At 43.3% G+C, this 52545-nt stretch carries 62 protein-coding genes; 51 read left to right on the top strand and 11 right to left on the bottom strand.

All coding sequences use genetic code 11. The annotated features are described in order from the left end of the window. Both A4S05_RS15915 and A4S05_RS15910 read left to right on the top strand, forming a co-directional pair. Window positions 1–1119, top strand: a 1119-nt coding sequence (locus tag A4S05_RS15915; RefSeq protein WP_141699728.1) for a HEAT repeat domain-containing protein, incomplete at its 5' end; no start/stop codon positions are given. A 731-nt stretch (window positions 1120–1850) separates the two neighbouring features. Then, window positions 1851–2720, top strand: coding sequence for a PEP-CTERM sorting domain-containing protein (locus tag A4S05_RS15910; protein ID WP_069070792.1), 870 nt, complete (start codon window positions 1851–1853; stop codon window positions 2718–2720). 124 nt (window positions 2721–2844) lie between these two features. On the opposite strand, the gene A4S05_RS15905 is transcribed toward A4S05_RS15910, so the two are convergent. Beyond that, window positions 2845–3129, bottom strand: coding sequence for a DUF427 domain-containing protein (locus A4S05_RS15905; RefSeq protein WP_069070791.1), 285 nt, complete (start codon window positions 3127–3129; stop codon window positions 2845–2847). A 297-nt stretch (window positions 3130–3426) separates the two neighbouring features. Between A4S05_RS15905 and A4S05_RS15900 the strand changes: the two genes are divergently transcribed. The 4 genes from A4S05_RS15900 (at window position 3427) to A4S05_RS15885 (ending at window position 6473) form a co-directional block, all read left to right on the top strand. Next, entirely contained in the window at window positions 3427–3858 is a 432-nt protein-coding gene (locus A4S05_RS15900; protein ID WP_069070790.1) for a GFA family protein, read from the top strand. A 272-nt stretch (window positions 3859–4130) separates the two neighbouring features. Beyond that, complete coding sequence (locus A4S05_RS15895; RefSeq protein ID WP_069070789.1) at window positions 4131–4346, top strand: hypothetical protein; 216 nt, start codon at window positions 4131–4133, stop codon at window positions 4344–4346. A gap of 19 nt (window positions 4347–4365) precedes the next feature. Next, window positions 4366–4791: a type II toxin-antitoxin system VapC family toxin gene (locus tag A4S05_RS15890; protein WP_069070788.1), complete on the top strand. Its 426-nt coding sequence runs from the start codon at window positions 4366–4368 to the stop codon at window positions 4789–4791. 113 nt (window positions 4792–4904) lie between these two features. Beyond that, window positions 4905–6473 carry a metallophosphoesterase family protein gene (locus A4S05_RS15885; RefSeq protein ID WP_069070787.1) on the top strand — a complete coding sequence of 523 codons (1569 nt, stop codon included), beginning with the start codon at window positions 4905–4907 and terminating at the stop codon, window positions 6471–6473. Window positions 6474–6527: 54 nt separating this feature from the next. On the opposite strand, the gene A4S05_RS15880 is transcribed toward A4S05_RS15885, so the two are convergent. Further along, window positions 6528–7874 carry an ABC transporter substrate-binding protein gene (locus tag A4S05_RS15880; RefSeq protein ID WP_256090993.1) on the bottom strand — a complete coding sequence of 449 codons (1347 nt, stop codon included), beginning with the start codon at window positions 7872–7874 and terminating at the stop codon, window positions 6528–6530. A gap of 158 nt (window positions 7875–8032) precedes the next feature. Here A4S05_RS15880 and A4S05_RS15875 point away from each other — a divergent pair, with 158 nt between their 5' ends. After that, a complete protein-coding gene (locus A4S05_RS15875; protein WP_069070786.1) occupies window positions 8033–8791 on the top strand; it encodes a YebC/PmpR family DNA-binding transcriptional regulator in 759 nt (252 codons plus the stop codon). A gap of 255 nt (window positions 8792–9046) precedes the next feature. On the opposite strand, the gene A4S05_RS15870 is transcribed toward A4S05_RS15875, so the two are convergent. Both A4S05_RS15870 and A4S05_RS15865 read right to left on the bottom strand, forming a co-directional pair. Further along, the gene (locus tag A4S05_RS15870; protein ID WP_069070785.1) at window positions 9047–9364 is read right to left on the bottom strand and encodes an RNA recognition motif domain-containing protein; all 318 of its coding nucleotides are present in this window, start codon (window positions 9362–9364) and stop codon (window positions 9047–9049) included. Between the two features lie 229 nt (window positions 9365–9593). After that, the gene (locus A4S05_RS15865) at window positions 9594–10136 is read right to left on the bottom strand and encodes a phycobiliprotein lyase (protein WP_069070784.1); all 543 of its coding nucleotides are present in this window, start codon (window positions 10134–10136) and stop codon (window positions 9594–9596) included. Between the two features lie 580 nt (window positions 10137–10716). On the opposite strand from A4S05_RS15865, the gene A4S05_RS15860 reads away from it, so the two are divergent. Together A4S05_RS15860 and A4S05_RS15855 are read left to right on the top strand one after the other, a co-directional pair. Next, complete coding sequence (locus A4S05_RS15860) at window positions 10717–12228, top strand: efflux RND transporter periplasmic adaptor subunit (RefSeq protein ID WP_069070783.1); 1512 nt, start codon at window positions 10717–10719, stop codon at window positions 12226–12228. A 62-nt stretch (window positions 12229–12290) separates the two neighbouring features. Continuing rightward, complete coding sequence (locus A4S05_RS15855; protein ID WP_069070782.1) at window positions 12291–15557, top strand: efflux RND transporter permease subunit; 3267 nt, start codon at window positions 12291–12293, stop codon at window positions 15555–15557. Window positions 15558–15666: 109 nt separating this feature from the next. On the opposite strand, the gene A4S05_RS15850 is transcribed toward A4S05_RS15855, so the two are convergent. Continuing rightward, entirely contained in the window at window positions 15667–16143 is a 477-nt protein-coding gene (locus tag A4S05_RS15850) for an NAD(P)H-quinone oxidoreductase subunit N (RefSeq protein ID WP_069070781.1), read from the bottom strand. Window positions 16144–17093: 950 nt separating this feature from the next. Here A4S05_RS15850 and rplC point away from each other — a divergent pair. The 31 genes from rplC (at window position 17094) to prfA (ending at window position 35172) form a co-directional block, all read left to right on the top strand. Continuing rightward, window positions 17094–17726 carry a 50S ribosomal protein L3 gene (rplC, locus tag A4S05_RS15845; protein WP_069070780.1) on the top strand — a complete coding sequence of 211 codons (633 nt, stop codon included), beginning with the start codon at window positions 17094–17096 and terminating at the stop codon, window positions 17724–17726. Window positions 17727–17829: 103 nt separating this feature from the next. Further along, window positions 17830–18468 carry a 50S ribosomal protein L4 gene (gene rplD / locus A4S05_RS15840; protein ID WP_069070797.1) on the top strand — a complete coding sequence of 213 codons (639 nt, stop codon included), beginning with the start codon at window positions 17830–17832 and terminating at the stop codon, window positions 18466–18468. Next, entirely contained in the window at window positions 18461–18775 is a 315-nt protein-coding gene (locus tag A4S05_RS15835) for a 50S ribosomal protein L23 (protein WP_069070779.1), read from the top strand. The genes rplD and A4S05_RS15835 overlap by 8 nt, the downstream gene beginning before the upstream one ends. A 100-nt stretch (window positions 18776–18875) precedes the next feature. After that, window positions 18876–19739: a 50S ribosomal protein L2 gene (gene rplB, locus A4S05_RS15830; RefSeq protein ID WP_069070778.1), complete on the top strand. Its 864-nt coding sequence runs from the start codon at window positions 18876–18878 to the stop codon at window positions 19737–19739. A gap of 108 nt (window positions 19740–19847) precedes the next feature. Further along, window positions 19848–20126, top strand: coding sequence for a 30S ribosomal protein S19 (gene rpsS, locus A4S05_RS15825; RefSeq protein ID WP_012410721.1), 279 nt, complete (start codon window positions 19848–19850; stop codon window positions 20124–20126). Between the two features lie 108 nt (window positions 20127–20234). Next, window positions 20235–20591: a 50S ribosomal protein L22 gene (gene rplV / locus A4S05_RS15820; RefSeq protein WP_069070777.1), complete on the top strand. Its 357-nt coding sequence runs from the start codon at window positions 20235–20237 to the stop codon at window positions 20589–20591. Between the two features lie 53 nt (window positions 20592–20644). Then, complete coding sequence (rpsC, locus tag A4S05_RS15815; RefSeq protein ID WP_069070776.1) at window positions 20645–21427, top strand: 30S ribosomal protein S3; 783 nt, start codon at window positions 20645–20647, stop codon at window positions 21425–21427. Window positions 21428–21514: 87 nt separating this feature from the next. Beyond that, window positions 21515–21940, top strand: coding sequence for a 50S ribosomal protein L16 (gene rplP, locus A4S05_RS15810; protein WP_069070775.1), 426 nt, complete (start codon window positions 21515–21517; stop codon window positions 21938–21940). 3 nt (window positions 21941–21943) lie between these two features. Continuing rightward, window positions 21944–22171 carry a 50S ribosomal protein L29 gene (rpmC, locus tag A4S05_RS15805; RefSeq protein WP_069070774.1) on the top strand — a complete coding sequence of 76 codons (228 nt, stop codon included), beginning with the start codon at window positions 21944–21946 and terminating at the stop codon, window positions 22169–22171. A 6-nt stretch (window positions 22172–22177) separates the two neighbouring features. Then, window positions 22178–22426, top strand: coding sequence for a 30S ribosomal protein S17 (gene rpsQ, locus A4S05_RS15800; protein ID WP_069070773.1), 249 nt, complete (start codon window positions 22178–22180; stop codon window positions 22424–22426). Window positions 22427–22472: 46 nt separating this feature from the next. Then, window positions 22473–22841 (top strand): 50S ribosomal protein L14, encoded by a 369-nt coding sequence (rplN, locus tag A4S05_RS15795; RefSeq protein WP_069070772.1) that lies wholly within the window; start codon window positions 22473–22475, stop codon window positions 22839–22841. Beyond that, window positions 22841–23194, top strand: coding sequence for a 50S ribosomal protein L24 (gene rplX / locus A4S05_RS15790; RefSeq protein ID WP_069070771.1), 354 nt, complete (start codon window positions 22841–22843; stop codon window positions 23192–23194). Before rplN ends, rplX begins: the two co-directional genes overlap by 1 nt. Before the next feature lie 116 nt (window positions 23195–23310). Continuing rightward, window positions 23311–23859: a 50S ribosomal protein L5 gene (gene rplE, locus A4S05_RS15785; RefSeq protein ID WP_069070770.1), complete on the top strand. Its 549-nt coding sequence runs from the start codon at window positions 23311–23313 to the stop codon at window positions 23857–23859. Window positions 23860–23879: 20 nt separating this feature from the next. Continuing rightward, window positions 23880–24281: a 30S ribosomal protein S8 gene (gene rpsH, locus A4S05_RS15780; protein WP_069070769.1), complete on the top strand. Its 402-nt coding sequence runs from the start codon at window positions 23880–23882 to the stop codon at window positions 24279–24281. 107 nt (window positions 24282–24388) lie between these two features. Next, window positions 24389–24937, top strand: coding sequence for a 50S ribosomal protein L6 (gene rplF / locus A4S05_RS15775; RefSeq protein ID WP_069070768.1), 549 nt, complete (start codon window positions 24389–24391; stop codon window positions 24935–24937). 2 nt (window positions 24938–24939) lie between these two features. Beyond that, on the top strand, window positions 24940–25302 hold the full coding sequence (gene rplR / locus A4S05_RS15770) for a 50S ribosomal protein L18 (protein ID WP_069070767.1): 363 nt from the start codon (window positions 24940–24942) through the stop codon (window positions 25300–25302). A 129-nt stretch (window positions 25303–25431) separates the two neighbouring features. Beyond that, complete coding sequence (rpsE, locus tag A4S05_RS15765; RefSeq protein ID WP_069070766.1) at window positions 25432–25959, top strand: 30S ribosomal protein S5; 528 nt, start codon at window positions 25432–25434, stop codon at window positions 25957–25959. 99 nt (window positions 25960–26058) lie between these two features. Next, entirely contained in the window at window positions 26059–26502 is a 444-nt protein-coding gene (rplO, locus tag A4S05_RS15760) for a 50S ribosomal protein L15 (protein WP_069070765.1), read from the top strand. Between the two features lie 74 nt (window positions 26503–26576). After that, window positions 26577–27887 (top strand): preprotein translocase subunit SecY, encoded by a 1311-nt coding sequence (gene secY, locus A4S05_RS15755; RefSeq protein ID WP_069070764.1) that lies wholly within the window; start codon window positions 26577–26579, stop codon window positions 27885–27887. Between the two features lie 2 nt (window positions 27888–27889). Then, window positions 27890–28444, top strand: coding sequence for an adenylate kinase (locus A4S05_RS15750; RefSeq protein ID WP_069070763.1), 555 nt, complete (start codon window positions 27890–27892; stop codon window positions 28442–28444). Window positions 28445–28657: 213 nt separating this feature from the next. Next, window positions 28658–28882, top strand: coding sequence for a translation initiation factor IF-1 (gene infA / locus A4S05_RS15745; protein ID WP_006276978.1), 225 nt, complete (start codon window positions 28658–28660; stop codon window positions 28880–28882). A 117-nt stretch (window positions 28883–28999) separates the two neighbouring features. Next, entirely contained in the window at window positions 29000–29113 is a 114-nt protein-coding gene (gene rpmJ / locus A4S05_RS38925) for a 50S ribosomal protein L36 (protein ID WP_015129703.1), read from the top strand. A gap of 115 nt (window positions 29114–29228) precedes the next feature. Further along, window positions 29229–29609: a 30S ribosomal protein S13 gene (gene rpsM / locus A4S05_RS15740; RefSeq protein ID WP_069070762.1), complete on the top strand. Its 381-nt coding sequence runs from the start codon at window positions 29229–29231 to the stop codon at window positions 29607–29609. A 54-nt stretch (window positions 29610–29663) separates the two neighbouring features. Beyond that, window positions 29664–30059 carry a 30S ribosomal protein S11 gene (rpsK, locus tag A4S05_RS15735; protein ID WP_069070761.1) on the top strand — a complete coding sequence of 132 codons (396 nt, stop codon included), beginning with the start codon at window positions 29664–29666 and terminating at the stop codon, window positions 30057–30059. A 311-nt stretch (window positions 30060–30370) separates the two neighbouring features. Next, window positions 30371–31318: a DNA-directed RNA polymerase subunit alpha gene (locus A4S05_RS15730; RefSeq protein ID WP_069070760.1), complete on the top strand. Its 948-nt coding sequence runs from the start codon at window positions 30371–30373 to the stop codon at window positions 31316–31318. A gap of 31 nt (window positions 31319–31349) precedes the next feature. Beyond that, window positions 31350–31700, top strand: coding sequence for a 50S ribosomal protein L17 (gene rplQ / locus A4S05_RS15725; RefSeq protein ID WP_069070759.1), 351 nt, complete (start codon window positions 31350–31352; stop codon window positions 31698–31700). 88 nt (window positions 31701–31788) lie between these two features. Further along, on the top strand, window positions 31789–32637 hold the full coding sequence (gene truA / locus A4S05_RS15720; RefSeq protein ID WP_069070758.1) for a tRNA pseudouridine(38-40) synthase TruA: 849 nt from the start codon (window positions 31789–31791) through the stop codon (window positions 32635–32637). A 65-nt stretch (window positions 32638–32702) separates the two neighbouring features. Next, window positions 32703–33164, top strand: a complete 462-nt coding sequence (gene rplM, locus A4S05_RS15715; protein ID WP_069070757.1) for a 50S ribosomal protein L13 — start codon at window positions 32703–32705, stop codon at window positions 33162–33164. After that, complete coding sequence (gene rpsI, locus A4S05_RS15710; RefSeq protein WP_012410698.1) at window positions 33164–33580, top strand: 30S ribosomal protein S9; 417 nt, start codon at window positions 33164–33166, stop codon at window positions 33578–33580. The genes rplM and rpsI overlap by 1 nt, the downstream gene beginning before the upstream one ends. 147 nt (window positions 33581–33727) lie before the next feature. Further along, on the top strand, window positions 33728–33970 hold the full coding sequence (gene rpmE, locus A4S05_RS15705; protein WP_069070756.1) for a 50S ribosomal protein L31: 243 nt from the start codon (window positions 33728–33730) through the stop codon (window positions 33968–33970). 104 nt (window positions 33971–34074) lie between these two features. Further along, window positions 34075–35172 carry a peptide chain release factor 1 gene (gene prfA / locus A4S05_RS15700; protein ID WP_069070755.1) on the top strand — a complete coding sequence of 366 codons (1098 nt, stop codon included), beginning with the start codon at window positions 34075–34077 and terminating at the stop codon, window positions 35170–35172. Window positions 35173–35260: 88 nt separating this feature from the next. Here the strand turns inward: prfA and A4S05_RS15695 are convergent, their stop codons facing one another. Beyond that, entirely contained in the window at window positions 35261–35707 is a 447-nt protein-coding gene (locus A4S05_RS15695) for a hypothetical protein (protein WP_069070754.1), read from the bottom strand. A 240-nt stretch (window positions 35708–35947) separates the two neighbouring features. On the opposite strand from A4S05_RS15695, the gene A4S05_RS15690 reads away from it, so the two are divergent. From A4S05_RS15690 to A4S05_RS15645, 10 genes are all read left to right on the top strand, one after another. Continuing rightward, window positions 35948–36310 (top strand): helix-turn-helix domain-containing protein, encoded by a 363-nt coding sequence (locus A4S05_RS15690; protein WP_069070753.1) that lies wholly within the window; start codon window positions 35948–35950, stop codon window positions 36308–36310. Between the two features lie 102 nt (window positions 36311–36412). Further along, window positions 36413–36892, top strand: coding sequence for a DUF29 domain-containing protein (locus tag A4S05_RS15685; RefSeq protein ID WP_069070752.1), 480 nt, complete (start codon window positions 36413–36415; stop codon window positions 36890–36892). Between the two features lie 215 nt (window positions 36893–37107). Continuing rightward, window positions 37108–37473, top strand: a complete 366-nt coding sequence (locus A4S05_RS15680; RefSeq protein ID WP_256090992.1) for a hypothetical protein — start codon at window positions 37108–37110, stop codon at window positions 37471–37473. A gap of 255 nt (window positions 37474–37728) precedes the next feature. Beyond that, on the top strand, window positions 37729–38214 hold the full coding sequence (locus A4S05_RS15675; protein ID WP_069070751.1) for a hypothetical protein: 486 nt from the start codon (window positions 37729–37731) through the stop codon (window positions 38212–38214). Between the two features lie 46 nt (window positions 38215–38260). Next, on the top strand, window positions 38261–39130 hold the full coding sequence (locus A4S05_RS15670; RefSeq protein WP_069070750.1) for an Rpn family recombination-promoting nuclease/putative transposase: 870 nt from the start codon (window positions 38261–38263) through the stop codon (window positions 39128–39130). A gap of 51 nt (window positions 39131–39181) precedes the next feature. Then, on the top strand, window positions 39182–39493 hold the full coding sequence (locus A4S05_RS41655; RefSeq protein ID WP_084227128.1) for a hypothetical protein: 312 nt from the start codon (window positions 39182–39184) through the stop codon (window positions 39491–39493). Window positions 39494–39649: 156 nt separating this feature from the next. Next, on the top strand, window positions 39650–41335 hold the full coding sequence (locus A4S05_RS15660; protein WP_069070749.1) for an ABC-F family ATP-binding cassette domain-containing protein: 1686 nt from the start codon (window positions 39650–39652) through the stop codon (window positions 41333–41335). Between the two features lie 221 nt (window positions 41336–41556). Beyond that, a complete protein-coding gene (gene gpmI, locus A4S05_RS15655; RefSeq protein WP_069070748.1) occupies window positions 41557–43155 on the top strand; it encodes a 2,3-bisphosphoglycerate-independent phosphoglycerate mutase in 1599 nt (532 codons plus the stop codon). A gap of 136 nt (window positions 43156–43291) precedes the next feature. After that, window positions 43292–43525: a preprotein translocase subunit SecG gene (secG, locus tag A4S05_RS15650; protein ID WP_012410686.1), complete on the top strand. Its 234-nt coding sequence runs from the start codon at window positions 43292–43294 to the stop codon at window positions 43523–43525. Between the two features lie 10 nt (window positions 43526–43535). After that, a complete protein-coding gene (locus tag A4S05_RS15645; protein WP_069070747.1) occupies window positions 43536–44351 on the top strand; it encodes a peptidase in 816 nt (271 codons plus the stop codon). 73 nt (window positions 44352–44424) lie between these two features. Here the strand turns inward: A4S05_RS15645 and A4S05_RS15640 are convergent, their stop codons facing one another. The 5 genes from A4S05_RS15640 to A4S05_RS15620 all read right to left on the bottom strand — a co-directional run bounded on the left by A4S05_RS15640 (window position 44425) and on the right by A4S05_RS15620 (window position 50649). Continuing rightward, window positions 44425–45573, bottom strand: a complete 1149-nt coding sequence (locus A4S05_RS15640; RefSeq protein WP_069070746.1) for a glycosyltransferase family 4 protein — start codon at window positions 45571–45573, stop codon at window positions 44425–44427. Between the two features lie 352 nt (window positions 45574–45925). Then, window positions 45926–47578, bottom strand: coding sequence for an MFS transporter (locus A4S05_RS15635; protein ID WP_069070745.1), 1653 nt, complete (start codon window positions 47576–47578; stop codon window positions 45926–45928). After that, window positions 47565–48515, bottom strand: coding sequence for a DNA repair protein RecO (gene recO / locus A4S05_RS15630; protein ID WP_069070744.1), 951 nt, complete (start codon window positions 48513–48515; stop codon window positions 47565–47567). The genes A4S05_RS15635 and recO overlap by 14 nt, the downstream gene beginning before the upstream one ends. Before the next feature lie 104 nt (window positions 48516–48619). Then, window positions 48620–49300, bottom strand: a complete 681-nt coding sequence (deoC, locus tag A4S05_RS15625; protein WP_069070743.1) for a deoxyribose-phosphate aldolase — start codon at window positions 49298–49300, stop codon at window positions 48620–48622. Window positions 49301–49470: 170 nt separating this feature from the next. Further along, window positions 49471–50649: a DNA cytosine methyltransferase gene (locus A4S05_RS15620; protein ID WP_069070742.1), complete on the bottom strand. Its 1179-nt coding sequence runs from the start codon at window positions 50647–50649 to the stop codon at window positions 49471–49473. Between the two features lie 371 nt (window positions 50650–51020). Here A4S05_RS15620 and A4S05_RS15615 point away from each other — a divergent pair, with 371 nt between their 5' ends. Beyond that, window positions 51021–52295, top strand: a complete 1275-nt coding sequence (locus tag A4S05_RS15615; protein ID WP_069070741.1) for a glycosyltransferase family 4 protein — start codon at window positions 51021–51023, stop codon at window positions 52293–52295. The last annotated feature ends 250 nt before the right edge of the window (window positions 52296–52545 follow it).

The raw sequence follows: 52545 nt of genomic DNA, 5'->3' as shown, positions 1-52545 counted from the left end.
GGGAAAATCGGCACTGGCAATGAAATTGCGATCGCCGCCTTGGTGCAACTGCTGCAATCAACTAATCTGGATGACTTTACCCGTTGGCGGGCAGCATCAAGTTTAGGGGAAATCGACCCAGGCAATGAAATTGCGATCGCCGCCTTGGTGCAACTGCTGCAATCAACTACTGTGGATGACTACACCCGTTGGCGGGCAGCAGAAAGCTTAGGGAAAATCGGCACTGGCAATGAAATTGCGATCGCCGCCTTGGTGCAACTGCTGCAATTAACTACTGTGGATGACCACATCCGTTGGCAGGCAGCAGATAGCTTAGGGAAAATCGGCACTGGCAATAAATTTGTGATCTCCGCCTTGGTGCAACTGCTGCAATCAAATAATGTGAATGACTTTACCCGTTGGCGGGCAGCAAATAACTTAGGGAAAATCGACACAGGCAATGAATTTGCGATCTCCGCTTTGGTGCAACTGGTGCAATCAAAAGATGTAAATGGCTTCACCTGTAGGCGGACAGTAATTAACTTAGGGAAAATCCTCGACATAGGCAATGAATTTGCGATCTTCTCTATTTGGGAGTCACTAGCAAACAGCTTAAAGAAAATCGGCACTGGCAATGAATTTGCAATCGCAGCTTTGGTGCAACTGCTGCAATCAACTACTGTGGCTGACTCCACCCGTTGCCAGGCAGCATCAAGTTTAGGGGAAATCGACCCTGGCAATAAATTTGCGATCGCCACCTTGGTGCAACTGCTGCAATCAACTACTGTGGATGACAACAGCCGTAGCCAGGCAGCATCAAGTTTAGGGGAAATCGACCCTGGCAATGAAATTGCGATCGCCACCTTGGTGCAACTGCTGCAATCAACTACTGTGGATGACTCCACCCGTAGGCTGGCAGCATCAAGCTTAGGGAAAATTATACAGAATAATCAGCATCGCATTGCGGTAGTCAAAACTTTAACTGGTTATTGGCAATTGGATAATGAGTACTACGATTTGGCCTGGGAATGCGCCCAGAATATGCCTTACCCCGATTTCTATCAAGCTTGGCATCAGCATAATTTTGCTACTCGTGCGATGCGAAGCTTAAAGAAAATACTCTTCACACGAATAATTTAAGTACTTTTGCGGCAACGACGTTACAAATTAAGTTTCCGCGGCGCAACAGCTTGTCAATTTGTTACCAAAACAGAAGCGGACGTTAAGAATAAAGTTGTTTTTGTTACCACAGCTTGTGCGTTCGTCCATAACACAAGTTGTTTGGTTCAGAATGCTTATCCGTTGTTACAGAAAACTTGTCCGTTCGTTCACAACACAAGTTGTTTTGTCCAGAATGCTTATCCGTTGTTACAGAAAACTTGTCCGTTCGTCCACAACACAAGTTGTTTTGTCCAGAATGCTTGTGTTTTTGTGACAAAACTTATGTCTTCGTTCACAACGCTTAAACAAAACTTATCAATGAAGTTGTTTCGTTACCACAGCTTAAGCAAAACTTATATATACAAGTCCTATACTATTACTACCACAACTCAGATTTACGAAAAGTTGGTACGATGCGATGATCGGAAATACTATACCTGTATCTCAACTGTGGAAAGGTATTGATGCCGAGTGAACCACCTTTGATTCAAGTCAAAGTTATGAATATGCGATCGCTATTCGCTGCATATTGAAGCATTTCTAGCGATACGGGCAATATTTCACAGCCTTTTGAAAATTATTCAATTACATTTTGAATCTGTTAATTATTAAAACCCGCTTTGCAAATTAAATTTAAACATTATGATGTATCTATGTAATTGTACAAGTAACTTTTTTATTCTTTGACAAATTAATACCGGGAGTTTTAAGTGATAAAAAACAATAGAAAAAAGGCTGTCGCTCAAGCTATTTCCACAGCCGTTGCTTTGGGCTGGGTAATAATGCAAGTGGAATCAGCACGGGCTGCTACCTTGACGGTTAACAATCTCAATGACAGTGGCGTTGGCTCATTGCGAGATACGATCAACATTGCAACTAGCAATGACGTGCTAGAGTTCTTATTGGGCAGTAATCCTAGTACAATTACCCTGACGAGTGGGGCACTTGCGATCGCTAAAAATCTTACTATTAATGGCCCAGGTGCTAACTTACTAACCATCAGTAGCAATAATCAATTCCCCGTGTTTGATATTAACGCCGCCGATGTTACACTTTCTGGGCTTGCGATCGCTGGTAATATCAATGGTTACGATTCTAGTAACCTAACGTTGATAAATAGTACTGTTACTAGTGACGATGTGAAGATAAATAACAGTACTGGCAATGTAACATTTATCAATAGCACTATAAACGGCAACAATAGTGTAGAGATCAATACTAGTGGACTGACTGTCAATAATGGTACTAACGTAACGGCTCCAACTAACAACGGCACTGCTGGGCAAATCAACGTTGGCGGCAATATTTCAGTAATAGGAGACAGCATTACCATTGGCAATTCTGGGCAAATCAACGGTGGTGACAATAATTCAGCACCAGGAGGCGGCATTACCGTTGGCAATTCTGGGGAAATTAACAGTGGTAGTAATAATGGAGGCAGTATAACTATTACAACCGGGAACCTTATAGTGACAACAAGAGTGCCGGAACCAAGTGCGATCGCTGGTACTATACTTGCTTGTAGTCTGGCTTGGCTGGCGAAGAGAAAGCAAGCAGCATTCCGTAAGACGAAGGTATAATTACGTATAAAAATTTCCAAACAGTTTAAATAATCAGCCCGCACAGGTGGGCTGATTATTTTATGAGTAATTAGTCGGACATAATATCAATTACCTGAAACTAAAATACTTCCAGGAATCCTTATTAAGCCTCAACTTTTACACCCTTCCAGAAAGCAACATAGCCCTCAATATTCTTAGCTTTTTCCTTAGCGCTGGGATAATACCAAGCAGCATCTTTATTGATTTGTCCATCAACGTCGATACTGTAGTAACTAGCGACACCTTTCCAAGGACAAGTAGTGTGGGTATTACTTTCTGTGAAGTACTGCTTGTTAATGGTGTCAACAGGGAAATAATGGTTGCCTTCCACAACTACTGTATTATCACTTTCGGCTAAAACTGCTCCATTCCAAATTGCTTTTGGCATAAATGACTTTGTAAATAAACTATACACATAATATTTTTACACTATCAGCTTATTTGTAGCGAAAGCCAGTATGAGCAACAAACCTCACCCGTCCATCCTGAGCGAATTAAAAAATACTGCCTCGTTTGGTTGCATTTCTGAGGAATAAAGTCGAGTTGCTAGTGCTGTATTATAAAACAAAAGCTAAAATCATCACACTCTACGCCATATACGCAAAACTCCATATTTTAAAATTGGAGTTTTACGTCAATGTAAGCAATTTAAATACATTTTATTTTTCGGATCGGAGAAAAAAATATGTCTAATGTGAGCATTGCAAAAGGTAGCTGCCTGTGTGGAGTAGTAAACGTTTCTACAACTCGTATGAGTAATCAGGTAGGAGCCTGTCATTGTAGTATGTGTCGTAACTGGGGTGGAGGCCCTTTGTTAGTAGTTGAGTGTGAAAGTGATGTTAGCTTCTCTGGTGAAGAAAATATCGGAGTTTATCAATCTTCAGAATGGGCAGAACGTGGATTCTGTAAGAAGTGTGGTAGCCATCTATTTTACAAATTGAAACAAAGTAACCAGTATTTCATACCTGTTGGACTATTCGATAGCTGTGAAGGTCTTGTTTTCGATCATCAGATATTCATTGATGAAAAGCCCAAATATTACTGTTTTGCCAATGAAACCAAGAATCTGACAGGAGCAGAGGTACTTGCACAGTTTGCACCTCCATCAGAGCGGTAAAGATTAGATTAAAAATCATTGATTATAAGCTTTAAAACAGTAGTCTTCTTTGAAGTCAGAAGTTGCAGTTGGTCTAAAATCAGAAGTTATTGAGAAAGTAGCAAAATCTGACTCTTCTTGGTTGGTAAGTGGACAGTGGGGTGTAGTTCATTGTGAAAAATCGAGATAATTTTTAAGACAAATATACGTATCTTCACTAATTAAAGCGTCGTCTACCCTACCCGTATCACCACAACCAGCTTAGGATAGACTAGAAGCAATTTTTGAGGAAAATGGTAGAAAAAATCACAGCTGTGTTTAATGGCAAAGTGTTTTATCCGGCTGAAGCGATCGCACTGCCAATCAATACCCGCGTACGAATCAGTGTTGAAATTTTACCGCCAAGTGAACATGAAACGGTATCATTTCTGCAAACGGCGCGATCGCTCAACCTCGAAGGGCCAGCTGACTGGTCTGCCAATATAGATAAATATTTATACAGTAAGTAAATTACTAAGTAAACTTTTCATGCATTCTGAAGTCTTTCTTGATACATCATTTGCCATTGCCTTATCTGCACCGAGCGATCGCTTACATGACCGTGCCTTACATCTGGCTAAAATGTTACAAGCAGCAGAAACTCGTTTGGTAACAACCCAAGCTGTGATGTTGGAAATTGGCAATGCCTTATCCCAACAACCTTATCGTCAAGCGGCAATTATATTATTAAATTCTCTAGTAGCAGACTCCAAAGTAGAAATTGTCCCCCTCTCCCAGGAACTCTACGAACGTGCTTTCCAGCTATATCGGGAACGAACAGAGAAAGAATGGGGATTTGTCGATTGCGTATCTTTTATTGTGATGGAATATAGCGGAATCACTGAAGCACTCACTGCTGATGAGCATTTTCAACAAGCAGGCTTTCGAGCATTACTGCGAGAAAATTTGCCTTAAAAATTGGGGATGGGGCGTTAGTTATTCACAAATGACTAATGACAAATGACTAATGACAATTAAATATTTCGTTACAATCGGTGTGTGCATTAGGCATTCAAGAGTTATCAGCCATGAAATTGATTTCCGATCCACCAATTCCTGTCAAAATTCAAAAGATGAAGGAACGGGTGCGATGGATGCATCCAAGTTTTGTGCAACGGGGAATTGATCAAACCAGTCTAGTTATTGACGATCGCAGGCAGGATAATCCAGAATTTTCCTTTATAGTTATCGGTGATTCTGGCACTAAGTCCCATTCTCGACACCACCCCCAACGACAAGTTGCCGAACTGATGCTTCCTCACCGCGATGATTGCAGTTTTGTGTTGCACACAGGCGATGTAATCTATGTGGTGGGTTCCCAAGAGTATTATTCAACAAATTTTATTGAGCCTTACCGGGAATTTCTTGTCGGTGGTGACAACCCGAAAAGCATTCCTTATGACCGCATGGTGTTTAATCTGCCGTTCTTGCCAGTACTCGGTAATCATGATTACTACGATGTGCCGTTGATGTACCGTTTATTGACTGGCACAACATCATCACTACGTCGCCTGTTCCGCTACAAAGATATCGAGATTGGCTGGCATGGATCGTATCAAGGTAATGCCTATGCACGGGCATTTATGGACTACACCCAGGCGATGTCCCCACAAGAGTTAGAACGTCATTTAGATCGCCACTACACTGCGAAGACTGATACAGGACGCTGTTTGCGTTATCAACCTGGACAGTTTACCCGCTTACCCAATCGCTATTACACCTTTCGTTACGGCGGGATTGACTTTTTCGCACTGGATTCTAATACCTTTAATACACCGTCACCCTTACCTGCGACTCAAGAAGGGAAAATTTACCGCCGAGAATTGCAAAAGCGTCGCGATGAGATCGATCAAGAAGAATTGCAGATTTTGAAAATATGCGATCGCCTCAACCCAGATAAACCAAGTGAAGCGGAACAACTTGATGACCTTAGCGCCAAATTAGACCAAATAGACGAAATCAAAATCGATATTGAAAAACAACTAGCATCTCATCAAATGCCTGCCATCGACTTTGAACAACTTGAATGGTTGCGAAGCAGACTAATCGAATCTTGGAATACCTCCGAAGTGCGCGGACGTGTAATCTTTTTCCACCATCCACCATACGTCACAGAAGCTACTAAATGGAATCAGGCACAAACCTTGGCGGTTCGCCATCGCTTGCGCTGGGTGTTTGAACAAGTGGCACAAACTCTTGGTTCTCTAATTAAAGAACGTCCCATAGTCGATTTGATTTTAAATGGACACGCTCACTGTTTAGAGCATCTTTGCACAACTGATACCGGATTTGCTGACTCTCACATTAACTGCATTATCTCTGGTGGTAGTGGTCATCGTCCCCGCTATCAACGCCGAGGTGGAACTGAATTGATGGAGACTTTTGCTGAGATTGCAGGTAAACCCACTCGGAAAGTTGCAGATTCAATGCTTTTTGTGGGTCGTCATGACTACAATTTCCAGAACCGACTGCCTTACTCATGCGTGCGGATTGATGTTCTGGATGGTTGCCCGCCTAAGTTTATCATTAGACCGCTGATTACTGAACGGGTTAAAGATGAGTGGTATAACAGTGAACTTGAACCTTTTGTGATTTAAGCGGGATGCGTGATTAACAGACGCGATGAATCGCGTCTCTACAAATTACCCATGTCACTTAAAAATCAAATCTAAGCGTTGCTGGGTTACTTTGAGTGAGTCTGCTGGCGAACTTTTACCCAACAATACAGATTCAATTGCTCGACCTACACTGTCAGAAATGCGATTGTAACCAGGAAATATCGGACGCGATCGCCCATATTTAGCTTGATCTAAAAATACCTTCACCTGGGGTATTTTATTTACAAAATCCTGATATTTTGGACTTTGACGAGACTTCAAATTCACCGGTAAATAGCCAGTTCCCAATGCTAATTCTGTCTGAAATTCTTCACTCAAAGCATATTCGACAAACTTAAAAGCTGCTCTTTCACGTTCCGGTGTGGTTTTGAAAAAGAAGAGATTCTCACCGCCAATAACAGTAGCAGGTTTTTCTCCAACCGGAATTGGAAAAACATCAAAATCGACACCAGTTTCTTGAAATTGCCCCAGAGTCCAAGGGCCATTTAATTGCATTGCGACTCTACCAGTCAGCAAGTCATCCGTCTCATAACCCCGTTCTGGGCCAGATAAAATAGCGGAACCGTCCGTAATTAAATTACGCCAGAATTGCAAAGCAGCGATCGCTCCTTGATTCTCTTGCAAATCTACTGCTGCCGCATTCTGTGAATCACCACTCACCAACTCGCCGCCACCACTCCACATAAACGGTAGCCAGGTGAACACTGTAAATTCTCCCTTTCCCAAAGGCAGAAACATCCCATATTGATCTGTTCGTCCATCACCATTAGTATCACGAGTTAATTTCCTTGCAACTTGTCCAAACTCCTGCCAAGTGCGGGGTAATTCAGTAATACCCGCTGCCTTAAACAAACTCGGACGGTAAAAAATACCAACATTATTCGTAGCAAAGGGCACAGACCAAATATTACCGTTGTATTTCATCGATTCATACAAAGCAGGGTCAATTTCGGCTTGAATTGAAGATTTTTCGAGCATTTCATCCAAAGGTAAAAGTGCGTCGAGTTCCACCAATTGACCTGCGATCGTCGGATTATACCACAACAAATCTGGAGGTGCATTTCCTACCACTGCCGCTAAAATCTTAGGCGTTTGCTGATCCTGTTGTCCAACATAAAGTGACTCAACTTGAATATCTGGATGGGATTGATTGAATTTGTCTACCAGCTTTTGCAGTACATCCCGATTTGGCGGCGGATTTACACCTTGCCACAGGGTTAAATGAATTATTTTATCTTCCTTAAGACCAGGTAGAATACTTTGACATCCAACTAAAGCTACTATGCCCACTAATAATACAAGGAGTAAGCTCCTAAAATAGTGTGACACTTTCTTACTTTTTCGCTTGGCATGGCGAGGAGGGTAAAAAAAATCGTGCATGATGTTAATTAAATTGGGTATTGGGCAAAACAGTTTCGAGTACTGAGTAAAGAAGTAAGACTACCCACTCAGCACTACTACTTCCCCACTCCCTTTTAGCATCGGAGCAAAAGCTAGGTATATCCTAAACTTGAATAGAGTTTTGATAATTTCAGATTATGGCAGGACACAGTAAATGGGCAAATATTAAGCGCCAGAAGGCCGTAGTAGATGCAAAAAAGGGCAAAACCTTCACTCAGTTATCCAGAGCGATTATCGTTGCTGCTAGAAGCGGTGTACCAGATCCGGCGCTGAATTTTCAACTCCGGACGGCAATTGACAAGGCAAAAGCAGCGAGTATCCCTAATGATAATATTGAACGAGCGATCGCTAAAGGTGCAGGCAATTTTGGCGGCGATAGTGCTACCTTTGAAGCGATTCGCTATGAAGGTTATGGCCCTGGTGGTGTAGCGATTTTAATCGAAGCCCTTACAGATAATCGCAATCGTACCGCTGCTGACTTGCGTGTAGCTTTTAGTAAAAATGGTGGCAATCTTGGTGAAACAGGTTGTGTTAGCTGGATGTTTGACCAAAAAGGCGTTTGTGTTGTGCAGGGTGAGGTTGACGAAGAACGGCTTTTAGAAGCATCCCTCGAAGGTGATGCCCAGTCTTATGAGATGAATGAAGATGAGATGGCTGAGGTATTTACTGATATTGGAAATTTAGAAACCCTTAGCCAGACACTCAAAAATCAAGGCTTTAAGGTAACTGATGCCGAATTGCGCTGGATTCCTAGTAATAGTGTAGAAGTTACTGATCCCGATCAGGCGCGATCGCTTTTCAAGTTAATTGACACTCTAGAAGCCTTGGATGACGTGCAAAATGTCACAGCTAACTTTGAAATAGCGGAAGAACTGATGGAACTCAGCATTTCTTAATCAAAATTTATGTCGGCATCATAGCCAAATTGCAGTTATAGCAGGAGGCTGGAGGCTGGAGGTAAAAGTATTACTATTCCTAGCCTTGNNCCTATGTGGCTACGGCTATATTTGGATGATGTCTTAAATCTTATCGAAACAGAATTCTGGCTCCTGAATTCTTCTTCAAATAGTTAAAGTTTTCCACAAAAAAGGCTCAAGCATTTTTGCCTGAGCCTTTTCCAGATTAAATTAAGTTACTTTCGTCGGTTTAACTTAGTAGCGGTTACGGTTGTAGCCACCGCCACCACCGCCACGGTTTCCACCGAAGGAACCACCACCACTTCTGTCTTCTCTTGGCTTGGCTTTATTTACTTTCAGGTCACGACCAAGCCACTCAGCACCATCAAGAGCTTCAATGGCTTTCGTTTCTTCATCTTCTGAACTCATTTCCACGAAAGCAAAGCCACGTAAACGACCTGTTTCACGGTCAGTAGGTAGTTGAACACGCTTTACAGCACCATATTCTGCAAATACAGCACTTAGCGCATCTTGTGTAACATCATAGGAGAGGTTACCAACGTAAATTGACATTAAATGTCTCCAAAATCATAAGTTTGTAGAGATTTAGATTTCGGAGAGAAGTCTGTAATACCAAAAGGGAAAAGCCTGTCAATACTAAAAACAAACACTGTCGCCGAATTAATTCTCATTTCACTTTCCATGATTACATAGCAACTGACTTTTTGGGAAAATGGTTGAAAAACTGTTATAAAAAGTTATATAAAGTTGCTGGCTAGTCCCCAAACCAAACCTACGAGGCTTAACTTTCCACTCTCTTTTCTAAATATTGACCAATCATCAACTGCTCACCAGCACGGGAGATAATGGTTTGTCTGGTGCGGTATTTGCTGCCAATTAGCTTTAACTCTTCCTCAAACACTGAACCGTTGTATTCAGTTCGCAAACACAGTGTTTTCGGGTTGGAGAAATAATACTGGGCGGTGACTGGTTTAGATATGGCAAAGCCGCGATCGCGATACAAAATGTTTCCCACAACCCCAAATATCGTCGAACCTTGCGACTCTTTCCTTGCTTTCAGCACATCCGTACTTTCCCATGTAACTGCTGCACCACAGATAAAACTATCTGTGTCAAACAAATCGTGCATCTGAGCTAGCTTTTGCAATTCATCACAGCCCTGCTCAAGAAAATTGATCGTAACGATACTCTCCATTTCCTTGGTTTCTCCTTCAGGTAGGGTGTAGTAACGCCTTTGCGATCGCCAATTACCCGCTGATTCTTGGAAAAATTCGGAAATCTGGGATTCATCAGCAGTTTGTGCAATTTTTAACAGAGATGTCACGTCTTACCTTCCTCACCTAATCCAAATATGTTTTTGGCAAAAGCTAATTCTTGACTGTTGTTGCCATAACACTGATTGCCCTGTCTCTCGCCATCTTACGCAAGGGGGTAAGAAAAAATAGTGTTTGCCATTACATTATAGACATAAAAAGCAATAAATCTTTAATATTTTTAACATTTTAAAGTACTGCAAATACTAAAAGTTGCAGTAGAATAGAATCTAGTATTGAATGTATAAAAAATCATTTTTTAAGACTGCCCATTATGTTAGAATATGAAACTTTTTGGCTCATATCTTTAGAAAAAGCCAGATTTAGCCTATGGGTAGATTCGAGAAAAATGACAAATATTTATACTAAGTTTATAATTTGTTAACTGCAAGAAGATTATCTACCTCTGCGTAAGAAGTAGAGCGGTGAGAAGTTTTGGACTTTTGTGGGAAAACAGTAGTTTTTGATGCAAAAAATTACTGTCAGACAGCTTATTCATTCTCGCCGTTTTTTGTTAATGATATCTCTCAAAATTACTTGATTAAAACACGGCTGTTTAACCCCAAAAGCTCCCCAATAGGAGAAAAATAAATGATTTTGGATGCAAATAAGCCGCACAAACAGGTGAAAATGACAGATCAAGTAGCCACTAACCAACTAATTAATATCCAGTTAGATTCAGTTGTGAAAACTGAAGTGGCTACCGCAGATTTAAAGAGTAGACTTCTTGCAAACAGCACTTGTGCAATAAGTGAAAAAGGGAAAGAAAGAAATTATTCCCTTTCTTCCAATTCTGTAAGAAGTTTATTAATTCCCTGTTTGGTGGGTATAGGACTGTTGACGGCGAGTTGCGGATCACTGCCCAAGGAATCAGCAGGAGCACAATCTCAGCAACCTGGTGGTGGAGAACGCGGTGGTGGAACACCTGTAGATGCGGCGATCGCTCGAACGGACTCGCTGCAAACACAACCAGAGTACACAGGTAATACAACACCTTTTCGGATTATATCAGTGCGATCGCAGGTAGAAGCCCGGTTGTTGGCTTTGAACTTAGATGTGGGCGATACAGTAAAGCTTGGGCAAAACGTCGGGCAGTTAGACGATGCCATCCTTTTGACCGAATTAAAGCAAGCAGAAGCAGAACTAGCAGCCCTCAAATCAGAAGTAGCTAGGGCAACTAATCAGGTAAGTAATGCCCGTGCAGACGTTGAACGGGCGCGGTTAGAAGTGGTGCAAGCTCAGGCAGACTCAAGACGGCAACAGGATCTATTCAAAGCCGGAGCGATCGCTCAACAATCAGCCGAACAAGCACGTACCCAGGCGCAAACAGCCGCCCAGGCACTACGGGCAGCCCAAGAGCAAGTCCGTACAGAACAGCAAGCCGTCGCTGCCGCCCAAGGTAGAGTACTTGCCCAACAGGCATTGGTTGCCCAAACCAAAGAGCGTAGGTCTTATGCTCGACTCACATCACCAATCACTGGCGTAGTCACAGAAAAGGTGACAGAACCAGGCAACCTTCTGCAAGCAGGTAGCGAAGTCTTGAAAATTGGTGACTTTAACCGTGTCAAAGTCGTCGTGCAAGTTTCCGAATTAGAACTATCACAAATTCAGGTTGGGCAATCTGTACAAGTTCGCTTAGATGCCTTCCCCAGCGAAACATTAACTGGCAGAGTTACGCGTATTTCCCCCGCTGCCGATGCCACATCTCGTTTGATACCTGTAGAAGTAGTGATTCCCAATACTCAAGGGAAGATTGGCAGCGGATTACTGGCGCGAGTCAATTTTGAAACTCAGACTCAACAGCGAGTAGTAGTGCCACAAACAGCTATTCAAAAACAAGCCGGGGCAGCAAAAGGAGCAGGAGGAGAGCAAGAAAACCCATCTGGGACGCTATTTGTTGTGAAAGATACAGAAGGTAAGGCAAAAGTAGCGGCGCGTGCTGTCACTTTAGGAAAAAGGGTTGATGGCAGAGTGGAAATTCTATCTGGCTTACAAGCCGGGGAGCGCTATGTTGTTCGCAGTGGTCAGCCCCTAAAAGATGGAGCCGCTGTACGTTTATCAATTCTTTCCGAAACAGCAGAGTCATCCCCTACAGGGAATTAAAAATTCAAAATGTCTTTTGGAATTTTCCATTTTGCCTTTTTAATTGGAGCGCAGCGACAGTAATGCAGCAAGTAAAAAACGGCGGCGGATTTAGTATCAGTGCCATATCAATCCGCCAACACATCGGCACACTCATGCTGACGTTGGCAGTGATAGTCTTAGGGTTCTTTTTTATCGCCAAGTTACCCGTAGATTTACTACCATCAATTACCTATCCTCGAATTGGTGTGCGAATACAAGCACCTGGAGTTTCCCCAGAGGTAGCAGTTGATGAAGTTACCAGACCCCTAGAAGAAGCCTTTGCGGCTACCGAGGGTGTGGTACAGATTTTTTCCCAAACTCGTGAGGGACAGATAAATTTGGATCTGTTCTTTCAACCAGGTGGCAATATTGACCAAGCTTTAAACGATGCGACAGCTGCTTTTAACAGAGCTAGAAGCACATTACCAGACGCCATCGAAGAACCACGCTTATTTAAAGTCGATCCTTCCCAATTGCCAGTTTACGAATTGGCATTAACTTCGCCCTCTCTAGAAGGCGTTGATTTGCGCGTTTTTGCCGAAGAAGAACTAGCCCGCGAACTGAGTGTTGTATCTGGAGTTGCAGGGGTAGATATATCGGGAGGAGTTCAAGAAGAAGTTAGGGTCAATATTGATTTGGATCGGTTGCAAGCTTTGGGTGTAGGTTTAACCGATGTCTTAGATGAACTCAGAGATCGCAACATAGATATTTCTGGTGGTCGGATTTTAGGGCAGAATTCTGAACCCTTAACCCGTACCGTTGGGCGGTTCCAAAATGCCAATGAAATTAGCAATCTTTCTTTTGAAGTCTCTTCTGCTCCTTCTTCCCCAGTCACCAGTACCCAGTCCCCAGTCGCCAGTACCCAATCCCCAGTCCCCAACCGCCGCGTCTATTTGCGCGACTTTGCTGAAGTCATTGATGGCTCAGAACAACAACGGGTGTACGTTCTACTCAACGGGGAAGAAGCTGTAAAAGTCAGCATCCAAAAGCAGCCCGATGCTAACACCATTAACGTTGTAGAGGGTGTGAAACAACGCTTAGAAGAACTCCGGCAATCTGGGGTAATTCCCGAAGGGACAGTTCTTACACCCACCTTGGATGAATCACGGTTTATTCGCAACTCTATCTCGAATGTTACCAGTTCTGGGTTGATTGGTACTGGACTAGCTGCGATCGCAGTTCTCCTATTTCTTGGTTCTCTACGACAAACTTTCATCATCGTCCTAGCCATCCCCTTAGCAACCCTAGCTGCCATCATCTTGATGGGGCTATTTGGCTTATCTATCAACGTTTTTAGTTTGGGTGGTCTAGCGCTGGGTGTGGGTATTGTGGTAGACAACTCCATCGTCATGTTAGAGAACATTGCCGAAGGGGCTGGGATGACTCCCGGTAAGGATAATAGAACCCGCTTGAATTCGCAGCAACTAATTTATCAAGCAGAAAAAAGTAGCCAAGAAGTAGAATCAGCTTTAATTGCTTCTACTAGTACAAACTTGGTAGCTGTATTACCGTTTTTGCTGATCGGCGGTTTTATCGCACTACTATTTAATGAGTTAATTCTCACCATCACCTTTTCAGTTGCAGCTTCAATTTTGATTGCCGTAACCGTTGTACCAATGCTTGCTTCCCGGATATTGGCATGGAAGTTTTCTAGCCGTCTGAGCGAATTTTGGTTTTTACGAAAGTTTAATAGCCGCTTTGATGCTTCTACGAGGGGATACGGCAGTTTTTTAGCAGGGATATTACGCTGGCGGGTGGCTACGGTAGCGATCGCTATTATCCTTTTTGGCGGCGGCAGTTTGTGGATGGCACCGCAAATTCCCCAAGAAATTCTTCCCCGCATCAACACCGGACAAGCCAACTTAAACGCCCAATTTCCTCCCGGTACACCTTTAGAAACCAACCAAAAAGTAATGGTTGCGGTGGATGAGATTATCCGCAAGCAGCCAGAAACAGAATATGTTTTCTCTACAATTGGTGGCTCCCTCTTTGGAAACGCTACCAATGCTAATGCCCTACGAGCTTCCAGCAATATTACCTTGAAGGCGGGTACTAATGTCCAAGCTTATGTAGAACGAGTTACCCAAGAGTTGAACAAGCTAAATTTAGCAGGAATTCGCCTGCGCCTTTCCCCTGGTCAAGTACGGGGTTTGATTCTCAGCAACTCTCCGATCCGTGGTGCTGATGTTGACGTGATGCTTCAGGGAAATGACGTAAATAATTTAGAAGAAGCTGGTCGTCAGGTACTAGCAGCCTTAGAAGAACAAGCTACATTAGCGAGATTTCGTCCCGATGCAGACGATCGCCAACCAGAAATTCAGATTCTTCCTGACTGGGAGAGAGTTTCAGCTTTGGGTTTAACTACCACACAAATTGGGGAAACAATTCAGACTGCTCTTGAAGGTAGCGTACCAACTCAGTTGCAACGCGGCAACCGTTTAATCGATGTTCGCGTCAAGTTGAATGAAAAATCATTGCAAGCAGCTTCTCAGTTGCAAAGGTTGCCATTGTTTGTCGATAACAATCGCCAAATTCGCTTGAGTGATGTTGCCAAAATTGCTGAAGCTCAAGCTCCAGGAGAAGTTCAGCGAATCAACCAGCGTCAGGTTTTCTTAATTGCTGGCAACTTAACACAGGGAGCTAGCCTTAGTGAGGCCCTAGAACAGGTCAGTACGGTACTAGATAGTCTAGATTTACCTGAAGGTGTCAGCCGCTTACCCAGTTCAGCAGCAGAATCTAATCAGCAACTCCAAAGCTCACTACAACTATTAGGTGGATTAGCTGCCTTTTTAGTCTTTGTGGTGATGGCGGTGCAATACAATTCCCTCATCGACCCGCTAGTAATTATGTTTACAATTCCCTTGGCATTAGCTGGGGGGATTTTTGGACTTTACATCACCAAAACTGCCATTGGCGCGACAGTGATTGTCGGCGCGGTTTTACTGGTGGGTATTGTAGTTAATAACGCCATCATCATGGTGGAATTGGCCAATCAAATTCTCGAACGGGAAAAAGTTGACCGGAAAACTGCGATTTTGAAAGCTGCACCTCAACGCCTACGACCAATATTAATGACAACCATTACCACAGTTTTAGGTATGTTTCCCCTAGCGTTAGGAATTGGGGAAGGTTCAGAATTTCTGCAACCATTAGGCGTGGTAGTGTTTTCGGGCTTATCTTTGGCAACAGTGCTGACGCTGTTTATCATCCCCTGTTTTTATACCCTGTTGCACGATTTGCTGGGTGGAAATTGGGCGAAGCCAGTGTTAATCCGGTTGCAGGGATTTACCAAAAAACTTACAAACTAATGAGCATTTAAGTTGCACATAGAGCTTCTGGTTTGATCAATAATTGCCAATATCTCAAGAGTGAGGAAGTTATGAGTTAAAATTCATACCTTCCTCACTTTTGTAAGTGTTAGCTAGCTAACAGAGTTTTTTCTAGAGAAGTCCAACGGAAAGCGCGATCGCCACCTCTCTCAATAATTACTTTTACTCGTGGTTCTAGCTGAGGTAAATTCGTTAAATACTCAACTTCCTCATTAGAAAGAATATGCCCTTCAATAATCCACAAGACCAGCCCCTTTGACTTTGGTGGTAACTGTTCTAGATGAGAATTGAGAATTGGGGGTAGATAGTACACCTGACCTACTGCTGCACCGCTACCAGTACTTTTTTTACCAAGATGAGGAGGTCTGACTCCATGAACTCTTGTGAGATACGCAGCTACGTCACCCAGTCCCTTAGCGGTAATGTGAAGGGTGGTATAGCCAGCAGCCCGTAGTCGGCGCTGATATCGACCTTCATAACCCCCTTCCAGAGGTACATACACTCCAAGAGCGCCAAATTTTTCCAGATCGCGGATTAAACCGTTGCCAGTGGTAATTAGTGCCATAGATTTTCGTCTTATCCCACTTAGATATCTCTATTATTTACCCTGAACCGATAGATTAAAAGCATTTTTTTGGGCATTGGGCATTGGGATTAGGGGAGAGGTGACAGGTGATAGGTGATAATCTGTACCCTGTAACCTATTTCCTGTTCCCTTACTTCGTCCCCACTCCCTAAAAATAACTCTATAAATTACTGGACAAACATAAATAAATAATTTATATTATTAGATTGTGACCAAAAACGCAAAGTAGTGAACTTCTCAACTGTCATTCTGGGGTAGTGTTAGCATAAAAAACTAACGAATAAATCCAAATTGGATAATCTGACTCAGATTGATCATAGACTGGTAAACTAGAAAAGCTTTCAGGTCAACATTGGAGCTTATGTAAGCTCCAGAGTAAGTTTACTCCTGTGCCTCTGAAAAAGTAGGCAAAATCTTAAACAATAGTTTAAGGTGTTTAGGGAAGTAAAGACTGAGCAGCAATGTTGGTTTCATGGCATTACGTCAGTCTCAGTTAGCGGATACTGGGCGGTAAAAACCGCTTAAGTCCAACTGCAACACGGCAGTAGCCAATCTCCGGGAAGCCGCCCTTGGGGCGTGTAAAAATCGGAAAACCCGCCGACAGCGCTGCCTCCAGAAAGTGCCAGAGCAATTGCTTGGACGAAAGCATTGCTGCACACAGCTTAAAGCTGTAGCGCCTTGCATTGATTCCAGAAGTTACCCCTTCCCAATATGAAGGGACTTGTGGCTGTTCTGGTGATCTAGTGAGTGAAGCTAAACAGATTCACCAAGCAGTACGGACACGGTTTGTTGTGTCCGAAAGCATTTGGAGCGGCTTATTAAAGCCATTCCAAATTTCGCAGGCTAACCCAGCCTAAACTGATGCGTACAAAGCGTGTCCTCTAGAGTCCAATTCCAAGGTCAGCAAGTAGAAAGGAGAACCAGTTATTGTGTCTGTAGGTATTCTCGGCACCAAGCTGGGCATGACCCAAATATTTGACGAAGCAGGAGTAGCTATTCCTGTGACTGTCATTCAAGCAGGGCCATGCACTGTTACACAAGTTAAAACGAAACAAACCGACGGTTACTTTGCCATTCAAGTTGGTTATGGCGAAGTCAAACCCAAGGCACTAAACAGACCACTACTGGGCCATTTGGCTAAATCATCTGCCCCAGCATTGCGTCACTTAAATGAATATCACACCGATAGCTCTAGCGATTATGCTTTAGGTCAAGAGATTAAAGCAGATATTTTTAGCGCAGGTCAAATTGTCGATGTAGTTGGCACAAGTATTGGTCGCGGCTTTGCGGGAAACCAGAAGCGCAACAACTTTGCTCGTGGGCCTATGTCACACGGTTCTAAAAACCACAGAGCGCCGGGTTCTATTGGTGCTGGTACAACACCAGGTCGTGTCTATCCAGGTAAGCGGATGGCAGGGCGTTTAGGTGGAAAACGCATCACAATTCGCAAACTGACCATAGTAAGAGTTGATGCAGAACGCAACTTATTGCTAATTAAGGGAGCTATTCCTGGTAAACCAGGTGCTCTAGTAAGTGTTGTGCCTGCAAAAGTAGTGGGATAGTCAAAAGTCATTAGTCAAAAGTCATTAGTGATTAGTCATTGGCTAAGGACAAATGGCAAAAGACAAATGACAAATGACAAATGACAAAGGACAAATAACAAAGATGGTTGAAAGCGTAGTTAAAAATTGGCAAGGAGAACAGGTCGGCGAGACGACCTTCGAGTTGCGCGTTGCCAAAGAAGAAACAGCGTCTCATATTGTGCACCGCGCCTTAGTACGGCAATTGACCAATGCTCGTCAAGGAAATGCCAGTACGAAAACTCGTGCTGAAGTCAGAGGTGGCGGACGCAAACCTTGGCGACAAAAAGGTACTGGTCGCGCTCGTGCAGGTTCTATTCGTTCACCATTGTGGCGTGGTGGTGGTGTGATCTTTGGGCCAAAACCCAGAGACTTCAACCTCAAATTGAACCGCAAAGAGCGACGTTTGGCACTGCGGACAGCATTTGTCAGCCGCATTGACGATTTGATAGTAGTAGAAGAATTTAGCACCGAGCTATCTCGCCCCAAGACTAAAGAATTAGTAGCAGCTCTTGCCCGTTGGGGAGTAGTACCAGAAAGCAAGGCACTGTTAATTTTGTCTGAAATTGCGGATACAGATAACGTTTATTTATCAGCCCGCAACATTGAAAATTTAAAACTAATTGCAGCCGACCAGCTAAACGTTTTTGATTTACTGCACGCTGACAAAATTGTAGTTACGGCATCAGCCCTAGAAAAAATTCAGGAGGTCTACAGTGCCTAGCTTTGACCCCCGCGACCTTGCCGACTTAGTGCGTCGCCCAATCGTTACAGAGAAAGCGACCATCTTGATGGAGCAAAATAAGTACACCTTTGAAGTAATTCCAAAGGCATCAAAGCCAGAAATCAAGGCTGCGATCGAAGATTTATTTCAGGTCAAGGTTGTAAAAGTCAACACCACCCTACCACCGCGTAAAAAGCGGCGCGTTGGTAAATTTATTGGTTATAAGCCCCAATATAAGCGAGCGATCGTCACCGTCGCACCTGGGGATGAAGACAAGATTAGACAAGTTCTATTCCCAGAAGTCTAAAAAAGTTAGGAGTTAGGAGTTAGGAGTTAGGAGTTACTATGCTCAAAACTCAACACTCAAAATTTCAAACTCAGCACTTAGCACTCAGCACTTAATAAATATGGGTACCCGTTCTTATCGCCCTTATACCCCCAGCACTCGCCAAGTTACAATCTCTGACTTTGCGGAAATTACCAAAACCGAGCCAGAAAAATCCCTAACAACCTCGAAGCATCGCGCCAAAGGTCGGAATAATCACGGACGGATTACTAGTCGTCGCCGGGGTGGCGGACACAAACAACTTTACCGGATCATCGATTTTAAAAGGGATAAACATAATATTCCTGCCAAAGTCGCAGCAATTGAATACGATCCTAACCGCAATGCCAGAATTGCCCTTTTGTATTACCAAGACGGCGAAAAACGGTACATTCTCCATCCCAACGGGTTGAAAGTTGGAACAATAATTATTTCTGGGCCAGAGGCTCCCTTTGAAGATGGTAATGCTTTACCGCTCTCGAAGATTCCTTTAGGTACTAGTGTTCACAACGTAGAATTCACTCCTGGTAAAGGTGGTCAAATTGTCCGTGCTGCTGGTGCTAGCGCCCAAGTCGTGGCAAAAGAAGGTAATTATGTAACTCTCAAGTTGCCTTCAGGAGAAGTCCGCTTAATTCGACGCGAGTGCTACGCCACCATTGGGCAAGTAGGCAACACCGACGCGAGAAACCTGAGTGCAGGTAAAGCCGGACGAAATCGCTGGAAAGGTCGCCGTCCTAAGGTTAGAGGTAGCGTCATGAACCCAGTGGATCACCCACATGGTGGTGGTGAAGGTAGAGCGCCTATCGGTAGATCGGGGCCTGTTACACCTTGGGGTAAACCCACATTGGGTGCAAAGACACGCAATCGCAAGAAACTTAGCAGCAAGTTGATTGTGCGTCGTCGTCGTAAGTCTTCTAAACGCGGTCGCGGTGGTCGTGAATCTTAAAGAGTTAGAAGTTATGAGTTATGAGTTATGAGTTGAATCTAAACTTATTAACTCCTCGCTCCTAACTCCTCACTCCTAATTCCTAAATCCTAAATCCAAAATTGAACTATGGGTCGTTCTCTAAAAAAAGGTCCTTTCGTTGCGGATCATCTCTTAAAGAAAATTGAAAAGCTCAACGACAACAACAGAAAAGAAGTTATTAAAACTTGGTCACGAGCTTCGACAATTTTGCCTCTAATGGTAGGTCATACTATCGCTGTTCACAACGGACGCCAACACGTTCCAGTTTTTGTAAATGAACAGATGGTAGGACACAAATTGGGTGAATTTGCCCCAACACGCACCTACAGGGGTCATGGAAAAAGCGACAAAAAAGCGGGTAGGTAGTTATTAGTCATTGGTCATTTGTCATTAGTCATTGGTCATTAGTTATTAGCTTTCGACAAAGGACAAAGGACAAAGGACAAAGGACGAAAGATAAAATTGGAGAAAATTATGGCTACTAATACTACTGAAGTAAAAGCGATCGCTCGTTTTATCCGCATCTCGGCCTACAAGGTGCGTCGGGTACTCGATCAAATCCGCGGGCGATCGTACCGAGAAGCGTTAATCATTCTGGAATTCATGCCCTATCGCGCCACTGAACCCATATTGAAGGTTCTCAGAAGCGCTGCTGCCAATGCCGAACACAACGCTGGGTTAGATCGGACTCAACTAGTGATTACTCAGGCTTATGCCGATCAAGGGCCGCCGTTGAAGCGGTTCCAGCCAAGAGCGCAAGGTCGAGCTTACCAAATTCGCAAGCCGACGTGTCATATTACTGTGGCCGTTGCAGCCGCCCCAGAAAAATAAGCACGTTTACACGAATAAATTGCGTAAAGTAAGAAATTTTAGAGGAAGCATTCGTGGGACAGAAGATTCATCCAGTTGGTTTTCGTCTGGGTATTACACATGAACATCAATCCCGTTGGTTTGCTGTTCCTGATCGTTATCCAGAACTTCTACAAGAAGATTACAAACTGCGTCAATATATAGAACAAAAGCTGGGTAGACAGGCTCAAAACAACGCCGGAATTTCCGAAGTACGGATTGAGCGGAAAGCCGACCAAATCGACTTGGAAGTACGCACAGCTAGACCTGGGGTAGTAGTAGGTCGTGGTGGACAAGGTATTGAATCCTTACGTACCGGACTCCAAGGATTGTTGGGTAGTAATCGTCAAATTCGGATCAATGTAGTTGAAGTTCAACGAGTTGATGCTGATGCCTACCTAATTGCTGAATACATTGCTCAACAATTGGAACGTCGGGTTTCCTTTCGGCGGGTAGTGCGGCAATCGATTCAACGTGCCCAACGTGCTGGTGTCCAAGGTATTAAAATCCAAGTTAGCGGTCGCCTCAACGGTGCAGAAATTGCCCGGACAGAGTGGACTCGTGAAGGTAGAGTACCTTTACATACCTTACGGGCTGACATTGACTACTCTTATTGCACAGCAAAAACTGTTTACGGCATTTTGGGTATCAAAGTATGGGTGTTTAAGGGAGAAATTATTCCTGGACAGGAACCAGAACCGCTACCACCAGCAAGCCGCGATCGCGAACGTGACCCACGCGATCGCGAACGTGAACCCCGTCGCCGTCAACAACAACGTCGTCGCCAGCAATTTGAAGACCGCTCAAATGAAGGATAAATCGTCATTAGTTATTAGTCATTAGTCATTAGTAAATGGCAGATGGCAAATGACAAATGACAAATGACAAATGACAAGTAACAAACCATGTTAAGCCCTAGAAGAACTAAATTCCGCAAACAACAGCGGGGACGGATGGAAGGACTAGCCAGCCGTGGTAGTACCCTCAACTTCGGTGATTTTGCACTCCAAGCTCAAGAACCTGCTTGGATTACCTCGCGTCAAATCGAGGCTTCCCGTCGGGCAATGACTCGTTATATTCGTCGGGGTGGACAAATCTGGATTCGGATTTTCCCTGATAAACCTGTAACCATGCGTCCTGCTGAAACCCGGATGGGTTCTGGTAAAGGTAATCCAGAGTTTTGGGTAGCTGTAGTCAAGCCAGGACGAATTTTGTTTGAAATCGGCGGGGTTTCTGAAGAAATCGCCCGTGAAGCTATGCGTTTGGCTTCATTTAAACTGCCCATCAAAACTAAGTTTATTGTGCGCTCTCAACCACAGGAGCAGGAGTAGCTTATGCCTCTTCCCAAAATTTCAGAAGCTAGAGAATTAAGTGACGAGAAGCTCTCTGATGAAATTGTCGCGATCAAAAGACAACTATTTCAGTTGCGCTTGCAAAAAGCCACCAGACAATTAGAAAAGCCCCACCAGTTCCGACAAATGCGCCACCGCCTAGCCCAATTGCTGACGCTAGAAACAGAACGCAAACGGGCAGCAAGTCAATCGGCTAAAGAAGAAAAGTAGGAGATTATGGCAGTTAAAGAACGAGTTGGCTTGGTAGTGAGCGATAAAATGCAAAAAACTGTGGTAGTTGCCATAGAAAACCGCGCTCCTCACCCCAAGTACGGCAAGATTGTGGTTAACACCCAACGATATAAAGTTCACGACGAAGAAAATCAGTGTAAAGTAGGCGATCGCGTTCGCATTCAGGAAACTAGACCCCTGAGTAAAACCAAGCGCTGGAAAATCACAGAAGTCCTGAACGTCAAGCCTGCTTAAACCTCATCGTTGTTAGTTTCTAACAACATTACAAGGGAGAATAATTGTGATTCAACCCCAGACTTACCTGAATGTCGCAGATAATAGCGGCGCCCGCAAACTAATGTGCATCCGCATCTTAGGCGGAGGCAATCGTCGTTATGGTTTTATTGGCGATAAGATTATCGCAGTTGTCAAAGATGCTACACCCAACATGGCTGTCAAAAAGTCTGATGTTGTGGAAGCAGTAATTGTCAGAACTCGTAAAGCTGTATCTCGTGACAGCGGCATGAGCATTCGCTTTGATGATAACGCCGCTGTAATCATCAACAAAGACGGTAATCCCAGAGGCACACGGGTTTTTGGCCCAGTTGCACGGGAACTGCGCGATAAAAACTTTACTAAAATTGTTTCTCTGGCTCCGGAGGTGCTTTAATGGCAACCAAACAGGGTACGCCCAAAGTATTCCACAAAATGCACGTTAAAACTGGCGACACTGTACAAGTGATTGCTGGTAAAGACAAAGGAAAAGTTGGCGAAATTACTCAGGCACTTCCCCAACTGAGTAAAGTCATCGTCAAAGGTGTCAACATCAAGACCAAGCACGTCAAACCCCAGCAAGAAGGGGAATCAGGGCGAATTATTACCCAAGAATTCCCGATTCATAGCTCTAACGTTATGCTTTATTCCACCAAGCAAAACGTTGCCAGTCGTGTTGGTTACACCTTTACCTCAGAAGGCAAAAAGGTCAGAAAACTCAAGAAAACTGGCGAAATTCTGGATAAATAGTTAGAAGTTACGAATTAAGAGTTAAGAATTAAATTTAACTCATAACTCATAACTCATAACTCATAACTCATAACTTTGTTCCCTGACCAAGCCCAGGGATATCAGGACAAAAAACTATGGCGACAACAAGACTCAAAACCTTATATCAAGAGACAATCGTCCCCAAACTGATCAATCAGTTTCAATATACCAACGTTCATGAAGTACCGAAGTTGGTAAAGGTTACGATTAACCGAGGTTTGGGTGAAGCAGCTCAAAATGCGAAGTCACTAGAGGCATCCATCAACGAAATTGCCTTAGTAACTGGTCAAAAACCAGTAGTGACAAGGGCGAAAAAGGCGATCGCTGGCTTTAAGATTCGTCAGGGGATGCCTGTGGGGATCATGGTTACCCTCAGAGCCGAACGGATGTATGCCTTTTTCGACCGGCTAGTTAGCCTGTCACTACCCAGAATTCGAGATTTTCGCGGCGTTAGCCCTAAAAGCTTTGACGGACGCGGTAACTACACTTTGGGTGTACGAGAACAGCTAATTTTTCCAGAAGTCGAATACGACAGCATCGATCAAGTGCGTGGGATGGATATTTCCATCATCACCACAGCAAAAAACGACGAAGAGGGACGCGCCTTACTTAAAGAATTAGGAATGCCCTTTCGCGATCAATAAGTTCATCTATAGAGGGAACGATGGCGGCTAACGACACAATTGCAGATATGCTGACGCGCATCCGCAATGCCAACCTGGCGCGGCATCAAACTACACAAGTGCCAGCGACAAAAATGACCCGGAGCATTGCCAAAGTGCTACGGGAGGAAGGCTTTATTGCTGAAATCGAAGAAGCAGAAGAAGGGGTAAAACACAATCTGGTGATTTCCCTGAAATACAAGGGTAAAAACCGTCAGCCTCTGATCACCGCCTTAAAGCGGGTCAGTAAGCCTGGCTTGCGTGTTTACTCCAATAAAAAAGAATTACCAAGGGTACTAGGCGGCATTGGCATTGCCATTATTTCTACATCCAGTGGTATTATGACTGACCGCGAAGCGCGGCGTCAGAACTTGGGTGGCGAAGTGCTTTGTTACGTTTGGTAGTCATTGGTCATTAGTCATTAGTCATTTGTTATTAGCGAAATACAAAGGACGAAAGACAAATAACAAAGGACAAAGGACAAATAACAAAGGACAAAGGACAAAAATTCATGTCTCGTATTGGTAAACGTCCAATTACTATTCCCGCCAAAGTTCAAGTGGCGATCGATGGTACGAAAATTGTGGTGAAAGGCCCGAAAGGAGAACTTTCTCGCACTCTCAGAGATAATGTCTCACTCTCTCAAGAGGGGGAAATATTACACGTAAATCGTCGGGATGAAACTCGGACATCGAAGCAATTGCACGGCTTGAGCCGCACTTTAGTTGCCAACATGGTTGAGGGAGTGTCCCAGGGTTTTCAGCGCCGTTTGGAAATTCAAGGTGTTGGTTATAGGGCACAACTTCAAGGGCGTAACCTAGTTTTGAATATGGGTTACAGCCATCAAGTGCAAATTGAACCACCAGAAGGAATTCAGTTTGCTGTAGAAGGTACCACTAACGTCATTGTCAGTGGCTATGACAAAGAAATCGTAGGTAACACAGCCGCCAAAATTCGTGCTGTTCGTCCACCAGAACCTTATAAAGGTAAAGGCATTCGCTATGCCGGTGAAGTGGTTAGACGGAAAGCTGGTAAGACTGGTAAGGGTGGTAAGAAGTAGAAATGAAACTTACTCGTAGAGAATCAAAAAATCGTCGTCATCGACGCGTTCGTGGCAAAGTTATTGGCTCCCCAGAACGTCCGCGTTTAGCGGTGTTTCGTTCAAATGAGCATATTTATGCCCAGTTAATTGATGATACTCAGCATCAAACAATCGTGTCCGCATCGACCGTAGAACCAGATTTGAAATCTAGTTTAGCGTCATGTGCAAATCGCGACGCATCGGCGCAAGTTGGTAAGTTGATTGCAGTGCGATCGCTAGAAAAAGGCATTACCAAAGTAGTCTTTGATCGCGGTGGTAACTTATATCATGGTCGTGTCAAAGCACTAGCTGATGCAGCACGCGAAGCTGGTTTAGATTTCTAAAGTCATTAGTCATTGAGTCATTAGTCATTAGTCATTGGTCATTAGTGAATAAACAAAGGACAAATGACAAAGGACAAAGGACAAATGACAACTGACAACTGACAAATGACGTTCACCAGAGCATAAATTATGGCAACAGAGCGTAAAAGTAAAACAAAGCGTGCCAAAAAAGAAGAAACCACTTGGCAAGAGCGGGTTATCCAAATCCGCCGCGTAAGTAAAGTGGTCAAAGGTGGTAAAAAACTCAGCTTCCGAGCGATCGTTGTCGTTGGCAACGAACGCGGTCAAGTTGGAGTTGGAGTAGGCAAAGCCTCAGATGTAATTGGCGCCGTCAAAAAAGGCGTAGCCGACGGCAAAAAACACCTCATTGATATCCCAATCACTAAATCAAACTCCATCCCTCATCCTATTGATGGTGTTGGTGGCGGTGCAAAAGTGATTATGCGTCCAGCCGCACCTGGTACTGGGGTAATTGCCGGTGGTGCTGTGCGAACTGTGTTGGAATTAGCAGGAGTTCGTAACGTTTTAGCCAAGCAACTAGGCTCCAACAATCCGCTCAATAATGCTAGAGCCGCAGTTAATGCCTTATCTACACTGCGTACCCTTTCTGAAGTCGCCGAAGATCGCGGTATTCCTATTCAAAATCTCTACATCTAACTAGTCATTTGTCCTTAGTCAGTAGTTCTTTGTTCTGAACAAATGACAAACGACAATGACAAATGACGAATGACAAATGACAAATGACATTTTTAGCTTATGAGACTCCATGATGTTAAGCCACAAAAAGGCTCAAAGAAACGCAAGAAGCGTGTAGCTAGAGGTATTTCTGCCGGACAAGGTGCTAGTGCCGGTCTAGGTATGCGGGGTCAAAAATCTCGTTCTGGTAGTGGGACTCGACCGGGTTTTGAAGGTGGTCAACAGCCATTGTACCGCCGCTTACCTAAGCTGAAGGGCTTTCCAATCGTTAATCAGAAGATTTACACTACGATTAATGTAGAGAAGCTAGCCTCCCTTCCCGCTAATACGGAAGTAACTTTGACCTCATTGAAAGCCGCAGGTATCCTGACTGCTGTCAAAGGGCCATTAAAAGTTTTAGGTAACGGGGAATTGAGTATTCCGCTCAAAGTGCAAGCGGCAGCTTTTACAGTTTCAGCTCGTAGCAAAATTGAGGCAGCTGGTGGTAGTTGTGAAGTCTTATGAGTGAGCCGGAACAGCGCACTTAAATGCAAGCCAACTCGCTGCCAGTGCTTGGTTCACTATAAAGGTAGCACTCTATGATCAGTCGAGATAAAGCCCCAACGGCTCAAGAAACTTTTATGCAGATGGCGCAGGCAGCTGGCCTCAGAGGTAGGCTGCTTGTCACTGTCGGTATTTTAATTTTGGTTCGCCTGGGTATTTTCTTACCCGTCCCAGGCATTGATAGACCGAGATTTGCCGAAGCTATATCGGGCAGTAATTCCATATTCGGCTTATTGGATATATTTTCCGGGCGAGGACTTTCGACTTTGGGAGTCTTTGCTTTAGGAATTTTGCCCTTCATTAATGCGTCTATTATCATCCAATTACTCACCGCTGCGATTCCAACTTTAGAAAATTTACAGAAAAATGAAGGGGAAGCCGGTCGGCGAAAAATATCGCAAATTACCCGCTACGTCACTGTAGGTTGGGCGATTCTGCAAAGTACAGCTTTTTCGGCATTATTCCTTCAGCAATTCGCTTTAAACCCAGGGCCCATATTCGTAGCTGAAACTGCGATCGCTCTGACTGCTGGTTCGATGTTCGTCATGTGGGCATCAGAATTAATTACAGAACGGGGTATTGGAAATGGTGCATCATTGTTGATTTTTGTCAATATTGTCGCGTCATTACCAAAAGCTTTGGGCGATACCATCGACTTGGTACAAGTAGGTGGTCGGGAAACCGTGGGTCGCGTGATCGTGCTGATCTTAGTTTTCCTAGCAACAATTGTTGGTATTGTGATTGTGCAAGAAGGAATGCGCCGCATCCCAATTATTTCGGCTCGTCGCCAAGTAGGTCGGAGAGTTTTGGCAGAACAGCGTAGCTATCTGCCCTTGCGGCTAAATCAAGGCGGCGTAATGCCAATTATTTTTGCTGCTGCCATCCTCAGCTTGCCATTGCTGATCGCCAATTTTACTAAAAATGCCGAATTGGCGAATATAGTTAACACTTATTTGAGTCCAGGCGGTTCTAGTTCCTGGGTCTATGCCTTGGTGTACATGGTTTCCATCGTTTTCTTCAGCTACTTCTATTCTTCGTTGATTCTCAACCCAGTAGACGTGGCGCAAAACTTGAAGAAAATGGGTTCTAGTATTCCTGGAATTCGTCCCGGTAAGGCAACTAGTGAGTATATTGAACGCGTTTCTAACCGACTCACTTTTTTGGGTGCAATCTTTTTGGGCTTTGTTGCTATTATCCCCACCGCAGTGGAAAGTGCTTTGAATGTGAAAACTTTCCAGGGGATAGGTGCTACCTCTTTGTTAATTTTAGTTGGTGTGGCAATTGAGACAGCCAAACAAGTCCAAACTTATGTCATCTCTCAGCGCTATGAAGGAATGGTGAAATAATAGTGACGCGATTAATCTTCTTGGGGCCACCTGGAGCGGGTAAAGGAACACAAGCTCAAACTTTGGCTGAACACTTGAATATTCCCCATATTTCTACGGGTGAAATATTAAGACAAGCCATGAAAGAGCAAACTCCTTTAGGAATCAAAGCTAAAAGCTATGTTGATAGCGGTGAGTTAGTACCCGATCAGCTAGTGCAAGACTTGGTACAGGAGCGCCTCGATCAACCAGATGCCAAAAATGGTTGGATTCTTGATGGTTTTCCCCGGAAAGTTACTCAAGCAGCTTTTTTGGAGAAGTTACTGGAAACAATACATCAAGGTGGCGAAAGGGTAGTCAATTTAGATGCACCAGATGAAATTGTCATAGCACGTTTGCTAGCTAGAGGACGAAAAGATGATACCGAAGAGGTGATTCGTCGTCGTTTAGAAGTATACCGCGCGGAAACTGCACCTTTAATTGATTATTATGGCGATCGCAAAAAACTCCTAACAGTCAATGGCAATCAGTCCCAAGAAGATGTCACTGGTGAACTACAAAAGGTAATCGCTTCTTGAAAGGGGAGTAGGGAGTAGGGAGTGGGGAGTAGGGAATTCACCACTTATCACTCACTATTTCCCAATCATCAGTCCCCACTCCCCCTAACAAAAAAAAGATCAATTTTAGCTAAGATATATTAATAAACCGTTGATATATTTCTTAAAGTGTGTTTATTTGCAGATGAAGCGCTGCAACTGAACACCAAATTGTTGAGTTGAGGAAAAAACAAATTGTCTAAGCAAGATTTGATTGAAATGGAAGGCACGGTTACAGAGTCCTTGCCCAATGCGATGTTTCGCGTTGACTTGGACAATGGCTTTAACGTGCTAGCACACATTTCCGGCAAGATTCGCCGAAATTATATCAAGATTTTGCCCGGCGATCGCGTCAAGGTAGAGTTAACCCCCTACGACTTGACCAAAGGCAGAATCACTTATCGCTTGCGTAAGAAGTAAGTATATGTAGAGAATTTTACCATAAAACCATTTTTTTGACTGTTTATTAGTCATTTAACTGGATTAATTTCCCTAGAAATGCTATAATTTTATATTTGGAGTCAAAAAATAAAAGGCATGAAAGTTAGAGCCTCAGTCAAGAAAATTTGTGAAAAGTGTAACGTGATCAAACGTCGTGGTCGCGTGATGGTGATCTGTGTGAACCCCAAGCACAAGCAACGTCAAGGATAACGCTCTTACCAACAGAGCCAGTTGCAGGACGCATATCATCATTAAAACGAAAAGACGCGATTAATCACGTTTTTCTAACCAACAGTAATTGCGAAAACAATAGGGAGAGTTCATTGTGGCACGTATTGCCGGAGTAGACCTTCCACGCGATAAGCGCGTCGAGATCGGTCTGACTTACATTTACGGAATTGGGTTATCACGCTCTCAAGAAATTATAGCGGCTACTGGTGTGAACCCAGACACCCGCGTTAAGGACTTAAGTGATGCTGATGTAACAGCCCTGCGAGGGGAAATAGAAAGCAACTATCAAGTTGAAGGCGACTTGCGGCGCTTGGAGTCTTTGAACATCAAGCGCTTAGTTGACATTGGTACTTACAGAGGCCGTCGTCATCGCATGGGCTTACCAGTCAGAGGTCAAAGAACTCGCACCAATGCCAGAACCCGTCGAGGCAGAAGGCAGACAGTGGCTGGGAAGAAGAAGGCTCCAGGGAAATAATTTTGCAACGCTTGCTAATCCGAGCAAGTTTTACCTTAAATCAACTAAACAAGTATGGCGAGACAACCAACTAAAAAAACCGGGAGCAAGAAGCAGAAACGGAATGTACCCAGTGGAATGGCTTACATCCAGTCTACTTTCAACAATAGCATTGTCACCATTACCGATCAAAACGGAGATGTCATCTCCTGGGCTAGCGCTGGTTCTAGCGGTTTTAAGGGAGCAAAAAAGGGAACTCCCTTTGCAGCACAAACTGCTGCTGAAAGTGCAGCCCGTAGAGCCATTGATCAAGGAATGCGCCAAATTGAGGTAATGGTCAGTGGGCCAGGAGCAGGTAGAGAAACCGCTATCCGGGCGCTTCAAGGAGCAGGACTGGAAATTACCCTGATTCGGGATATTACCCCCATTCCTCACAATGGTTGTCGTCCACCCAAGCGCCGTCGAGTTTAAACACTAAGACTTGGGCAGTGAGGACGAAAAGTTACAGCCAGCAATGACAGCTTGGGCGTCTAACGTGCAAACTGTCATCAAGTGAAAACTTGGGCGACCAAAAGCGTGTCAGATTTTCCCACAGGGAAAGCTGTTAAGCTTCAGGATACCCAAAATATTATCAGCGCCTGCAAGCTCAATAGGGGCGTCAAACTATACCGTAATTTCATAGTAGTAGTTTTGATATACCTATAATCTACAGGACATAAATTCAATTCGGGAGGCAATTGACTTGTCTGCTAGCAGCACCTTAGAAAAAGGGAGGCTCATCCGTGGCGCAGTTTCAAATTGAATGTGTAGAGTCGAATACTGACGAAAGTCGGAACCATTACAGTAAATTTGTTCTGGAACCTCTAGAGCGTGGTCAAGGAACAACTGTTGGCAACGCACTGCGGCGGGTTTTACTATCCAATCTAGAGGGTACGGCAGTTACAGCAGTGAGGATTGCAGGCGTTTCACACGAGTTTGCCACAGTTCCGGGCGTGCGGGAAGATGTACTGGAAATCCTCATGAAAATGAAGGAAGTTATCCTGAAAAACTATTCCTCACAGCCTCAGATTGGTAGATTACTCGTTAACGGCCCAGCAACAATCACTGCGGCTCATTTTGATTTGCCCAGTGAAGTAGAAATCATCGATCCGACCCAGTATGTAGCCACCATTGCTGAGGGTGGAAAACTGGAAATGGAATTTCGGATCGAGAAAGGCAAAGGCTATCGCACTGTAGAGCGAGGACGTGAGGAAGCCACATCGTTGGATTTTCTGCAAATCGACTCAATATTTATGCCGGTGCGAAAAGTCAACTACAGTGTTGAAGAATCTCGTGGGGAAGGCTTGATTCCAAAAGACCGACTACTGTTGGAAGTTTGGACAAATGGCAGTATTTCCCCTCAAGAAGCACTATCTTCCGCCGCTGCGATCTTGGTAGATTTATTCAACCCGTTGAAAGACATCTCCCTAGAACCAACAGATACAGGTTCGGAGATTCCAGACGACCCAACTGCTCAGATACCCATCGAAGAGTTGCAACTTTCTGTGCGGGCATATAACTGTCTCAAACGGGCACAAGTTAACTCTGTGGCAGATTTGCTGGATTATACCCAAGAAGACCTCTTAGAAATTAAGAACTTTGGGCAGAAGTCAGCAGAAGAAGTTGTGGAAGCTTTGCAGCGACGCTTGGGCATCACCTTGCCAATGGAAAGAGGCTCTAAACACCCTTAAGAAAAACCTTCATAATTCATAGTGCATAATTATGCGTCACCGTTGTCGCGTCAAAAAACTCAGTAAACCAGCCGATCAACGCCGTGCTTTACTGCGATCGCTCGCCACCGAGTTGATCCGTCATGGTAAGATCACCACCACTTTAATTAGAGCGAAAGTTCTCCGAAGTGAAGTGGAAAAAATGATTACTCTAGCTAAAAATGGCTCCTTGGCAGCACGCCGGGAAGCTCTTGGCTATATCTTCGACAAACAACTGGTTCACGCTCTATTTGAGCAAGCTCCAACTCGATATGGCGATCGCCAGGGCGGTTATACCCGCATCCTGCGTACCGTACCGCGTCGGGGCGATAATGCAAAAATGGCAATAATTGAATTGGTTTAAGTCATTAGTCATTGGTCATTAGTCATTGGTCATTAGTGAATAACAAAGGACAACTGACAAATGACAAAAGACAAAGGACAAAATCTGTATGTTAGAAAGCCACCAGCCTACAAAAACTCATCGAGTAGCCTTGGTAATCCAATACCTGGGCACTCATTTTCATGGCTGGCAACGGCAAAAACAACACCGGACAGTCCAAGAAGAGATTGAAATTGCGATCGCTACTATTCTTGGGCATCATGTAACATTACACGGTGCTGGGCGAACCGATTCTGGAGTTCACGCTGCTGCTCAAGTAGCCCATTTTGAAGCAACAGGTTTTATTCCGCCTCACAAGTGGGCAACAATCCTCAACAGCTACCTGCCGCCAGATATATTAATCAGGGCTTCAGCTAGTGTCGATAACCGTTGGCACGCTCGCTTTAGTGCAGCCTATCGACGGTATCGCTACACAATATATACTGAAGATCGGCTTAACTTGTTTGTAAGACCCTTCAGTTGGCATTATTATTATGCACCCCTGGATGAATCTTTAATCCAAGCTGCCTTGAAACCTCTCTTGGGAAAGCATCACTTAGCTGCTTTTCACCGTGCAGGCTCAAAGCGATCGCATTCCTGGGTAGAGGTGCAAGCAGTAGAGTGTCGTCGCAGTGGGCCATTTATCCATATTGAAATACAGGCAGATGGATTTTTGTATGGCATGGTACGGCTGTTGGTAGGGATGCTGGTAGAAGTAGGTTCTGGACAACGAACACTTTCTAGCTTCACCGAACTCTGGAAAGAAGAACGCCGGGAAGAAGTGAAATATGCCGCACCGCCTCAAGGCTTGTGTTTGTTGCGAGTCGGCTATCCCGATTTTCCCTTTCCGAAAGAGATTTGGTACGACACCTTGCCAAAGTTCGTCACTAGTCAAGAGTCATTAGTCATTGGTTCTTAGTAACTACAAATGACAAAAGACAAATGACTAATGACAAATTAAAAATGACAAAGGACAAATGACAAATGACAACAGTTAAAACATACCTTCCTTCTCAAGCAACCCTTGAGCGTGAGTGGTACATAGTAGATGCCACCGATAAACGCCTCGGTCGCCTGGCCAGCGAAGTCGCCCAGGTATTGAGAGGCAAAAAGAAACCCGAATATACGCCTCATCTAGATACAGGTGATTTCGTAATCATCATCAATGCCGAGAAAGTCGCAGTTACAGGCAAAAAGCGCACTCAAAAGCTTTACCGCCGCCATTCTGGTCGTCCCGGTGGGATGAAAACCGAAACTTTCGCTAAACTACAAGACCGCATACCAGAGCGGATTTTAGAACAAGCTGTTAAAGGTATGCTACCTAAAAATAGCCTCGGTAAGCAGTTGTTCACCAAGCTGAAAGTTTATGCTGGGCCTACGCATCCCCATGATGCTCAAAAACCTAAAGAACTAAAAGTTAATACAATTCCTGGAGAAGAAAATTAATGGTAGTCGCAGATGCTAATAGCGGTCGCGCCGTATACTGGGGTACTGGCCGTCGTAAGAACGCAGTAGCACGGGTACGCTTGGTTCCAGGCACAGGTCAACTGACTGTGAACGGTAAAGATGGAAACTTGTATTTCCAATTTAACCCCAACTACCTGGGAGTCATTAAAGCACCCCTGGAAACTCTGGGATTAGAAAACGAATATGACATTTTGGTAAAAGCAGAAGGCGGCGGCTTGACCGGACAGGCTGATTCTGTTCGTTTGGGAGTTGCTCGTGCTTTGTGCCAACTTGACCCAGACAACCGCCCACCTTTGAAAACCGAAGGTTACTTGACTCGCGATCCGAGAGCAAAAGAGCGGAAGAAATATGGTTTACATAAAGCTCGGAAAGCACCTCAGTACTCTAAGCGTTAGGGAATTGGGTATTGATGAAGAAGGTGATAGGTTACAGGGGACAGGTGATAGTTTTCTGTTACCTCTAACCTGTTCCCTTCTCCCTTCTTCTAGCTGCAATTGAACGCTGAAAGTTATAATTTATATAGATTCATCACAAAAAGAACAATGGCTAAAGCTGATATTCACCCCAAGTGGTATCCAGATGCTAAAGTTTACTGCAACGGTCAAGTTGTTATGACCATTGGCTCTACCAAGCCAGAATTGCATGTAGATGTTTGGTCTGGAAATCACCCATTTTACACCGGTACTCAGAAGATTATTGACACTGAGGGTCGAGTAGAGCGCTTCCTCCGCAAGTACGGTATGAGCAGCACTCAAACATCTGGCGACGAACAAGACAAAAAGTAGCGAGTTGGCTCTGCTGTTAACGACGGCCCTGCATCAGCTGGGTCGATTTTCATTTATATGCTCGAGCCAATTTGTTATTTTTTTAAGGAGCGATCGCAATCGTCATGGCTGAATCATACTTACTGGACAAACTAAAATCCGTTGAACAAACTTTTAATGAATTAACACGTCGTCTTGGCGACCCCGATACCGCTAGCAATCCTGATGAGTATCAAGAAATTGCTAAGTCTCGTTCTTCTTTGGAAGAGGTTGTTAATACTTATGAAATTTGGAAAACAGCCCAAGAAGACTTAATCGGAGCGCGTCAGGTTTACAAAGAATCTGCAAGTGACCCAGAGTTGCAAGAAATGGCATCACTGGAAGTAAAAGAACTTGAAGAAAAAATAGAACATTTAGAGTCTCGCTTGAAAGTCTTACTGCTACCACGCGACCCCAATGATGAAAAGAATATCATGTTGGAAATTCGCGCTGGTACTGGTGGCGATGAAGCAAGTATTTGGGCTGGCGATTTGATGCAGATGTACACTCGCTATGCTCAGACTCAAGGTTGGAAAGTTTCTCTAGTGAGCGAATCTCGCGGAGAAATGGGTGGCTGGAAAGAGGTCATTCTCGAAATTAAAGGTAATGATGTTTACAGCCAGCTAAAGTTTGAAGCTGGAGTGCATCGTGTGCAGCGCGTGCCGGCAACTGAATCTGGAGGACGGGTTCATACTTCCACAGCTACCGTGGCGATTATGCCAGAGGTGGATGATGTGGAAATTCACATTGACCCGAAAGATATTGAAATGACTACAGCTCGTTCTGGTGGTGCTGGTGGACAAAACGTCAACAAGGTGGAAACAGCCGTTGACTTGATGCACAAACCAACGGGAATACGCATTTTCTGTACAGAAGAACGCAGCCAGTTGCAAAACAAAGAACGGGCTATGCAAATTCTGCGGGCGAAGTTGTATGACATCAAGTTAGGCGAACAACAAGCAGCTGTAACTTCCATGCGGCGATCGCAGGTTGGTACTGGATCGCGATCGGAAAAAATTCGCACCTATAATTATAAAGATAACCGTGCTACCGACCATCGGTTAGGTCAGAATTATTCCCTTACCCCTGTTTTGGATGGTGATTTAGAGACACTTATCCAATCTTGTATATCTCTAGACCAGCAAGAACGTCTCGCGGAGTTAGCGACTTCTGCCGCTAACTAATACCAATTCAATTAATGATTGCAACACATCTTTGGTTGGATAAAGACGCGATGAATCGCGTCTCTACAAATGGTAATAATTTTTGCTGTTAAATATCCTGTAAAACCACTTGTTGCACTGTTGCTTTTAACACGGACAGGTGGTTTTCTAATATCGCATGGAGTATATCTTCTATTTCACTGGGATAATGGTAATAAGCAAATTCGTACTTCATAACGTAATTTAGCTTCGCCCATTCCTTCAGGGTTTCACAGGTATAAATTAGCTTTTCCACTTCTTCTTGCCAACGTACAAAAATCCGGTAGCTAAAAAAGCTGCTGCATATATTGCCTTTTGCATCCCAGTAGGAAATACACACTTGATGTTTCAGAAGGTGGATTTTTTTGATTTGCTTAACATCGTAGCCTTTAACTTTTAAAGCTTCTTTGGTTTCTGCGTCAGAAATGTTCCACTGTTCTGGTTTAATTTTATTAGTGGCTATAAGATTTTTACCTTTGCGGCGATATTGGTTAATTTTGCGTGGCTTGCGAAACATGATGCACCTTCGATATTATTTCTTCGCAGCAAAGTCTAACTACTAGCTGAAGTGCTGTAGCAAACTAAGTTTTTTGGGTTGATTAAAGATAGATGGGTTATTCTACTAGCTTGATGCCTGTAGTTGCCGATTTACAACCAGAGATATAGTTTAGTACTAAAACACAAGGCTGTCAATATAAAAGTAAACTTGTATTATTGAAAGTAAACTTGTAAATAAAGTTGGCTAGCTATATAAGCAGTGAAGATCGAAAGCAAACAAAAACTGATTGAAATCATTAAACTAGCTCGCGGTTCAATGAGTCAGCGAGCATTTGGTAAGCTTTTGGGAGTATCTGCTACTGCTGTTCAGATGTGGGAAAAAGGTGTGAAGGTTCCAGATACAGAAAATTTGGCTCAAATCGCATCGAAAGCAGGCTACACAATGGAAGAGTTAATTAGCTGTATTGATGGTAAGCCAATTCCAGAAACTTCAGATTTGAGTCTGATTCTGAGACAAATCCAGCACATGCCTCTTAGCCAAGTAGCTCAAATTGTGCAAGCTGCGGCAGATAGATTGGCGGCTGTGGCTGAAGCATCCGGGGATGAGGCGAAGGCCAGTTAAATAATTCGTAATTCGTAATTCGTAATTAAGTTTTTTAAGGGCGATTTAGCACAAAATCGGATCAAACTAGCTTGTGATTTCTTGCTGTCAAGATTCAACTCTATGGACAAACCTTTTTTGTATGACCAAGATTTCTATGGCTGGACACAGCAGCAGGCTAAAGCGTTAGAACAGAGGCTAGTTATGGAACTAGACTGGCAACACCTGCAAGAAGAAATTCAAGCTTTGGGGAGACAGGAGTTTCGGGAACTCGTGAGTCGTCTGAGTGTATTACTCGGTCATCTCTTGAAGTGGGAGTATCAACCCGAACAACGCTCTCGCAGCTGGTTTTTAACAATTCGAGAACAGCGTCGCGCCATCCACAGACATCTGCGGCAGAACCCTAGCTTAAAGTCTCGAATAGAAGAAGCCTTGTTAGATGGTTTTGAAGCGGGTGTTGATTTGGCGCTACGAGAAACTAACTTACCATTACGAACTTTTCCAGAGCATTGCCCCTATTTATTCGATGATGCGATGTCTACGACGGGCTACGCCTACGCAGACAATTTTCTGTGCGATACTCGTCAAGACTGGGAAGGATAATTACTACAATTTTTATGACGCTCATTTGTTATTTGGAGACACCTTAAGTAGAATAAAGTGAAAGAAATTATATACTTATAAGTTTTACTCCAAGTTAGATTAGATATAGTTACATCTATGAAAGAAGTAATAGAAAATGTAAAACAAACTATAGCGCAAAAAGAAATACTTTGGGCTTATCCAATTGCACTGAAATTAAAAAATATCATTATAGTTTGGCAATTAAATGGGCAATAGAATGCATACAAATATATTCATCCGAGATTGAATCGGACAAACTTTCCCAGCTTAATAAATATATTCAGCAAGCTTTGTCCGAGCCAAATTTTTTAACTCCTTTACAGTGTAATGAAATTAGTCGAGAAATATGGTATTTGCCTGAAAGGGAAGAAATTCAAACTGCGATAGCTCGACTATGGGGTTCTATCGCAGCTTTTAAAGATGGAGAAGATTGTGGTGGAGTAATAGAAACCACTAGGGCAGTCGAATTAATATTACCTGATATATCCGATCGTCATTTACTAGATCGATACCTGGAAGCTGCTGTAATAATTTATGAAAAATATGAATCACAAAACTAGGTGTGTGAGTAGTAGAATCGCATTGATTCATCTGGCGATCGCTAATTTTGGCTGAGTTAGAGGTTCTGGAAGAAATACGTAATGACTATACAAACTAAGCCCGTCTGCGTGGACTCCAGCAAGTTGAAACCCACGGAGGTGGGTTTTGTCTGTATAGCTGCGATTTCTAATCGCCAGTGCTAGGGTATTTTACTGGCAGTTAAGGAATAAATGGTTTTAAAATGGTGCAATCTGAAAATATGTAGGGGTGCAGCTATGTCGCTACGCAATGAGCCTTTAGATTGGCAAATTGAAACCAACAATCCTTATATACCAGTTTATCATCAAGGTAATTTGGTGGGATTTTTTAAACCAGAATATGCCAGTGAAATTATTAAAATTTTAAATGAAGAAGAAGTCTTAAAGAAAGCGCTGAAAATGGCTTGTACTGATTTAATTAAAAAAATCGGTGGCGATACCAGAAAAGTCAATTTTTTAATGGAAAAATATGTAAAAACTAGTGAGCGCCCCAAGCATGGAACTAGAGCGATCGCAGTTTTACTTCAGGATAGGCAAAAAGAGCTTGACTTGAGTAACCAGGAGTTTGCAAAATTCTGCGATACTTTTAAATTATCTCCTACGGAACTGAATAATATTTATGCCGGAGAAGCATTTGATGATATTTTATTACCGCCCCTTTCACGTATATTAGGGATAGCAAAAGAGCAATTGCTCAAAGTACGAGATGGTTCTGAAGAATAAAGTAATAAATGAACAGCAAATCAAAATCTTCAAATGATATAAAGTTGTGAAAACAGACATCATCTTTTATCGGCTGTTTCAAGAATTCCCTGATATCTTCTTTGAACTTATTGGTAATCCTCCAGAAGAAGCTAGCCTTTATCAATTTTCATCAGTTGAAATCAAACAAACAGCCTTCAGAATCGATGGTGTGTTTCTGCCTACACAAGGAAGCGAGAATCCGATTTACTTTGTTGAAGTGCAATTTCAAGCTGATGGGGAAATTTATTCACGGCTAATTGCAGAAATATGTTTATACCTCCGTCAGAATCAACCATCAAATGACTGGGGTGCTGTGGTTTTATACCCCAATAGGAATGTAGATACAGGAGATATCAAACATTACCGTGAGTTTTTCACAAGTGGGCGCGTCAGGCGTATTTATTTGGATGAATTAGGTGAAGGTGCATCGCTTCCAATTGGCATTGCAACTGCTAAATTAGTAATTGCAACCGACGATATAGCGATCGCACAAGCTAGGGTGTTGATAGATAGAACCAAGTCAGAAATAAGCTCACCACCAAAACAGCAGCAATTATTACAATTTATAGAGACTATTTTGGCTTACAAGTTTCCCACAATGAGTAGGGAGGAGATGGAGGAAATGTTTGGGTTAAGCGAGTTAAAGCAAACCAGATTTTATCAGGAAGCCTTTCAGGAAGGTGTTGAACAAGGTAAGGTTCAAGGCATTGAACAAGGTAGGGTTCAAGGCATTGAACAAGGTAAGGTTCAAGGCATTGAACAAGGTAGGGTTCAAGGTATTGAGCAAGGTAAACTCAAAGCAGTACCAGCAATGTTGGCAGCCGGGTTGACTGTAGAACAAGTAGCACAGGCGCTAGATTTGAGTGTCGAAGGAGTCAGACAAGCCGCGCAGTAGGATTCTTCTGATCAAGGAGTAGAGAAATTGGTGGACTACAACATAGGAACCATGAGTTTCAAAGATACAAAAATTTATCAAGAAGCATTTGAAGAAGGGCGTTTGGAAGGTTTACGGCAATCAGTACCTCGTCTATTAGATTTAGCGTTAACTATTGAGCAAGTTGCGGAGGGATTAGGTTTAACTATAAACCAAGTTCAAAACGCGAAACTCTATTATGATGGCATCCAAATAGGTGAGCATAGAGCAAAATTAAAATTAATACCCACCTTGTTGAAATTGGGGGTGACAGTGGAACAAGTAGCTGAGGCATTTGATTTCAGTGTCGAAGAAGTTAGACAAGTAACACAAAGCCAGCCTTGAGTATAGATGTGGTAAATTTTATCCGTGGCTCAAGCCAAATTTAGTTTGCGGCTTCCAAACTCGATCGCGACGAATTTATAGTTAATTTTTGTTAATATTAGAGGCGGTGTTAGTACTTCGTCCTCAACCACCCACTCCCTACCTGAGAGAAACTTAATGCTGCGACTAGAACATATAAGTAAAATTTATCCCACAGGCGAAGTTCTCAAAGATATCAACTGGGAAGTTAAACCAGGCGATCGCATTGGCTTAGTCGGTGTCAACGGTGCTGGAAAATCAACCCAACTTAAAATCATCTCTGGGGAAATGGAACCCACCGCCGGCGAAATCATTCGTCCTAATAGCTTACATATAGCCTACCTTAACCAAGAGTTTGAAGTAGACCCCACTCGCACCGTTAGAGAAGAATTTTGGACTGTCTTCAAAGAAGCCAACGAAGTACAGTTATCTCTGGCGCACATACCACAAGAGATGGAAACGGCTAGCCCAGAGGAACTGGATCGACTGATCGACAAGTTGGATCGCTTGCAGCGCAAATTTGAAGCATTGGATGGCTACAACTTAGATGCACGCATCGGGAAAATTTTACCAGAAATGGGGTTTGGGCTAGAAGATGGCGATCGCCTCGTCAGTGCCTTCAGTGGTGGTTGGCAAATGCGGATGAGTTTAGGTAAAATCCTGCTGCAAAAACCCGACTTGTTGCTGCTGGATGAACCGACTAACCACCTAGATTTAGAAACCATTGAGTGGTTAGAAAATTACCTCAGAGGGCTGATTACGCCGATGGTAATAGTCTCCCATGACCGAGAGTTCCTTGACCGCCTCTGCACCCAAATTGTGGAAACAGAACGTGGCGTTTCCAGTACCTACCTTGGTAACTACTCGGCATATTTGGAACAAAAAGCCGAAAGTCAATCAGCACAACTGAGTGCTTACGAACGTCAGCAAAAAGAATTAGAGAAACAGCAAACCTTTGTTGATAGATTTCGCGCCAGTGCTACCCGCAGTACCCAGGCAAAAAGCCGGGAAAAGCAACTCGACAAAATCGAGCGCATTGAAGCGCCCATTGCTGGGGTAAGAACTCTCCACTTCCGTTTTCCCCCTGCACCCCGCAGTGGACGCGAGGTAGTAGAAATTAAAGATTTAACTCATCTTTATGGTGATAAAATCTTGTTTTTGGCAGCAAATCTGCTAATTGAAAGAGGCGATCGCATTGCTTTTCTTGGCCCCAATGGTGCTGGAAAATCTACCCTTCTGCGCGTAATTATGGGTATGGAACCACCCACAGAAGGTAGCGTTCAATTAGGGGATCACAACGTTATCCCTGGTTACTTTGAGCAAAATCAAGCTGAAGCCTTGGACTTGAAGAAAACTGTCATGGAAACTATCCATGATGAAGTTCCAGACTGGGATAACCAAGAAGTCCGCACGCTTTTGGGACGCTTCTTATTTACCGGTGATACTGTATTTAAGGCAGTTGGGGCATTAAGTGGAGGAGAAAAAGCTCGTTTGGCGTTGGCAAAAATGCTCTTACGTCCCGCGAACTTACTAATTTTAGATGAGCCGACAAACCACCTAGATATTCCAGCAAAGGAAATGCTGGAAGAAGCGCTCAAAAATTATGACGGTACGGCAATCGTAGTTTCCCACGATCGCTACTTTATTTCTCAAGTAGCTAACAAAATCGTCGAAATTCGTGATGGTGAATTCCGGGTTTACTTAGGAGACTATCATTACTATCTCCAGAAAATTGCCGAGGAAAAAGAACAAGCAAAGTTAGCTGCGATCGCTGCTGAAAAAGCTGCTAAAAAAGCTGCAAAAGCTTCCAGTAAAAAGAAATAATAGATAGAGTACAGACTTAGTAGTAGTGCTAAAATGCTACTACTAAGTAATCACTTTTTATTAGCGACCACCTACATTAGATAAAAATTGCTAAAGTTTGAAAAATCATTCAAAAAACTGCAAGTCTTTCATAAAATAAATTAATAAGCAAAAATTCACTTGCGGCGTGGATTAGCAGTGGTATCATTCGGGTATTACAAAAAGTAAAGGGCAATTTTACTATGACCAAAGCACCTGTTGCTCCTGTGGTGCTAGTCATTTTAGACGGATGGGGCTACTGCGAGGAAAAGCGAGGAAACGCTATTGTTGCTGCTAAAACTCCCATAGTGGACAGTTTATGGACAGCTTACCCGCATACCCTCATCCGCACATCAGGAAAAGCCGTAGGGTTGCCAGAAGGTCAAATGGGCAACTCGGAAGTTGGTCATTTGAACATTGGCGCTGGGCGAGTAGTACCGCAAGAACTGGTACGCATCTCTGATGCGGTTGAAGACGGTTCTATTGCCTTAAACCCAGCACTCGTCAAAATTTGCCAGGAAGTTCGCTCTCGGAATGGCAAGCTGCATTTAGTAGGCCTTTGTTCTGAGGGAGGGGTACATTCACATATCACCCATCTATTCGGACTACTTGACTTAGCCAAAGACCAGCGAATTCCAGAAGTTTGTATTCACGCCATTACCGATGGTCGTGACACCGCCCCAACTGACGGTGTAAGAGCAATCACACTATTGCAAGATTATATAAACCGCACAGGAATTGGGCGCATAGTCACCCTCAGCGGTCGCTACTACGCGATGGATCGCGATCACCGCTGGGATCGCGTCAAACGTGCCTACGACGTGATGACTCAAGATGGTGTGGTTGATAATCGCACGGCTGTAGAAATCTTGCAAGCATCTTACGCCGAAGGGGTAAAAGATGAATTTGTCAACCCAATCCGAATTGCTCCCGGCGCAATAGAACCAGGGGATGGGGTGATATTTTTCAACTTCCGCCCCGATCGCTCTAGACAACTGACTCAAGCTTTGGTCAGTCCCACATTTAACGGTTTTGAAAGACAGCAAATCACACCACTGTCTTTTGTGACCTTTACACAGTATGATTCAGACTTACCCGTGGCTGTAGCCTTTGAGCCGCAGAATCTCAGTAACATTCTGGGAGAAGTCATAGCTAATCACAGTTTGAATCAGTTCCGCACCGCCGAAACCGAAAAATACGCCCACGTCACCTATTTCTTTAATGGTGGTCTGGAGGAACCTTTTGCTGGAGAAGATCGGGAACTGGTAAGCAGTCCAATGGTAGCGACTTATGATCACGCCCCAGCGATGTCAGCAGTAGCAGTTACAGATGTTGCGATCGCTGCGATTCAAAAGGGTACGTATTCTCTAGTTGTGATTAACTATGCCAACCCAGACATGGTAGGGCATACTGGTCAAATCGACGCTACCATCACAGCAATTGAAACAGTTGATCGCTGTTTAGGACGCTTGTTAGAGAGCGTTATCAAAGCCGGCGGGACAACAATTATTACTGCCGATCATGGCAACGCTGAGTATATGCTAGATGATGGGGGTAATCCCTGGACGGCTCATACCACTAATCCAGTCCCCTTTATCTTAGTGGAAGGCGAGAAAGTTAAAATCCCTGGATATGGTACAAATGTCGAACTGCGAAGCGATGGCAAGCTATCCGACATCGCCCCCACAATTCTAGAGATTTTACAGCTACCTCAGCCACCAGAAATGACCGGGCGATCGCTGCTGAAAACAGCAGAATATGAGCTGCAACGCACTCGTACCCCCGTGCAAGTAGGACTGTAAAATAGTGCTGTTAGCGATAGCGGGGCGTTCAGCCCGTGCTGAGTTAGGAGTTTTTAGTGAACTCCTAACTTTTGAATTCTGAATTCTGAATTCTGACTTCTGTTTTTTGAAACTTTTTATAAAAGAGATTCCTACCATGACAGCTACTAATATAGTGCAAGGCATTTGGGCATTTTCCGCCACTGGTTTGATTATCTTGGTTTTACTGCATAGCCCCAAAGGTGATGGCATTGGTGCAATTGGCGGGCAAGCCCAGCTATTTAGCAGCACTAAAAGTGCAGAAAACACTTTAAACCGAATTACTTGGGCTTTGACAGTAATTTTTCTTGGTTTAACAGTAGTTTTAAGTGCTGGTTGGCTGCCTAAATAAGGATAGGTAAATGGGGAAAATAACCCAACACCCAATACTTAAGAGCCTAATAAATTTAATTTCACGACGGTTAATGACAGCTCTTGCCTTATTTATTGGCACAGGGCTGTTAATCGTTTTTATTAATCTCCAGTCAAGTGACGGGTTTACAATAATACCAAAATATGTATATTCAAACTTAATAATCTCTCTATCTCCATCATTTCCCCCAAAATCCCATCCCTTACCGCCCACACTCGCACAGTGGCAAGATAGTACTAATAGTGGTGACTACTTTTCCCAAGTCACAACAACCCAAGTTGGTTATTTAGTCTGGTCGCGATTTCCTATTAGAGTTTACGTAGAACCACCAAAAGCCATCAGCGAAAAACAGTCTCAAGCATGGGTTAATGGTGTCTTGCAGGGTGTACAAGAATGGAGTAATTATTTACCTTTAACAATAGTCGAACAGCCAGAAATTGCTGATATTACGATTGTGCGAAAAGCGCCACCTCTACAAATTTCCCCTAGTAGTAATATACCTCGTGCGCGATCGGCACAAACTACTTACGAGTTATACACCAGCAACAAAATTTTATCCCACCGCTTCACCATCTTATTAAGTCCCAGTCAAACAGGTGAGTATATCCAAGCAGCAGCCCGCCACGAATTCGGACACGCTTTGGGAATTTGGGGTCATAGTCCGCTACAAACTGATGCGCTATATTTTTCTCAAGTTCGTAACCCGCCACCTATTTCTTTCAGAGATGTAAATACTCTAAAGCGGGTTTATGAACAGCCAACCAGTTTAGGATGGTCTTTAGTGGATAATTCCAAGATTAATTGATCGATAGGTAAACTACACAGTTTAGTTAAGGCTAAAATCCTTTGTCAAAGTCAATTTTTTAAACGAACCACCCCTAAGCTCTACGACTTAGAGGTAGAGGTCGCTGTGCTAAAACTTCTTTATAAAGTTCTTCCAGCAGAGTAATATTTTTACTAAGGGTATAGCGGTCTAATATACGCTGTCTGGCTTTTTGCCCCAGTAGGGTTGTTAACTCAGGATGGTCTTGCAACACTGGCAAGAGCGTTCTTAATTGCGATCGCGCTGTTTTGGTACTAATAACTACACCTGCGCCCTTTTCCAATACTTCGCCATCTGCACCCACGTCTGTTGCTAAACAAGCCAACCCACATGACATTCCTTCTAACAGAGATAGAGACAAACCCTCAACCAATGAAGGCAAAACAAATACATCTGCACCCCGCAAAATTTCGATGCGTCGGTCTTCATCGGCAACAAATCCCAGCCAGATAATGCCGTATTCTGAACCATAAAACGGCTCTAAGGAAGACTTCAAAGGCCCGTCGCCAACAATTAGTAACTTGCTACCAGGCGCCATTGCCGACTGTTTCCAAGCGCGGAGGAGGGCTTCGACATTTTTCTCTGGCGCTATCCGACCCTGATAGACAAACAAGCGTTCGGCTTTAAATTCTGTTTTGACTTGAGAAATTCCTGGAGAATACTTAGCGGTATCAACACCGTTGGGAATTACAGCAATATTTTCTTCCCGGACGCCCATCCGTGCCAATAATTCCCGCTGAATTTGAGAAAATACTATCACGCGATCGTAGTTAACTAAAAAAGGCGCGTAGAGCTGATAAGCCAAAAGTTGTGTTCCCGATACCAGTTTTGCCCCCTTCCCAGCAAACGGTGTGTGAAAAGTGGCAATTAGGGGCAATCTCAGTTCCTCACAGATTTCTGGTAGAACAAAGTCGAGAGGAGATAACGTCAAGGAAGCATGGACTACATCTGGCTTGATTTCCCGCAGTGAATCGGTTAAAAGTTTAGTCGCTTTAAAAGTGGGAATTGTATAAACCTGTGACTTGTAAATGAAAGGCAGGGAAACCTCTCGAAGATTGGGCCAATTGTCAGGTTCAGACTCTTCCTGGGCGAAGTGAAGAAAGCTAACTTGATGTCCCCTATCTAGCAAGGCATTTGTAATTTCTCGACTGTAGGTGACATTGCCGCAAAAGGGTGATTTTTTTCCAATCCAGGCTATACGCATTCTTTATTTAGCTGTAAGAAAAGCGGGTTTAATCTATTACTTGTATGATTTTTGTGATTTTTCTTTTATCTAACTATACTTGCTGGTTTTTATTTATTAAAAATTCCCACAATACTCTAGTTTAAAAAGCTTATTTTAAGCTGATTAAACCAATGGATTTGTGGCTTTATTTATTGTAATTATAAGTTGTTAATCTCTGATATTTAAACAACTTATTCTGACTAATGTCAGATTCATATCCGGCAAGTATGCGATAAATTTTCACTGGACATAGTTTACCATGAACACAAAAGCTTTAAGTAAATTATTAATTACATCAAGGTAATGAATAATAACTCTTGTTAGCTGATAACTACTTGTGTGAGTTATACCAGGTTAATATACCTCCTAAAAAGACGATCGCAGCTAATCCCAAAAAAACTACCTGTAATCCCAGAAAGGTTTCTGCAACACCAGCTAATGCCAAAGGTAAGGAAAGGGCAATATTAATTACATTGTTCTGCAAGCCAAAAACTTTACCACGCATTTCTGGAGGTGTTTCTGTTTGGATTGCGGTTTGCATGGGAATTCCCACTAGTGCCCCAAAGATGCCCAGTAACGCTACCAGTAACAAGACGAGCCACAGTTGAGTTGTAAATATTGATAGACCAATCAGGGATGCTGCCATGCCCATACAACCGTACAGACTTAGTTGGGTGTAAGAGAAGCGTTGACCAAATTGACCGAGAATTGTTGCTCCACCAGCTATGCCAACACCTCCAGCAGCTAGTAAAAAACCAAACTGTGAGGCTTTCATGTTAGGAATTATTTCTGCCATCCGAACGGCCAGAACAGTTAATGCTGCAAAAACAGAAAACAAGATAATCAGTTGAAGCAAAGCATTGCGGACGCGATGATTTGCTTTGAGGTAGGCAAAACCGTCCCGCAAGTCAGAGAATACGTGAGGGAATTCTGTATCGGGGTGGTGGTGTTTTTCCTTAGTTGCCAGAAGGAACAAAATTAGTCCTGCGATCGCATAACTGCCACCGACTAAAAGTTCTTTGCCCAAACTACCACTACCACCAATTTGCAGCCAAAGTCCATCTGCGATCGCTAGCAACGGTTCTCCAACGGCAAACCCAATAATCACCGATGCCATCATCGTTGTTGTGTAAAGCGAATTAGCCGAGAGTAAATGCTGTTCTTCTACTATTAAGGGAATTGCCGCCTGTTCTGCCGGGGCAAAAAACTGCGTCAGTGTGGAAACTAAAAAAGTCACACCCAAGATGATTACAAAACCCACGGGTAGCAATCCTATGGGTTTCCAGTCATGAGTCAACCACAACAAAAAGGGAATTGACAAAACCAGAATGCCGCGCCAAATATTCGTTGCTACCAGCACAGCTTTTTTTGACCAGCGATCGACAAACACTCCAGCAACGGAACCAAACAAAACGGCTGGAATAGTAAAAGACATCATCAAGACTGATACCCAGCCACTAATACTCTGATTGCTTGCTTGAAACTGAGTATTAATCAAGGCAATCATCAGCACCAAATAAACTTTATCTGCTAATTGAGAGAAAACTTGACCGCCCCAAAGTGCCAAGAAATTAGGGTTTCTTAATACAGGCAAAAATCCTTGCTGTTTTATGTTTCCTACAACAGCTTCTCCACCTGAACCAGATCCATCTAATTTCGGTGGTTCTTTTTCTGAGATAGTCGCTACTGGCAAATTCTGCCCATTGCGATTGCCATTGCTATCTGCTTCAGCAGTGGTTAATTTGTTTTCAGATTGTGTTTCTGATTGACTTGGAACATCAGTTTTTGGGATCTCCGCTGTCCAACCTTGGTCGTTTTTAGAAACGTCTTTTGGAGACATTTCTTGGCCATTTATTTGACTAGGTGTACACTTGGGAACGGCACTCAAGTGATTCCTGACTGTAGGATCTGATACCCTATTCTGTTTTTTGGCGAGGCTTGGTGACAAAGGTAGGATTTTTTTATCCAAATCAGACGGTTGCATCATGGTTGGCAGCAAAATAAGAGTCGATCAAAGTAGCAGAGCGAATAGGGCGACCTAATTGATACTGAGCATACTGGCGCAAAATCTGCTCAACAGATACCCAGTCATGATCTCTAGCACCATCAATTTGTATTATCTCTGGTTGTGACAGATGTTGAAGCAAAGCCAGTCCTATAGCACCCAGACGACAAGAAATCACAGGTATTTCTTGCCGATGCACAACAACTGTTTGGGCATGGGGCATTGGGAATGGGGCATGGGGCACAGGGAATTGGTCATTAATCTCCCCCTGCTCCTCTGCTCCCCTGCTCCTCTGCCTCTCTGCCCTCATCTCCCTCTGTCCCTCTCTTCGCAAACGTTCCCTAGCTTCTAAAGAAACCGTTCCACCCGCAGGTATACTAAATCCTACCTGCCAGTTGGGTTCTGTAAAATTTGGCTTAATGGGGCGTTGAGATAGGCAACAAATTTGCACTTGTGGCGTCAGTCCTGCTAGGGCTAAAAGGTGAAACACACCATGAGCTAGATGAGCCAAAACACCAGATGGATTTGCACCAGACACAGCCTCTAAGCGATGAAGATGTTCATTAAACAAATCATAAAGTTCTTCTTGGGGTTGTTCGCTCAAAGCTTCACACAGAACTATTTCTGCTAAATATTGACTGGCAGCCAGTTTTCCCAAATCTTTAGCTAAACCAGGATAAGTTTTTAACGTCTGTGCTTGAGTAATCCTATCAAGCGATCGCCCTTTTGCAATCAATAGTTCATTCACAACGAACATCCCACTCCTACCGCCCAGGCTGGAGTTGTGCTTACGTGACCCTGGAGCCACTGCTCGAATCAGACCGAACTCACGTGTCAAAATCGTGACTATTTTATCCGATTCTCCCAATGCCTGGGTTTTAAGATTAATACCAGTTGCTTTGTAGGTTCTACTCATTAGTCATTAGTCACTAGTCATCAGTAGTTATTAGTCATTAGTCATTGGTCAAGGGTCATTAGCTTAGGACAAATGACAAATGACAAATGACAAAGGACAAATGACTATTCACCTTTTCCCAGGTTATCGCGCTGGCGGATCAAATCGATACCTCGAGATGTGCCTAATCTAGTAGCACCCGCTACGATTAAGTCTAGGGCTTGATTGATAGTGCGGATACCACCTGAAGCTTTAATTCCCACCCTTTCTTTTGCCAATTCCTGCAAAAGTCTTACATCTGCCACTGTTGCACCACCATTCCAACCTGTACTGGTTTTTAAGAATGCTGCTCCCGCCTCCATAGCTATTTCAGCAGCTATTTTTTTCTCCGCATCTGTCAACAGGTTAGTTTCCAAAATTACCTTGACCGTTTGCCCAGTCTCTTCGCAAATTTCGGCAATTTCCCGGTGGACTTCTTCAGTTTTGCCAGCTTTCAACCAGCCCAAGTTCATTACCACATCCAACTCAGTCGCCCCACTATCCACCGCTTCTTGAGCTTCATATAGTTTCACTGCTGAAGTTGTCGCACCAGAAGGAAAGCCAATCACGGTACAGACTTTCGGGTTCTTACCGTGGAGAAGTTCAACTGCTTGCTTGACATGAGCGGGGAACAGACAAACCGCCGCAAAATTGAATCTGTATGCTTCTTCACACCATTGCTCAACCTGCTCTGGAGTAGCTGTTGACGTTAACAGGGAGTGATCTATAAATGGCGCAATATCAATGTTTGGATAGTCTGCTGCCATCGTGTCTTCTGCCGGTGATTGATTATTAAACTTTATAAAAAATTAAAACATTTCTTATATATATATTAAACCACATTTATTACGAGTTTATCTTGAAAACAAGCTACTGACTTGTCTTAAATTTTGGTTTTATAGATATGCCGGAATTCCTGTAAGTATTTAAGTTGACGTTATGTGGTAGTAAGGTTAGTAATATCAACAGTATTTTTCACACCAGTTTCTAAGAAGTTAATAATAGTTTTAGCTAACGCCTTCGATGCCAAATATGGCACGCCATTACCAATAGTTTTAAACATATTCGTTAGCGACATATTCTCTGGAAAGACAAAATTTGCAGGCAAAGATTGAATAGATAAAGCTTCTGCTACAGAAATTCGCCGAATTTTATAAGGATGTAAATGTACTTCATTATTTCCATAACAAGCTGTTGGAGAGTAACGCCATCTATGCAGACGCTTAAAAGACTTCCTGGAATTATCTCCTTCATCAACAGCAGCAAATTTTGTGATACCTGCCCTTGGTTGAAAATAGTTCTTAGCATTGGGGTGCTTCAAAACGTTATTTTTTCTAAACCAGTATTCAACTGTCAGTTCTTCAGGTATACCATCAGGACAAGGTATTAAAGAATTTTCTTTGAATGCCTCACACTTACACCAGGGGTAAGCAAAAACTTTTTCTTGAGGATATATGATGTAATTATTCCAAGGAAAATATCCATCAGATATTAACTTTTCACTACTGAATTTTATTCCTATATTCTTAAGAAAATTATTTTTGAAACCAATGAGTATAATTCTTTCTCTATCCTGGGGTACACCATATTCGATGGCATTAATTAACCGTTCTGTCAATATATAGCCAGCTTCTTGTAATTGTTGCTTGAGCGATTCAAAAAATAAACGGTGTTTTGTCGTCTTCCATAAACCTTTAACGTTCTCAAATAAAAAGAAGTCGGGAATATTTTGGCAAATTAATTCAATATATGAAGCGGAAAGCTTGCCATTATCTCCTAAATGTCCTCTATTTTTCCCACCAATAGAAAAATCAGGACAGGGAGGCCCACCTATGAAACCAATTGTCTTATGAGATTTGCGGCAATCTTTGACTAATTCTTGAAGGCGTTGTGCTTCTTTTCCAGCAATAAGTTTTGTTACATCTGCTGCTTCACCGTGATGATATCCATATTCAGGCGATCGCATTTTCAGAACTTCTCGTGAATGGCGATAGGCAGCCATAAATGGGGCGAAGATTTCATTGACATAAACAATATCAAAACCGCTGGTTTCAAAACCTAAATCTAGGAAACCTGAGCCAGCAAAAAAAGAGAAAATACAAGGGCGATCGCTCATTGAATGACTAGTATTATAAAACAGTCTTATTAATATCAGATATTACTAAAATTGGTTATGTCTTTACCTCTAGGGAGAATTAAGACTAACTATCCCAATTTAGTCTTAGGGTTAACAAAACCAAATATACTTAGGGTTTCTACGTAAGTACCAATCAAAAACGAACAATTGGAAGATTGCTTAAATAGTAAAAAAAATTCACAATTTCACTAAGTAGCTAATATCAAAGTTTACTCAATCTTTAAGGAAAATCCCTGACATAAAAGCAGTCTGAAGTCACAATTAGATATAGGAGTTTTCAAGCTCCAAATGATGTTTAAGACAAGTATTTGTCATTAAATAAAAAACCGGGGTACTTCGGACTAATTTTTATGCGGATTTTAATTTACTCCTACAACTACTATCCAGAGCCAATTGGTATAGCCCCACTAATGACTGAATTAGCAGAGGGACTAGTGAAACGTGGGCATGAAGTGCGCGTAGTCACTGCTATGCCTAACTACCCTGAGCGTCAAATTTACCAGGAATATCGGGGCAAGTGGTATCTCAACGAATACAAAAATGGAGTTCAAATTCAACGCAGTTACGTTTGGATTCGTCCACAACCCAACCTATTAGATCGGGTGTTATTAGATGCTAGCTTTGTTGTCACTAGTTTTGTGCCCGCCCTCATTGGTTGGCGTCCAGATGTAATCCTCTCAACATCGCCATCCTTGCCAAGCTGTGTACCAGTTTCTCTTTTAGGATGGTTACGTGCTTGTCCTGTGATTTTAAATCTACAAGATATATTACCAGAAGCAGCTGTCCACGTCGGTCTACTGAAAAATAAATTACTTATCCGGTTGTTTACATTATTGGAAAAATTTGCCTACCGCACTGCCAGTAAAATTAGCGTCATCGCCGATGGGTTTGTGGACAATTTGCGAGGTAAGGGCGTAGAAGCTGACAAAATTGTACAAATTCCCAACTGGGTTGATGTAAATTTTATCCGCCCTTTGCCTAAAGAAGATAACCCTTTCCGGGCAGCACATAATCTAAATGGCAAATTTGTAGTACTTTATTCTGGTAATATCGCCCTAACCCAAGGCTTAGAAAGCGTTGTCAAAGCGGCTTCTGTATTGCGTCATATCCCAGATATTGTTTTTGTCATCGTTGGAGAGGCAAAAGGTTTACAACGATTGCAACAGGAATGTCTAGACTGCGGCGCAGATAATGTTTTGCTACTACCATTTCAACCCCGCAAAGATTTGCCACAAATGTTGTCAGCTGCCGATGTTGGCTTGGTGGTGCAAAAGAAAAATGTTGTATCCTTCAATATGCCGTCAAAAATTCAAGTGCTACTTGCCAGTGGAGGAGCTTTAGTTGCCTCTGTCCCCGATAATGGTACGGCAGCAAGAGCCATAAGGCAAAGTGGTGGTGGGATTATCGTTCCTCCAGAAGATCCTCAAGCCTTAGCTATGGCAATTTTAGATTTGTACCAAAACCCCGAAAAAGTCAAAACTCTGGGTTACAAAAGTCGTCAATATGCCGTTGAGCAATATGCTTTTGAGCAAGCTTTAAATCAGTATGAGTCCTTGTGTTACTCATTGACAGCAGATCGTCGAGCAATTCAGTCTACAGGCATAGTTACGAAACAAGAAGTTTAATCTCCGCAGCAAAGTTACATTTAACTACTACAAGGCTAGAATCGGGCAGTGTCAAGCCCTCAAATCTAGATATAGAAGATTTTGAGGGTAGCTAAATTTTATTAGGAAATATACAGCAATAGAAAAGCAGGTTTCCAAGTACATTGTTGAACCGAGAATTCCACGGCTTCGCTTCATTCAATCCGTGGACAAAGGACAATTAAGTATCTAAAATTACCTAAAAACACACGTATGGGAATTGCTCTTTTGG

The organism is Nostoc sp. KVJ20, from assembly GCF_001712795.1.
In the GTDB taxonomy this organism is placed as follows: Bacteria; Cyanobacteriota; Cyanobacteriia; order Cyanobacteriales; family Nostocaceae; genus Nostoc.
The sequence above is the reverse complement of the archived record's forward strand: the minus strand, read 5'-3'. Positions and strand labels throughout refer to the sequence as shown.

Bases quoted from the DNA above. Each gene is read 5' to 3' on its own strand.
- A4S05_RS41655 (WP_084227128.1), top strand. From the start codon at position 39,182: ATGAGTTTCAAAGATACAAAAATTTATCAAGAAGCATTTGAAGAAGGG.
- A4S05_RS15895 (WP_069070789.1), top strand. From the start codon at position 4,131: ATGGTAGAAAAAATCACAGCTGTGTTTAATGGCAAAGTGTTTTATCCG.
- rpsS (WP_012410721.1), top strand. From the start codon at position 19,848: ATGGGTCGTTCTCTAAAAAAAGGTCCTTTCGTTGCGGATCATCTCTTA.
- A4S05_RS15615 (WP_069070741.1), top strand. From the start codon at position 51,021: ATGCGGATTTTAATTTACTCCTACAACTACTATCCAGAGCCAATTGGT.
- rplX (WP_069070771.1), top strand. From the start codon at position 22,841: ATGGCAACCAAACAGGGTACGCCCAAAGTATTCCACAAAATGCACGTT.
- rplP (WP_069070775.1), top strand. From the start codon at position 21,515: ATGTTAAGCCCTAGAAGAACTAAATTCCGCAAACAACAGCGGGGACGG.
- rplD (WP_069070797.1), top strand. From the start codon at position 17,830: ATGGTTGAAAGCGTAGTTAAAAATTGGCAAGGAGAACAGGTCGGCGAG.
- A4S05_RS15905 (WP_069070791.1), bottom strand. From the start codon at position 3,129: ATGCCAAAAGCAATTTGGAATGGAGCAGTTTTAGCCGAAAGTGATAAT.
- rplQ (WP_069070759.1), top strand. From the start codon at position 31,350: ATGCGTCACCGTTGTCGCGTCAAAAAACTCAGTAAACCAGCCGATCAA.
- rplE (WP_069070770.1), top strand. From the start codon at position 23,311: ATGGCGACAACAAGACTCAAAACCTTATATCAAGAGACAATCGTCCCC.
- rplM (WP_069070757.1), top strand. From the start codon at position 32,703: ATGACAACAGTTAAAACATACCTTCCTTCTCAAGCAACCCTTGAGCGT.
- A4S05_RS15870 (WP_069070785.1), bottom strand. From the start codon at position 9,364: ATGTCAATTTACGTTGGTAACCTCTCCTATGATGTTACACAAGATGCG.
- rplV (WP_069070777.1), top strand. From the start codon at position 20,235: ATGGCTACTAATACTACTGAAGTAAAAGCGATCGCTCGTTTTATCCGC.
- A4S05_RS15855 (WP_069070782.1), top strand. From the start codon at position 12,291: ATGCAGCAAGTAAAAAACGGCGGCGGATTTAGTATCAGTGCCATATCA.
- A4S05_RS15635 (WP_069070745.1), bottom strand. From the start codon at position 47,578: ATGCAACCGTCTGATTTGGATAAAAAAATCCTACCTTTGTCACCAAGC.
- rplO (WP_069070765.1), top strand. From the start codon at position 26,059: ATGAGACTCCATGATGTTAAGCCACAAAAAGGCTCAAAGAAACGCAAG.
- rpsI (WP_012410698.1), top strand. From the start codon at position 33,164: ATGGTAGTCGCAGATGCTAATAGCGGTCGCGCCGTATACTGGGGTACT.
- rplF (WP_069070768.1), top strand. From the start codon at position 24,389: ATGTCTCGTATTGGTAAACGTCCAATTACTATTCCCGCCAAAGTTCAA.
- A4S05_RS15620 (WP_069070742.1), bottom strand. From the start codon at position 50,649: ATGAGCGATCGCCCTTGTATTTTCTCTTTTTTTGCTGGCTCAGGTTTC.
- truA (WP_069070758.1), top strand. From the start codon at position 31,789: ATGTTAGAAAGCCACCAGCCTACAAAAACTCATCGAGTAGCCTTGGTA.
- A4S05_RS15875 (WP_069070786.1), top strand. From the start codon at position 8,033: ATGGCAGGACACAGTAAATGGGCAAATATTAAGCGCCAGAAGGCCGTA.
- secG (WP_012410686.1), top strand. From the start codon at position 43,292: ATGACAGCTACTAATATAGTGCAAGGCATTTGGGCATTTTCCGCCACT.
- A4S05_RS15640 (WP_069070746.1), bottom strand. From the start codon at position 45,573: ATGCGTATAGCCTGGATTGGAAAAAAATCACCCTTTTGCGGCAATGTC.
- rpmE (WP_069070756.1), top strand. From the start codon at position 33,728: ATGGCTAAAGCTGATATTCACCCCAAGTGGTATCCAGATGCTAAAGTT.
- A4S05_RS15890 (WP_069070788.1), top strand. From the start codon at position 4,366: ATGCATTCTGAAGTCTTTCTTGATACATCATTTGCCATTGCCTTATCT.
- rpsH (WP_069070769.1), top strand. From the start codon at position 23,880: ATGGCGGCTAACGACACAATTGCAGATATGCTGACGCGCATCCGCAAT.
- gpmI (WP_069070748.1), top strand. From the start codon at position 41,557: ATGACCAAAGCACCTGTTGCTCCTGTGGTGCTAGTCATTTTAGACGGA.
- rpsQ (WP_069070773.1), top strand. From the start codon at position 22,178: ATGGCAGTTAAAGAACGAGTTGGCTTGGTAGTGAGCGATAAAATGCAA.
- rpsE (WP_069070766.1), top strand. From the start codon at position 25,432: ATGGCAACAGAGCGTAAAAGTAAAACAAAGCGTGCCAAAAAAGAAGAA.
- rplB (WP_069070778.1), top strand. From the start codon at position 18,876: ATGGGTACCCGTTCTTATCGCCCTTATACCCCCAGCACTCGCCAAGTT.
- A4S05_RS15685 (WP_069070752.1), top strand. From the start codon at position 36,413: ATGGACAAACCTTTTTTGTATGACCAAGATTTCTATGGCTGGACACAG.
- rpmC (WP_069070774.1), top strand. From the start codon at position 21,944: ATGCCTCTTCCCAAAATTTCAGAAGCTAGAGAATTAAGTGACGAGAAG.
- secY (WP_069070764.1), top strand. From the start codon at position 26,577: ATGATCAGTCGAGATAAAGCCCCAACGGCTCAAGAAACTTTTATGCAG.
- rplR (WP_069070767.1), top strand. From the start codon at position 24,940: ATGAAACTTACTCGTAGAGAATCAAAAAATCGTCGTCATCGACGCGTT.
- rpmJ (WP_015129703.1), top strand. From the start codon at position 29,000: ATGAAAGTTAGAGCCTCAGTCAAGAAAATTTGTGAAAAGTGTAACGTG.
- rpsK (WP_069070761.1), top strand. From the start codon at position 29,664: ATGGCGAGACAACCAACTAAAAAAACCGGGAGCAAGAAGCAGAAACGG.
- recO (WP_069070744.1), bottom strand. From the start codon at position 48,515: ATGAGTAGAACCTACAAAGCAACTGGTATTAATCTTAAAACCCAGGCA.
- A4S05_RS15675 (WP_069070751.1), top strand. From the start codon at position 37,729: ATGTCGCTACGCAATGAGCCTTTAGATTGGCAAATTGAAACCAACAAT.
- A4S05_RS15880 (WP_256090993.1), bottom strand. From the start codon at position 7,874: ATGCACGATTTTTTTTACCCTCCTCGCCATGCCAAGCGAAAAAGTAAG.
- A4S05_RS15660 (WP_069070749.1), top strand. From the start codon at position 39,650: ATGCTGCGACTAGAACATATAAGTAAAATTTATCCCACAGGCGAAGTT.
- A4S05_RS15860 (WP_069070783.1), top strand. From the start codon at position 10,717: ATGATTTTGGATGCAAATAAGCCGCACAAACAGGTGAAAATGACAGAT.
- A4S05_RS15900 (WP_069070790.1), top strand. From the start codon at position 3,427: ATGTCTAATGTGAGCATTGCAAAAGGTAGCTGCCTGTGTGGAGTAGTA.
- A4S05_RS15885 (WP_069070787.1), top strand. From the start codon at position 4,905: ATGAAATTGATTTCCGATCCACCAATTCCTGTCAAAATTCAAAAGATG.
- A4S05_RS15850 (WP_069070781.1), bottom strand. From the start codon at position 16,143: ATGGCACTAATTACCACTGGCAACGGTTTAATCCGCGATCTGGAAAAA.
- A4S05_RS15695 (WP_069070754.1), bottom strand. From the start codon at position 35,707: ATGTTTCGCAAGCCACGCAAAATTAACCAATATCGCCGCAAAGGTAAA.
- prfA (WP_069070755.1), top strand. From the start codon at position 34,075: ATGGCTGAATCATACTTACTGGACAAACTAAAATCCGTTGAACAAACT.
- deoC (WP_069070743.1), bottom strand. From the start codon at position 49,300: ATGGCAGCAGACTATCCAAACATTGATATTGCGCCATTTATAGATCAC.
- A4S05_RS15645 (WP_069070747.1), top strand. From the start codon at position 43,536: ATGGGGAAAATAACCCAACACCCAATACTTAAGAGCCTAATAAATTTA.